The sequence below is a fragment of the Spirillospora sp. NPDC000708 genome, from assembly GCF_040299565.1.
GTDB lineage: Bacteria > Actinomycetota > Actinomycetes > Streptosporangiales > Streptosporangiaceae > Spirillospora.
Genome location: NZ_JBEPCJ010000093.1, coordinates 1 through 42,688, shown reverse-complemented (window position 1 = coordinate 42,688; position 42,688 = coordinate 1). Strand labels below are relative to the sequence as shown.

The window sequence follows — 42,688 nt, the reverse complement described above, 5'->3', positions numbered from 1 at the left end:
GGTCGGTGTGCCAGGTCGTGTCCGGCGACGTGGATCCGGCCGGCGTCGGCGCGGGTCAGGGTGGACAGGATCTGGACGGTGGTGGTCTTGCCGGCCCCGTTGGGGCCGAGCAGAGAGAAGATCGTCGCTTCGGGGACGGCCAGGTCGATGCCGTCCAGCACGACCTTCTCGCCGGTCTTGTCGCGGTAGGACTTGCGCAGCCCGACCGCCTCGATCGCCAGATTCGCCATGGGGGAACTCCTTGAAAGGGGGTGGGGGTTTGAGACCCGGGGGCCCGCCGCCGAGGGCGGGCCCCGTGGTTTCACGATGCGGGGGTCAGAGGCTGCGGGCGGTGATGTCGCCGCGGGTGGTGGTGGCGCGGATGTCGAGCTGGGCGGTGCCGTCGTTCTTGAGGCTGTTGGTGATGCGGCCGAGGGAGGTGCCGGCGTCCAGGGCGGCCGAGACGCCCGGGGCGGCGCCGATGGAGATGTCGCCGGACTGGGTGCGCAGGTCGACCTGCCCGGTGCCGGTGGCTTCGGTGATGCGGATGTCGCCGCGCTGGGTGGTGATGTGCGCGGGGCCGTTGAGGCGGCCGACCTCCACGTCACCGTCGGTGGCGGCCAGCTCCAGGCTCCCGGCCTCGTCGATCTTGATCTGGCGGTAGGCGCCGTCGAAGGCGACCTCGCCCAGGCGGCCGACGCCGCGGAACTCGGTCGCGGCGGCCTTGGCCCGCACCCGGGACCCGGCGGGCAGCTGGATCGTCACCTCGACCGCTCCGGTGGACCCGAAGTACTGGTTGCCGGTCGGGGCCTGGACCCGCAGTTCCCCGTCGGCGAACTCCACGCTCACCTGCTCGGCGGCCTTGGCGTCGCGGTTCTTGCCCGGGTCGGCGGGCCGGACCTGCACGCTGGTGTCGGCGCGGTCGGCGGCGATGACCTGCACGCGGCCGGCCGGGACGTCCAGGGTCGCGGTGATCGGGGCGGGGGTGGCGAAGGTGGTCATCGTCTGCTCCTTGCTGGGGGGCCGCCCTTGCGGCCCGCTTGTTTCTGACAACGCAAACGCTACGTTGCCTTTCCAGGTTCAGCAAGAAGCCTGTTGCACAAAACCACTATCTTCGCTGGTAGATCCAAGATTATTGTTGCAACGAGCTGAAAAGTAACGCAACGAAACGGGCGCTCTTGTTGCAATGAAATGAGAGTGAACGCTATGGTGAGGGCGTCCGAGGAGCATGAAGGAGGCCGTGATGCCGGGAGGCAGGCTCACCCAGCAGGAACGCCAGCAGATCGCGGTCGGGCTGGCCGACGGCCTGGCCTACGCCGAGATCGCCAGACGCCTGGAGCGTCCGACCTCGACGATCACGCGCGAGGTGATGCGCAACGGCGGTCCCGCCGGCTACCGCGCGGACCTGGCCCACCGCGCCACCGAGCGCCGCGCCCACCGCCGCCGGCAGGCGGCGCCCCGGGGGCCGGAGGCGCCCCCGCAGGCCGACGGGCGCGACCCCGAGGCCGTGGCCGAGTTCGAGGAGACGCTCACCACCGTCTTCATGGCCTCGGGCACGCCGAAGATGATGGCCCGGGTCATGGCCTGCCTCTACACCACCGACTCCGGCAGCCTCACCGCGTCCGAACTCGCCGGGCGCCTCCAGGTCAGCCCGGCGTCGGTGTCCAAGTCGATCACGTTCCTGGAGGAGCAGGGCCTCGTCCGCAGGGAGCGCGCCGAGGGGCGCCGCGAGCGCTACATCGTCGACGACGACATCTGGTACCAGTCGCTGGTCGCCAGTGCCCAGGCCCTCGTGCAGGTCATGGAGGCCATGCGGCAGGGCGTCACCGTCCTCGGGCGCGGCACGCCCGCCGCCGACCGCCTCGAAGGCGGGGCCCGCTTCATCGACTTCGTCAGCGAGAGCCTGCTCCGCGCCGCGGAGCAGGCGCGCGAGGTCCTCCACACCGGTACCGGCGCGGCGCCGGAGGGCGCCGTCGCGGAGCCGAGCCCGGCCGGAGGATGAGCGGCCGCTCCCCGGGCATGACGGCGGGACGGAGGCGGCCCCGCCGCTCTCCGTCCCGGTCGTCGCTCGGTCCCGTCCCGCTCCGTTCCGTCCCGCTCCGTTCCGCCGCTTCGCGTGCCGTCGCGGTTACGAGGTGCCGCGGATGAAGTCGGTGACGAGCCGGTTGAACTCGTCCGCGTGCTCGATCATCGCCCAGTGGCCGCACCGGTTCAGCAGCACCAGCCGGCTGTCGGGGATGGCGGCGAGCAGGTGCAGCGAGTTCTCGAACGGCACGACCCGGTCGTCCCGCCCGTGGATGAGAAGCGTCGGGACCTGGATGCCGGGCAGCAGCTCCGGCTTGACCCAGATCGGGAGCGGCGCGCCCTTCGGCAGCCCCTCGACGTAGTTGCGCAGGTGCTCGGGGCGGGCCAGCGCCGCGTCCGAACGGGCCTCGCACAGCTCCGGCGTGGCGAACCGGGCCTTGTCGAAGCACATGATCTCGACGAGCCGGCGCATGTTCTCCGGACTCGCGTCGCGGTACGCCTCGATAAGCACCTTCAGGCCCTCGGACGGCCCGTCGCCCGGGGCGAAGAGGGACGGGATCCGCCCCACCGGCGGGCCCATCGTGACCAGGTGGGTGATCCGGTCCGGGTGCTCCGTGGCGAGCCGGAGCGAGGTCTGCCCGCCCATCGAGTTCCCGACGAACGCGGCCTTGGCGATGCCGAGGGCGTCGAGGAACTGGATCGCCGCGTCCACGTGGTCGAGGCGGTCGACGGTCGCGGCGTCCGACTCGCCCCAGCCGGGCATGTCCACCGCGTACACGTGGAAGTGCCGGGCCAGCGCCTCGATGTTGCCGGAGAAGTTGCTCCAGCCCGTCGCGCCGGGGCCGCTTCCGTGCAGCAGGACGACCGGCCGCCCGTCGCCCGCCTCGTAGTAGCGGAGCTTCCAGTCCCGGGTCTGGACGGTGCGGGCGGCCTCGGCCTGGGTCAGTGCCATCAGAGTGCGTCCTTTCCGGAGGCGCGGGAGAGCAGGCCGGCGACGACCTCGGGCGGCCGGTGCCCCCAGCTGTGGAGCCGGTCCAGCGTCGTGACCTGCCAGGTGTCGTCGTCGACGAGCAGGCCGCCCCAGCCGTACTCGACGCTGAAGCCGGACGGCGTCCGCACGTAGAAGCTGAACATGCGGTCGTTGGGGTGCATGCCGAGGGTCATCTCGAACGGCTGCCCCGCGTCCATGCAGCGGTCGTAGGCCATGCCGACGTCGCGGACGTCGGTGACCTCGATCATGAAGTGGTGGGTCCGCTTCGGGTGCGGCATGTCGCCGAACGCGACGGAGTGGTGGCGGGGGTTGCAGCGCAGGAAGATCAGGTCGGCGACGGCGCCGGGCGCGAGCTCCTCGACGATGCGGTCGGAGATCCGGAAGCCGAGCAGCCCCTCGTAGAACTCCAGGTACGTCTCGCGGGCGACGCCCTTCGACAGCAGCACGTGGTGGCCCGCGCCCCCGGCGCCGGTGACGAACTCGCCGAGCAGCGCGTCGGAGTGGAAGGGGTCGGGGGCGTCGGCGAAGCCGGTGACCAGCTCGACGCGGTTGCCCATCGGGTCCGCGGTCACCGCGATGCGGTCGACGGCGCGGGACGCGGCGAGGTCGGCGTCGCCCTCGGCGACCTCGACGCCGGCGGCCGTCAGCCGTTCGATGAGCGCGTCGAGGGCGGCGCCGTCGGTGACCTCATAGCCGCTGGCGACCAGGTCGTCGGCCGGTCCGCGCCGCACGAGCCAGCGGTGGGCCTTCCGGTCGGTGCGCAGGGCGATGGCGTCGGCGGACTTCCCGGCGAGCTGCATGCCGAGCAGGCTCACGCCGAAGTGCTCCCAGTCGTCGAGGCTGCTCGCCTCGTAGACGACGTACGCCAGTTCCTTGACTCCGGTCATCGGGAGTCCTCCTTGCTCTCGGCGCCGCGGTACGAGCGGCGGTACGGGCGGCGGGTCATGCGGGGGCGGCGAGGCCGGAGACGTCGGCGGCCGCAACGAACCGGTCGGGGCGCACCGCGACGGCGCGGACGCCGTACCGTGCCAGCCACGGCAGCAGGACCTCGTCGAGGTCGACCAGTTCCTCGGGTCCCTGCGTGTAGGCGGTCTTCGGGCGGACCGCGACGTAGCGGGCGCCGAGCGCGTCCCAGCGCTCCCGCTCCTCGGCGGTGAGCAGTTCCGCGGGGTCGACGTCCGCGCCGAGCAGCACGAAGCCGTCGCCGAGCAGGTCGTCGAGGCGCGCCATCCGGCCGGTCGCGTCCCCCGCGACGGGCTGCGGGACCATGCGGCCGACGATGCTCGCGTCCCCGACCGGCCCGCGGATCCAGCCCGCCTCCAGCACCGGCGGCGCGATCAGCGGCGGCTCGAACGGCGTCACCGTGCCCTCCGGCACCCGGTTCATCTCCTCGATCTCCGCCGGGGTCGCCTCCTGCTTGATGACCCGGCCCAGCCCGACGGCGAGGCCGGTGTAGAACGCGGCGTTCGGCCGCCGCTCGGTCTCGTAGGTGTCGAGCCAGCTCTCGTCGAACTCGCCGGTGAGGACGCGGGCGAGCTTCCAGCACAGGTTGTGGGCGTCGCGCATGCCGGTCTGCATGCCGGCGCCCGCCCACGGGGGCATGAGGTGGGCGGCGTCCCCGGCGAGGAAGACCCGGCCCGACCGCCAGGAGTCGGCCATCCGGGTGTGGTGGCGGTAGAAGGCCCACTGGTGGATCGAGACGTCGTCGGTGGTGACGCCCAGCGCCTTGAGCAGCGGCCAGACGTCGGCCTCGGACGCGAAGTCCGCCTCGGTCTCGTGCGGCTCGAGCGGGATCTCCCAGCGGTGGTTGCCCGCGGACAGCGCGATGTCGACCACCGGGCGCTGCCGGTCGGACCAGAACGTGAGGAAGTCGCGGTCGGGCCACCAGCGCTTGACGCGGCAGTCGATGACGATCCACTGCACGTCGTTCGTGTCGCCGTCCAGCCGGCTGCCGATCATGCCGCGGGTGGGGCTGCCGCCGCCGTCGGCGCCGATCGCGTAGCGGGCGCGGACGGTGCGCTCCTCGCCCGTCGCGGCGTCCACCGCCGTCACCGTGACGCCGCCGGCGTCCTGCTCCAGCCCGGTCACCTCGGCGCCGTAGCGGACGTCGATCAGGTCGCCGTGGTCCTCGGCGCAGGCGCGCAGCTCGGCCTCCATGGCCGGCTGGTAGATGTTGTAGAACCGGGGCCCGGGGCCGAGCGCGGACGGCGGGTGCTCGACGCGCATGATCTCGGTGCCGTCGTAGGTCACCCAGCGCAGCGCCCGCTGCGGCTCGATCACCTTCGTGATCCGCTCGTCGATGCCGAGGCTCTGGAAGATCCGCATCGTCCAGTCGTTGACGGTGACGGCGCGGGCGCGCGGGTAGATGGCGGCGTCCCGCTCGAACGCGACCACCGGGACGCCGCGCTTCGCGAGGGTCAGGGCGGCGGTCACGCCGGTGGGGCCGTAACCGACGATCGCGACGTCGGCGTCGAAATGCTGGCTCATGCGGGCTCCGGGGGCGGCTCTTCCGATCAAGTTTTGGACCGGTCGTTCGGTACAACAGTGGCCACCCTCACATGTGTTCCTCCTGGGTGTCCATGAAATTCCGCTGTGCAGAATCGGCCGCGCGAGGGGGCCGGGCGGGGCGTCTATGCTTCGACCCGTGGCGGACGAGACGATCGGGAATCGCCGTGGCCGCAGGTCACGGGAGGAGATCCTCGACGTCGCGGCGCGGATCATGGCGGAGCGCGGCTACGCCGCCACCTCGCTGTCGGTGCTGAGCCGGGAGACCGGCCTGCCGAAGAGCGCGGTGTACCACCACTTCCACTCCAAGGCGGGGCTGCTGTCGGCGGTCATGGCGCGCGGCGCCGAGGACTTCTTCGCGGCCATGCGGCGCGCCCAGGCGGGCGGCCCCGAGGGCGGCACCCCGCGCGAGCGGCTGACGTGGTTCCTGCTGCGCACCGGCGAGGTGTTCCTGGACCGCCCGGAGTTCCTGCGCCTGCACCTCCTCCTCGTCATGAGCGCCGAGGCCGCCGAGGCCGAGGTGGACGGCATCATCGAGCGGGTGCGGCGGGACGGCCGCGCGCACATGAACCGGATGATCGCGCTGTCCTTCGCGCCGGAGGGCGAGGAGATCGCGCAGGCCGTCGCCGACGAGCTCGACTACTTCGGCATCGCCGGGTTCGACGGCGCGTTCGTCGCCCTGCAGGCCGAACCGCACCGCGACCTCGCCGGCCAGATGCGGCTGCTCGCGGAGGCGGTGGCCGCGCTCGGCGAGGCGCGGGCGGCCGCGCTGCGCGCCGCCGCCGCGCCGTCCACCGGCGGGTAGGGCTGATCGGCGGCGACGGGGGAAGGGTCACCGCCATGGACATCGATCTCAGCGGGCGGACCGCCTTCGTCAGCGGCTCCACCCAGGGCATCGGCCGCGCCATCGCCGCGGGGCTGGCCCGGGCCGGAGCGACCACCATCGTCAACGGCCGGTCGGACGGCAGCGTCGACTCCGCACTCGACGCGCTGCGCGCCGAACTGCCGGACGCCGACCTGCGGGGCGTGGCCGCCGACGTCGCCACCGCCGAAGGCGCCGAGGCGGTGCGCGCCCAGGCGCCCGACGTCGACATCCTGGTGAACAACCTCGGCATCTTCGGGGCGCGTCCCGTCCTGGAGGTCGACGACGACGAGTGGCGGCGCTACTTCGAGGTCAACGTCCTGTCGGGGGTGCGGCTCGCCCGCCTCTACCTGCCGGGCATGACCGAGCGTGGCTGGGGGCGCGTGCAGTTCATCGCCAGCGACTCGGCGGTGGCGATCCCCGCGGAGATGGTGCACTACGGCGTCTCGAAGACGGCGCTGCTGGCCGTCTCGCGCGGCTACGCGAAGGCCGTCGCGGGGACGGGCGTCACTGTCAACACCGTCCTGGCCGGGCCGACCCACACCGGCGGCGTGGAGGACTTCGTCGCCGAGATGGTCGGGGACGACCTGCCCTGGGACGAGGCGCAGCGCCGCTTCATGGCCGAGCACCGCCCGAACTCGCTGCTCCAGCGGCTCATCGAGCCCGAGGAGATCGCCAACATGGTCGTCTACCTCAGCTCGCCGCACGCCTCGGCCACCACCGGCGGGGCGGTCCGCGTCGACGGCGGCTACGTCGACGCGATCCTGCCCTAGCGGAGCACCGCCCGGCCCGGCGAGCACCGGCGGTCCGGCGAGCGCCGGCCGGCCCGGCTAGGGGATCATGACGACCTTCCCGGTGGCCTGGTCGTTCTCCATGTGGCGGTGCGCCGCGACGACGTCCGCCAACGAGAAGACCCGGTCGATGTTGGGCCGGTAGACGCCCGCCTCGACCTGCCGGACGATCCGCTGCAGCAACTCGGCGCCCGCCTCGCCCTTGAGGTCGTCGCTGTGGAAGGCCGTGAGCCTCGTCCCGGACGGGATCATCGCTACCGGCTGGAAGTCCGGGATGGCCCAGCCGCTGAGCGAGCCCGCCACGCAGACCGTCCCGCCGCGGCGGACCAGGCTCAGGGAGTCCACCGCCGTGGCCGCTCCAACGAGGTCGAGGACGTGGTCGGGGCCCTCGGGCCAGATCGCCCGCACGTCGTCCGCCAGCGGACCGCCCGCGTCGATGAGGACGTGGGCGGCGCCGGCGGCGGTCAACGCGCCGATCCTGCCCTTCTGCCGGGTGGTGGCCGCGATCTCCAGCCCGTGCGCGGACGCGATCGACAGTGCCGCCATCCCGACCGACGACGTCCCGCCCCGGACGAGCAGCCGCCCGCCGCCCAGCGCGCCCAGCGCCTCCAGCGCGCCCTGCGCCGTCAGGTACGTCTCGGGCAGCGCGGCGAGGACGTCCCAGGGCAGCGTGGTGGCGACCGGCATCAGCAGCGCGTTCGGCAGCAGCGCGAACTCCGCGTAACCGCCGTCGAACTCCCGCCCCATCTCCCCCATCACCGCCGCGACGGTCGTCCCCTCCGGCAGCGCGGGATCGGTCGACACCGCCACGACCCCCACGCACTCGATGCCGAGCACGCGCGGGAACACCACGTTCGGGGAGTGCCCCTGGCGCGTCCTCAGCTCCGACCGGTTCAGGCCCGCGCCCTCGACCCGCACCAGGCTCCAGCCGTCCCGGACCGCCGGGACCGGCACCTCGCGGACCTCCAGCATCTCCGGCCCACCGGCCCCGAGGCAGACGGCCGCCCGCATCGTCGCGCTCATCGCACATCACCTTTCGACGGAAGGGAGAACCCGCGGCTCATGCGTCCACTGTCGCCGGAGGGCGGTGCGGCCGACCACCGTTAGAATGCCAACCCATGCCCGTTGGCCGCCAAGTTCCCCCGCCCGGTCCGGCGTCCCGCCTGTGGCCGTCCGGTGGGGCGCACCTGTGGCCGGCGGGCGGGACGAGCACGGCGCAGACCCACTCGCGCGGGCACCTGGTGTACGCGGCCCGCGGCGTCCTGTCGGTGCACACGGAACACGGCACCTCGATCGTCCCGGCCAACCGGGCCGCCTGGACGCCCGCCGGGTTCACGCACCACCACCGCGCCCACAGCAGCACCGACATGCGGATCGTCTTCCTGCCGGCGTCCCTGGCCCGGCTCGTCCCCGCCCGTCCCGCCGTCTACCTGGTCTCCGACCTGGCCCGCGAGATCCTGCTCGCGCTCACGGGCCCGCGCCGCGAGGACCGCGCCGCGGGCGCCCGCGCCCGGCTCCGGCGCGTCCTCGTCGACGAGCTCCGCGAGGCGCCCGAGCAGCCGCTGCAACTGCCCGAACCGCGCGACGACCGGTTGCGGGCCATCGCCCGGACGCTGCGCGAGGACCCCGCCGACACCACCTCGCTCGCCGGGCTCGGGCGGCGGATCGGAGCCAGCCCCCGGACCCTCAGCCGCCTGTTCCACGACGAGCTCGGCATGACCTTCTACCAGTGGCGCACGCAGCTGCGCGTCCACCACGCGCTCGTCCTCCTCGCCGACGGCCACGACACGACCCGCGTCGCGCACGCCTGCGGCTGGGCGAACCCCAGCGGCTTCATCGCGGCCTTCGCCGACCTCGTCGGCACGACCCCGGGCCGCTACCGGGCGGGCCCGTGACGGGCCCGCCCGTCAGAAGTGCTGCTCCAGGCGGGCGGCGACCTGGCGGTACCTGCTGACCGGCACCAGGTGCACGCCGTCGAAGGCGCCGCTGTCGCGGATCGCCAGCACGTGCTCGCACGCGGCGTCCACCCCGGCGTCCCGGTCCCGCTCGACCGCCGCGACGAGCTCGTCCGGGATGGCGATGTCGGGGATCGCCGCCGCGAGGTTGCGGGCCATGCCGGTGCTCGCCAGCACCATCACCCCCGCGTAGACCGGGACGTCCAGCCGGACGCTGTCCCGCCAGCGCAGCAGCGCGTCCAGCGAGTAGCTGACCTGGACGAACACGAAATCGGCCGCGGCCTTCCACGCGGGGACGGGCCGCAGCCCGGACGCGACCCCGGCCCGGAACGGCGCGCGTCCCTCGAACGCCGGGTCGTCCGCCGCGGCCCGCGTCTCCTCGATCATGGCGCGCACGGTCAGCTCGCTCGTCCGCCCGCCGACGGTGGGCTTGTCGCCGTAGACGAACAGGAACCGGTCGACCCCGTACGCCGCGGCCGTGAGCAGGTCGCGGCGGAACCCCAGCAGGTTGCGGTCCCGCGAGTTCAGGCAGGCGATCCCGGAGGCGCCCATCGCCTGCACCTCGTGGGCGACCGCCACGCTCGACACCGTCGCCCGCCCGATGTGGTTGTCCGGGATCAGGAACGAGTCGGCGACCGGGCTCAGCACGCCGATCTGGTGCCGCACCCGCGCCAGGTCCGGGCGGACGGGCGGTTCGATCTCACAGATCACTTCGAAGCCATCGGCGACCATCCCCGCACCCTACCGGCGCCGCCCCGGCGCATCCGGCGCCCGGTGGCGAAATCGTCCTCGCCGACGACCGGTCAGGAGGAGTCGCCGGCGGGAGTGGCGGGCGGGCTGCGGGCGGGCGGGTGATCGCTTAGCCTGCCGGGGTGGCGCACACATCTGACGCTCTCGCCCTGCCCGCTCCCCTGGCCGAGGTGGTCGAGGTCGGTTTCGAGTGGGACTACGACGAGGAGACCGACGAGGCCAGCGGCTGCGACTTCGAGCCGTTCGACCGGTTCGAGGAGCCCGAGCGGACGGCGTGGTGGTTCCGCCTGTGGACGGGGAACCAGGACGCCGACGGCGGCGAGTTCCGCTTCTTCGGCAAGACCGGCTGCGGCGACTACACCGGCTTCTGGCTGGTGCGGCCCGGTGCGCCGATCGCGGAGCAGCCCGTCGTCCACATCGGCTCCGAGGGGGAGCGCGGCGTGCTCGCCCGCGACCTCGGCGACCTGCTCTGGCTCTTCGCCGCCGGGCTGGGGCCCGCCGAGGCGTTCGACGACCCGGAGTCACCGGCGGAGCCGAACGACGCCTTCCGCGCGATCGCCGAGCGGCACGCGCCCGGCCGCCACCGCTCCCCCGCCCGGATCGTCGGGGACGCGCGAGCCGAGTTCCCGCATTTCTCCGATCACATCGACGCCATGTGCCGCTGAACGGCGCGCGTCCCGCCGCCGGTCACGTCATTTCCGGCGGCGCCCGCAGCGGTTTCAGCGGGCCGGGTCCTCGTCGTAGTCGTGGCGGGCCCGGTCGACCTTTTCGAGATTGGCCGACGCCCATTCCGCGAGATGGGCGAAGAGCGGCCCGAGGCTGCGGCCGAGATCGCTGATCTCGTATTCGACCCGGGGCGGGACCTCGGGGTGGTAGGTGCGCACCACGAGTCCGTCGCGTTCGAGCTGCCGCAGGCGCTGCGTCAGGACCTTCGGGGTGATCGTGGCGATCCGCCGCTGCAGCTCGACGAAGCGCTGCCGGCCGTCCTGGTGGAGCGTCCACAGGATCGGGGTCGTCCACCGGCTGAACACGATGTCGACGACCGGCGCGATCGGGCACGCCTGCTCCGGGTCGGCCGTCGCGGCCGCGGCGCCCCACGTCTTCTCGGCCATGCGGATCCCCTTTGAGGTAGTCACTTTCCTGTAGGTACCTACTATATCCAGGATGTTAGCGTCGTCGGCGTCCACCACGGACCGCTCGTTCGAGCGGGGGAACGGCAGGAGACCGATCATGATCGTTGTTACCGGAGCGACCGGGAACGCCGGCGGCGCGCTCGTGCGGGTGCTCGCGGAGGCGGGCGAGAAGGTGACCGCCACGTCCCGGAACATCACGGAGGCGGACGTGCCCGGCGGCGTCGAGCACGTGAAGGCGGACCTCGTCGACGCCGCGAGCCTGCGCCCGGTGTTCGACGGCGCCAATGCGCTGTTCCTGCAGAGCGGCGGGGCCAGCGCGCACCTGCTGCGGACGGACGAGATCCTCGCCGCGGCCGCGAAGGCCGGCGTCCGACGGGTGGTGCTGCTGTCCTCGCTGGGCGTGGCGACGCGCCCGGACTCGGCGTCGCACGGGGTCGTCGGGCTGGCGATCGAGGAGGCCGTGCGCGGATCGGGCCTGGACTGGACGATCCTGCGGCCGGGCAACTTCGCCTCCAACAGCTACGCCTGGATCCCGTCGGTGCGCGCCGAGCGGACCGTCATGGCGCCGTTCGGCGACGTGGCGCTGCCGACGGTCGACCCGCGGGACATCGCCGAGGTCGCCGCCGCGGCGCTGCGCGAGGACGGGCACGCCGGGCGGTTCTACGAGCTGACCGGGCCCGTCCCGATCACGCCGCGCGAGCAGGCGGAGGCGATCGGGGCGGTGCTGGGCGAGCCGGTCCGGTTCGCGGAGCTGACCCCCGACGAGGCGCGGGTGCGGATGCTGGACTTCATGCCGCCGGACGTGGCCGAGACGACGCTGGAGGTCCTGGGCTCGCCGACCCCGGCCGAGCAGCGGGTCAGCCCGGACGTCGAGAACGTGCTGAAGCGGGCGCCCCGGACGTACGCGGACTGGGTGCGCGACCACATCGCCGCGTTCCGTTGACCGGCCGAGGGGCGGCCCCGTCCGCGGGACGGACCGCCCCCGGCCGGCCGCAGCCGGCCGCAGCCGACGACCGGGCTCAGGCAGCGGCGGCGCCGAACCATCGGGGCAGGTGGCCGAGCAGGTCCTCCTGGTCGTCGCCGACCCACGCCACGTGGCCGTCCGGCCGCAGCAGCGCCGCGGGCACGTCCAGGCGGTCGTCGACGACGTGGCCGACGCGCGACTCCCATCCCGCGACGGAGAGCAGGCCGGTCCGGTCGAGCAGCAGCCCGCGGCCGTCGCGCATCAGCTCGTAGAGGCGGCCGGGCTTGAGCTCGACGTCCCGCATCCGGCGGCCGACCAGCTCGTGCTCCCCGCCGAGGTCGTACCGGACGCCGGTCGCGATGATCTTCTCGATCAGGTACCGGTTGACCTCCTCGAAGTCCATCAGCTCCGCCATCAGCCGGCGCACCGCCCGCGGTCCGGGCTCGTTGGACATCAGCACGCCCTGCGCGCGGGTGTTGTTCAGCACCTCGGCGGCGACCGGGCGGCGCTCGGTGCCGTAGCTGTCGAGGAGCCCGTCCGGCGCCCAGCCGGCGATCTGCGCCGCGAGCTTCCAGCCGAGGTTGAACGCGTCCTGAACGCCGAGGTTGAGGCCCTGCCCGCCGAGCGGCGGGTGGACGTGCGCCGCGTCGCCCGCCAGCAGGACCCGGCCGTCGCGGTAGCGGTCGGCGAGGCGGGTGGCGTCGGTGAACCGGGACAGCCAGCGCGGCGAGTGGATCCCGAAGTCGGTGCCCGCGTACGCCCGCAGTTGCCGCGCGAAATCCTCGAGCGTCGGCGGGACGGTGCGGTCCTCGGCCACGCTCGCGGCGGGCACGATGACCCGGAACAGGCCGTTCTCGAGCCGCCCGGCGGCGAAGAACAGCTCGGTCTTGCGGATCTCCGCGACGATGCCGGCGACCGTCTCGGGGTCCGCGGTCGCCTCCATCTCGCCGACCAGCGTCTCCTTGCTCGCGGGCTCGCCGGAGAACCCGATGCCGAGCAGCTTGCGGACCGTGCTCCGGCCGCCGTCGCATCCGACGAGGTAGCGGGCGCGCAGCCGGGTGCCGTCGGCCAGTTCGGCGGTCACCCCGTGGTCGTCCTGGCTCAGCCCGGTCAGCTCGCGTCCGCGCCGGATCTCGGCGCCGGACCCGGCGGCGTGCTCCTCCAGCAGGCGGTCGGTGACGGTCTGCACGATGCCGAGGACGTAGGGGTGCGTGGTGTCCAGGTTCTCGGGCGCCGGCTTGGTGATGCCCGCGAAGAACCCGCCGAGCGGGTACTTCCGGCCGTGTTCGAGGAACCGGTCCAGCAGGCCACGCTGGTCCATCACCTCGATGCTGCGGACGTGGATCCCGAGTGCCCTGACGTGCGGGGCCGGCTCGGCGTTCTTCTCCAGGACGAGCACGCGCGCGCCCTGCAGCCGCAGTTCTCCGGCCAGCATCATGCCGGTGGGGCCGCCACCGGCGATGATCACATCGAACATGAAGTCAATTCCCCCGTTCACCGTGGTGATTTCCGGCCGTTCGACCCGCCGGGTTCAGCCGCGTGGACATGCTGAATTCCCGCCGGTTCCGGCACCGGCCGTAGATTCTGCGCCATGACCCGGGTCTTGCCGCAAGGCCCCCTGTGCGCTATAGATTGATAGTGGCAGGGAGATGTTTTCTCCCTGCTTTTTTCGTCTGCTGAGACGCGCCGCCGTTCCGGTTCCGCGAACGCCCGGAGCGCGTCCTCGGCGCCCCCTCCTCGACGGCCCCGGAGGCCACCGCCGGGCTCCGGCACGCTTGACGAATAGGTAGACCGGTCTACTATCTCCCCATGGTCAGTACCCAGAGAGACGGCGGCGGGGACAGGTACGCGCTGGTGTTCGGCGCGAGCGGCTTCATCGGGCGCCACCTGGTCCTCGCGCTCGGCCGGGCGGGCGTCCGGGTCGGCACGGCGAACCGGAGCCCGGAGTCCCACCGGCGGCTCGTCCGCTGGCTGGACGAGCACGGACACGGCGAACCCCCGGCCGACCTGCGCGCCGACTTCGGCGCACCGGCACTGGTCGAGGACGGCTGCGAAGGCGTCACCGAGGTCTACAACTGCTCCGGCGCCTACCGGTTCGGGATGCGGGCGGACGAGGCGCGCCGCGCGAACGTCGACGGCGTGCGCGCGATCGTCGCGTTCGCGGCGCGGCTGCCGCGCCTGCGCCGCCTGGTGCACGTCTCGGGATACCGCGTCGGCGGGCAGGACCCGACCGAGTGGAGCGAGGAGCGGCGGCGGGAGGCCTACCGGGCGCTCGGCGCGTACGAGGCGTCCAAGGCCGAGGCGGACGCCGTGTTCCAGGCGGAGGCGGCGCGGCTGGGCGTCCCGTGGTCGATCGTGAACCCGCCCAGCGTCATCGGTGACAGCGCCACCGGGGAGTCCGACCAGTACCTGGGGCTCGCGTCGACCGTGCGGGACCTCTGGACGGGCTCGCTCGCGGCGGTGCCGGGCAACGCGCGGACGTTCGTCCCAGTGGTCGCGGTCGACTACCTCGCCCGGTTCATGACGCTGCTCCCTGACGACGAGGCCGCCGAGGGCACCGCGTACTGGCCGCTGGACGACGGCACGCCCGCCCTGCCGGACCTCCTCGCGCTCGTCGCCGAGCACTACCGGATCCGGGCGCCCCGCGCGCGGATCCCGGTGTCCCTGGTCAAGCGCCTGCCCCGGTCGCTCACCAAGGCCGACCCCGAGACGCTGACGTTCCTGTCGGAGGACCGGTACCCGACCGCGTCGGCGTCCGCGTTCGCCGCGCGCCACGGGCTGGCCATGCCGGACACCGCCACGGCGATCCGCCGCTGGGCCGACCATCTGGCGGCGCACCGCTTCGGGGAGGCCGGGGGCGGGGCGCGGCGGTTCACGGCGCCCGCCGGGGTGCGGACGTTCGAGCTCGGCGAGCCGGACGCCCCGACGGTGGTCCTGCCGGGCTTGCCGGTGAACGCCGACTCCTGGGCTCCGGTGGTCGCGGCGCTGGGCCGCGCCCGCGCCGTCGACCTGCCGGGGCTGGGGATGAGCGCCGGGCGCCGCGACGACTGGCCGGCCTGGCTGTCCGCGCTGGTGACCGGGACCGGCGCCCGCCATCTGGTGGGCCATTCCCTCGGCGCGGCCGCCGCCGTCGAGGCCGCGGCCGCCCATCCGGAGGCGGTGGAGCGGCTCACCCTCGTCTCACCGTTCTTCCTTCAAGCGCGTCCTGCCCGCCTCGCCCGGTGGGCGCCGCTGGCCCGGCTGTATCTGCGGCGCGCGTCGTCCGGGGCGCTGGCCGCGCGGCTCACCGGCACGGCGGTGCACGCGGCCGCGCTCCAGTCGAGCGCGGCGGACCTCCGCCGAGGCTCCGTCGCCGCCACCGCCGCCCGGTACCTCGCCGAGACAGCGGCCCCGCGATGGCGTGACGACCTCCGGGCCGGGCTGCGCCGCCACCGCGGGCCCGTGCACGTCATCGTCGGCTCCGAGGACCCGCTCACCACCGAGGGGCGGGCCGTGCTGGACGCGCTTCCGCAGGTCACGGTGACGGTCATCGACGGCGCGGGCCATCACCCCCAGCTCACCCATCGGGAGGACGTGGTCCGGGCCGTCGACGGCGCGTGAGCGGCCGGCCGCCGGCGGACCCTTGTCCGTGCGGGGACGCGGCGGCACGATGGCAGATACCGGCCAATCGCTTGTTCGGGGCGAGACGCCGATCTAGACATAAGTCTCAAAGTGGGGTGCGAGCGCCGCGAGGAGTGACCCCGATGGATGATCTGGTGATCAGGAACGCCCGGGTCGTGGACGGCACCGGCGCACCCCCCTACCCCGCCGACGTCGCCGTCACCGGCGACCGCATCACCGCCGTCGGCCCCGGCGCCGGGCCCGGCCGCCGCACGGTCGACGCGGACGGCGCGCTGCTCACCCCCGGGTTCGTGGACATCCACACCCACTACGACGGGCAGGCCACCTGGGACCCGATCCTCGCGCCGTCGTCCTGGCACGGGGTCACCACGGCGGTCATGGGCAACTGCGGCGTCGGGTTCGCGCCCGCCCGGCCCGACCGGCACGCCTGGCTGATCGGGCTGATGGAGGGCGTCGAGGACATCCCCGGCAGCGCGCTCGCCGAGGGCATCACCTGGGAGTGGGAGAGCTTCCCGGAGTTCCTCGACGCGCTGGACCGGACGCCCCGCACCATGGACCTCGGCACGCAGGTCCCGCACGGCGCCGTCCGCGCGTACGTGATGGGCGAGCGCGGCGCCCGCAACGAGCCCGCCACCGCCGACGACATCGCCGCGATGAAGGCGATCGTCAAGGAGGGCGTGGCCGCCGGGGCGCTCGGCTTCTCCACCTCCCGCACGCTCGCCCACCGCGCGATCGACGGCGAGCCGGTGCCCGGCACGTACGCGGCCGAGGAGGAGCTGTTCGGGATCGGCGAGGCGCTCCGCGAGCTGGACTCCGGGGTCTACGAGATCGCCCCCGTGGGCGCGGCCGGCGAGGACGTCAACGCCCCGCCGGACGAGGTCCGGTGGATGCGGCGGCTGGCGGAGGCGACCGGCCGCCCGGTGTCGTTCGCGCTGCTCCAGGTCGACGCCGCGCCGGACCTGTGGCGCGAGCTGATGCGGCTGTCCGCCGGCACCGACGCGCGGCTGTACCCGCAGGTGGCGGGGCGGCCGTTCGGGATGCTGATCGGGCTGGAGACGCTGCACGCGTTCGGCGACCATCCGACGTACGTGTCGGAGCTGGCGCTGCTGCCGCTGCCCGAGCGGGTGAGGCGGATGCGCGACCCGGACGTCCGCGCGCGGATCCTCGCCGAGCGCCCGCCGCAGGAGGACCTGCTCGCCGCCATGGTCCGCGGCTGCCTGGACCGGCTGTTCCCGCTGGGCGGCGACCGTCCCGACTACGAGCCCGCGCCGGACGAGTCGGTGGCGGCCCGCGCGGCGGCGACCGGCCGCGACCCGCTGGAGATGCTGTACGACCTGCTGCTGGAGGACGACGGCCGCAACCTGCTCCTGCTGCCGCTGCTGAACTACTCCGAGCGCAGCCTCGACCCCGTCCGCGAGATGCTCACCCATCCGCGCGCGGTGCTCGGGCTCGGCGACGGCGGCGCGCACTGCGGCTTCATCTGCGACGCGTCGCTGCCCACGACCATGCTGAGCCACTGGGCGCGGGACCGGCGGCGCGGCGAGAAGCTGCCGCTGGAGCACGTCGTGCGGCTGATGACCCGCGACACGGCCCGGCTGTACGGGCTGGAGGACCGGGGCGTCATCGCCCCGGGCAAGAAGGCCGACCTCAACCTCATCGACTTCGACCGCGTCGCGAACCGCCGCCCGGAGATGCGGTACGACCTGCCCGCGGGCGGGCGGCGGCTGGTGCAGCGGGCCGACGGGTACCTCGCGACGTTCGTCTCCGGGACGCAGGTCTTCGCGGACGGCGAGCACACCGGCGAGCTGCCGGGACGGCTGGTCCGGGGAGCGCGTTCGTGACGCGCCGCTTCAACCTGGCGGACCTCTTCGAGGTGGTCGCCGGCGCCTGCCCGGACCGCACCGCGCTCGTCGCCGGACCCGTCCGGTCGACGTACGCCGAGCTGGACGCCCGCGCGAACCGCGTCGCGCACCATCTCGCCGGCGCGGGCGTGCGGCCGGGCGACCACGTCGGGATCCTCGCCTACAACCGGGCCGAATGGGTCGAGACGATGCTCGGCTGCTTCAAGCTCCGCGCCGCCCCCGTCAACGTCAACTACCGGTACGTCGCGGGCGAGCTGGCGCACCTGCTCGGCGACGCGGGCTGCGTCGCGCTGGTCGCCGAGCGGTCCCTGCTCGGCGGCGTCGACCGCGACCGGCTGCCGCGGCTGCGGCACACCGTCGCCATCGACGACGGCTCCCCTGCCGAGGCGGCCGCCGACGCCGAGTACGAGAAGGCGCTGGCCGCCGCGTCCCCGGACGGGGGGTTCGGGCCGCGCTCGCCCGACGACCCCTACCTGCTCTACACCGGCGGCACCACCGGCCTGCCCAAGGGCGTCCTGTGGAGGTCGGAGGACCTGTTCTTCGCGGCCCTGGGCGGCGGCGCGTACGGCGGCGGCTCCGTCCTCGCGTCCCCCGAGGAGCTGGCCGGATGCGCGGAGCGGGAGCCGCTGCGCGTCCAGGTGCACGCGCCGCTGATGCACGGCGGCGGCCAGTGGATGACGCTGATCGCCCTCACCACGGGCGGCACGGCGATCCTGTGGACCGGACGGCACTTCGACGCGCGGGCCGCGCTGGAGCTCGCCGCGCGCGAGCGCAGCCAGGTGTTCATGCTGGTCGGCAACGGGATGGCCGGGCCCGTCGCGGACGAGCTGGCCACCGGCGCGCACCCGGACCTGGAGATCTTCGGGTTCGGGTCGGGCGGCGCGCCGCTGTCGTCCGGCGTGAGGGAGCGGCTGCGGGCCGCGCTGCCGGACGTCTACATCTCCGACAACCTCGGCGGCACCGAGACCGGCGCGATGGGCGTCAGCGTGGGCGACGGCCGCTTCCAGCTCGCCCCCGGGTTCGCGGTCCTCGGCGACGACCTGCGCCCGGTGCCGCCCGGCGCCGAGGGGCTGGTGGCCCGCACCGGCCACATCCCCCTCGCGTACTGGGGCGACGAGGCGAAGACCGCGGCGACGTTCGTCCGCGACCCGGACGGCAGGCGGTGGGCGCTGCAGGGCGACCACGCGCGCGTCGAGGACGACGGCACGGTCACGCTGCTCGGCCGCGGGTCGCTGGTCATCAACACCGGCGGCGAGAAGGTGTTCGCGGAGGAGGTCGAGACGGTCCTGCGCGGCCACCCGTCCGTCGCGGACGCCGTGGTCGTGGGCGCCGCCGACCCGAGGTTCGGCCACCGCGTCGCCGCCGTCGTGACCTGGGCGGACGGGACGCCCGCCGGAGACGAGGCGCGCACCGGCGAGGAGGCGCTCACCGCGCACTGCCGGGAGCGGCTCGCGGGCTACAAGGTGCCGCGCGTCTACCGCTTCGTGGACGCCGTGCGGCGCACGCCCGTCGGCAAGCCCGACTACGCCTGGGCCCGCGCCGTCGTCTCGTCCTGAGCCCGCCCGGGATCGCGGGCGCGGCGCCGGATCAGACGCTGCGCAGGACCGAGACGACGATGCCGAGGATGACGGCGCGGTCGCCGTCGATGACGTCGTACGCGGGGTTGCGGGGTTCGAGGAGGACGTGCCCGCCGCGGCGCCGGTAGACCTTCACGGTGGCCTCGCCGTCGATCATCGCGGCGACGATCTGCCCCGAGTGCGCCTCGGGCTGCTGCCGGACCACGACGGTGTCGCCGTCGCAGATCGCGGCCTCGATCATCGAGTCGCCGCGCACCCGCAGCGCGAAGACGGTGCCCCGCCCGACGAGCTCGCGGGGCAGCGCAAGCATGCCGTCGGCGTGCTGCTCGGCGGTGATGGGCACGCCGGCGGCGATGTCGCCGACGACCGGGACGGGCACCGAGTCCCCTGCGGGCGCCTCGTCCGGGGCGTCCCGCAGGAAGGACCGCACGTCGATCGGGCGGGCGACGGCGGCGCCCCGGCGCAGGAAGCCCTTGTCCTCCAGGCTGGCGAGATGCCGCGACACCGACGACGATGACCGCAGGCCGACGGCGTCGCCGATCTGCCGCGTGCTCGGCGGGTAGCCGTACCGGACGACCCAGTCCCGGATCGTGGCCAGGATCCGCTGCTGGCGCGGCGGGAGGGCGGAGACGTCCAGGCCCTCGAACGCATCATGATCGTGATAGGCGGCCACCCGCGGAATTGTAGAGGTCCCTCGGCCCCGCGCGGGCGGAGGCGCGGGCGGCGCCGCTCGCCGGGTGGCAGTGAAATGCTCGGCCGCCGCCGGACATGTGGTGGTCGTCCGGTCCGCACGGCGAGAGGAAACTTACGTGTCCGCCACCTCGGAACCACCCCCGCCCGACGAACGGCGGCGCCGCTTCGAGCACGTCTACGCGGCCCACCGCGCCGGGATCCTCGGCTACGCGCTGCGCCGCACGGCCGATCCGCAGGACGCGGCGGACGTGCTCGCCGAGACGTTCCTGGTCGCCTGGCGGCGGCTGGACGACGTGCCGCGCGGCGACGCGGCCCGGCTGTGGCTGTACGGCGTCGCCCGCCGCGTGCTGGCGAACCACCACCGGGGCGAGCGCCGCCGGTCGGCGCTGGTCGGCGACCTGGCGGGGCGGCTGCGCAGCGATCTCGCGGCGCACCGCGTGCCGCCGCGGGACGGGGAGCTCGCCGCGATCGCGGCGGCGTTCGGCGAGCTGTCCGAGGGCGACCGGGAGCTGCTGTCGCTGGTCGGCTGGGAGGGCCTGGACCACGGCGAGATCGCCGCGGTGCTCGGGTGCTCCCGCAACGCGGTGCGGATCCGGCTGCACCGGGCCCGCCGCCGGTTCGCCCGCGCCCTGGACCGGCAGGGTGCCCAGGCCCCGAACGCCCACGCCATGCCCGCAGCGGTCATCAACGGAGAACGCGCATGAACCACGACATCGACCCGCTCATCGGCCGCCTCGCCCCCGTCACCGACGCCCGCGCCGCCGAGCTGCTCACCGACGAGACGGCCGCCGACCTGGCCGGACGCATCCTCGCCGCACCCGCCGAAGCCGCCGGCCCCGCCGCCGCGGACCCGGTCCCCGCCAAGCCCCGGGCGCGCCGGCGGCTCGCCATCGGGCTTCCGCTACTCGCCACCGGAGTCGCCGCGGCCGCGGTCGCCGCGATGCTCGTCACGCAGTCCGGGGGCTCCGGCGATCCCGGGCGCGACCCCGTACGGTCCGCGCCGCCCACGAGCTCGCACGGGCGGGTGCAGCTGGCCGCCGCGCTCAGCTTCACCCGCAAGGGCGGCTACATCGACGTGCGGATCCGCGACCCCTACGCCGACCCCGCGCGCTACAAGCAGGAGTTCGCCGCGCACGGGCTGCACGTCGGCCTGAGCCTGGTGCCCGTCTCGCCCTCGATCGTGGGCACCGTCGTGATGGAGGACACCAGCGAGGGGACGCGCCCCGGCGACGTCACCGAGATCCGCGTCAAGGGCGCCTGCGAGGTCGCGAGCGGCGGGGACGACTGCACGGTGGGGGTGCGGATCCGGAAGGGCTACACAGGCACCGCCACGATCGTCTTCGGGCGCGCGGCCCGGCACGGTGAGCAGTACCAGAGCACCGCCCAGGCGACCGCGCGCGGCGAGGCCATGCACGGGATGGCGTACCGGGGGCGGCACCTGTCGGAGGTGCTGGCCGCGCTGGCGAAGCGGAAGGTCACCGTCCCCGAGTACCGGGTGATGGTGGGCAACGAGAGCCAGGTCCGCTACCCGGGGCAGGTTCCGGGGAACTGGTACGTGCACGACGCCGTCCCGTGGGCGGACGGCCAGGTGATGCTGTTCGTCGGCCCCAAGCCGACCGAGGACGCGGGATCGGGCGCGCCGCCGGCCGCGTCGCCGACGCCGACCGCCGCCCCCGGTTCGCCGTCCGCGCCCTGACCGACCGCCGTTCCGTGGCCCGCGAGGGCCGGCGGCGCGGGGCGGCGGGGCACCGGCTGGATGCCGGTGCCCCGCCGCGCGGGGAGGGGCCCGTCAGGAGAGGACGATGTCCCGGTAGTAGTGGCGGAGGATCGCCCGGAAGTCCGAGCCGGCGTTCGCCATGTCGCGCGAGCCGTACTGCGACATCCAGTTCCCGTCCACCCACGCGCCGCAGGCGGTCGTGGTGGAGCAGTAGTGCGCGATCAGGATGTTGCCGCTGCGGGTCATCCGGGTCGACCACGTGCGGTCGACGGCGGCGGACGTCGACGACACCGCCGAGGACGGCCGGTACACCTGGTCACCGGTGTCGTCGCGGACGTCGTAGCACGCGCCGCCCGAGGTCTTGCGGGTCGAGTGCAGCGCCCAGTACCAGGCGTAGCTCTTGACGGCCATAGCCCCCGCGTCCAGCGAGGCGCTCGGCCAGCTCGAGATCCACTCGTTCGGAAGGACGTTCTTGACGTAGGTCTTGAAGTCGACGCGGTCCACCCGGCCCAGGCCGACCCGGTACACCAGGATCGAGGACGGCAGCGTCGTGTTGGACCCGTCGGTCTTGCATCCGCTGGGCTGCGACGCGAGGAGCTGGTGGGAGGCGTTGTTGTTCTTCAGCGTCGCGTTGAGGTTGCCTTTCGCGCCGGCCGCGAAGTCCTGGTAGGAGCCGGCGTAATTGCTGTTGTAGTAGACCCGCACCGTGTAGCTCGTGCGGTTCCACACCGACGCCGCGTTGTTCTTCACGCAGACGCCCTGGCCGTTCCCGGCGCCCTTGAATTCGTAGCAGGTCGGCTGGGTCGTCCCGTAGTCGTCGAGGGAGCCGGTGAAGTCGGAGACCGAGCCGGCCTCGTCGCTGTTGAAGTAGTAGCAGAACTCGCCGCTGTCGCAGACCCCGTCACGGGACGCCGCGGACGCCGGTCCGGCCACCACCACGACGCCCGCCAGCACCGTCACCACGGCGGCGAGGACGCCCATCACCCTTGTGCGGATCGCCATTCCCAGCCGCCTCTCAGAAGTGGAGCATCCACTGGAAGTCGGCCTGGGCGCTGCTCACGTGCACGTGCGAGCGGGTGCCGTACGCGAGCGGGTTGTTCCAGTTGTACTCCTCGACGTCGAACGAGCCGTCGGAGTAGACCCGGTTGACGTAGGCGACGTGGCCGACCTTGTGCACGTCGTTGACGGCGATCGCGCCGACCGACGGCGTCGTGTTGACCGTCACGCCGACCCTGCGGGCGGCGTCGTCCCAGGTGCCCGCGTTGCCCCAGGTGGTCTTCCACGAGTTGCTGAAGCTCGGGACGCCGAGCCGGCTGGCGATCCGCCACGCCGCGAAGGCGGTGCAGTTGTTCTGCGCGAATCCGCGCGCGTTCCCGTCGTAGTCGTTGCGCGGCGTCTGCCCCGACCCGTCGAGGATCTGGTGGGAGGCGTTGTTGTTCTTCAGCGTGGCGTTGAGGTTGCCCTTCGCGCCGGCCGCGAAGTCCTGGGACGAGCCGCCGTAATTGCTGTTGTAGTAGACCCGCACCGTGTGGCCGGTGCGGTTCCACACCGACGCCGCGTTGTTCTTCACGCAGACGCCCTGGCCGTTCCCCGGGCCCTTGAACTCGTAGCAGGAGGGCTGGGTGGTGCCGTAGTCGCCGATCGAGGTGGTGAAGTCGGAGATCGAACCGGCCTCGTCGCTGTTGTAGTAGTAGCAGAACTCACCGCTGTCGCAGACGCCGTCGCGGGCCGCCGCGAACGCGGGCGAACCGGAGGCCACGAGGGGCGCGGTGAGGGCCAGCGCTGCGCCGGCGAAGGTCAGGGTCCTCTTCAGGTGCGGCATTGGTCTCCTCTTTCGATAGGGGGTGCGGAGATGCCTCGGAAACCCGGTCAGTGGGTGCGCTGGTACTCCTCCCAGGTGTGGATGGGGACGCGGGGCCCGTCGTCCGCGCCCCGGTCGGCCAGGCCGTTGAGGCCGAGGTAGTAGTCGCCCGTCTGGTGCTGGGCCTGGCTGGACAGATCGGTGTCGTTGATCGCCGCGGCGTGGATGTGCCAGGGCCAGTCGCCCTGGTTCGGGTTGCGGACCCAGGCCGCGAAGCCCACCTGGCGCAGCGCGCGCGCCACGGACGTGCGGGTGGCGGCGGACATCCCGGTGACGCTGATGTCGACGACGCCGCCGCCGTCGTGGGTGCCGGCGGACGAGGGGTCGCCGCCCGGGTTGTAGGAGCCCTGCGACAGGACGAGCGTGAAGCCGAGCAGCCGCTCGGCCTCGGCGAGCATCGCCTGGGTGCGGGCGTCGACGGTGTATCCGTCGCGCTGGACCTTGGCGCCCGGCCCGATCTTCTTGGTGACGGTGTAGCGGTTCTCCCCGAGCGCGGCGAGCGACGTCGCGCCGGGCAGCCCGTTGGCGGCCAGGCCGCTGTATCCGAGGGAGCGCTGGTAGGCCGCGTACGCCGCGATGGTCTCGGTGCCGAAGTAGCCGTCCACCCAGCGGGCGTCCAGGAGGTGCCGCGCCTGCAGCGCCTGCTCGACGGCGAGGACGGACTCCTTCGCGCCCGGGGTCAGCGTGTCGTCGGCGCGCCGCGGGTCGATCTGCGCGGCGAGGACGGTGGCCTCCATGTCGACGGCGGGCAGGGCGGCGGGCGCGGCGTGCGGTGCGGCCGACGCCTGCACCGCCCCCGCCGCCAGGCCGCCCGTTACCGCGAAGGTCGCGAGCAGCCCCGTGATGGCGGCCCGGGTCCTCGTCAGCTTCATGCGGTGCGTCCTTCCGTGCGGTCGGATTGCCTCGTGGTCCCTCGTTGCTACCGGCCGCATTGATTGATCGACACACCTGCCGGAAGGGATCAATCAGCCCCGGACATCGGGGCCGTCAGGGTCTGCCGGAACGCCGCGGTCGCCCGCTGTACGGGCAGGTCAGAGGAGGCGCGCGCGGCACCGGGACGGCCGGGCGGCCTTATCGGCATCGCGTCGTTCGGCGGGGGGGGGCGCCCACCGCCGGGCACCGCGAACGAAGGCGCGGACAGGGAGCGCGCGGCGGCCGGGCCGGTCAGGAGGCGCTGGGGTACTTGCAGGCGGCCTCGCGCGCCGACGCGTCGACCGTCGTGGACGGCGACGCCAGCGACGCCGCGGTGCGGGGGCCGGGCAGCCTCAGCGACGCGAGGACCGCCGCCTCGCCCGGGGCGCCGCCGCCGAAGCAGGCGACCGCCGCCACGGGGACGCGGTCGCCGGCGTGGACGGGCGCCGGGAGCCGGTCGGGCCGCCAGGTGACCGACAGGCTGGACGCGGACTCGCCGATCAGCCCGATCTGGTGCCACAGGCGGAGCTCCGGGCTGGCCGGGTCGCCCGCGTAGTAGGCGGCGAATCCCACGATCTGCACGTTCGGGCCGGTCGCGGTGAGGACGACCCGGGAGTCCCGCGAGGGCGCGCCGATGGCCTTCAGCGACAGCCTTCTCGGCACCGGCCGCGCCGCCGCGCACCCGGACGGGGCGAGGTGCGTGGGCGGGTTCCCGTGCACGACGGCCGAGGCGACGACGTGGCCGTCCGGGAGGATGAACCAGCGGCTGTCCGGGATGCCCGCGGTCCGGTCGGTGACCTTGTCGCCGATGCAGAAGCCGGTGAACCCGATCACGCATCCCGGCGCGTACGTCGCCACCGTCGGCCGGTCGAGGGCGGCGCCGGACCGGACGTGCGCCCCCTCGCCGTACGCGGTGGCGGTGAACTTCGGGTTCTTCGCCGGGGCCGGGCAGCCGCCCGCGTCCGCGCGGCCGCCGCCCTGCCCGCCGACGGTCAGCCCGACGGCGAAGAAGCCGGCCGCGAGAAGGCACGCGGCGGTGGCGGCGGCGACGGTCCGCCTGGTCCTGCCGCCGCTCGCGGCCGGGCCGATGACGATCGAATGGAATTCCCGGGGCACCGGCGCCGGTTCGTTCGGCACTTCCGCGTGCAGGAACTCCCGCTTGACGACGGCCTCTCCGCCGGCGTCATGTTCCGCCGCGGCGGCGTTCTCGCCCGCCGCGCCCGCGTTCTCTTCCGGCGGGCACGGATCCGCCTCGTAGGGCGCCCGCACGGCGCCGTGGACTTCTTTCCAGCGGCGCTCCCACTCCTCCGTATCGCCGCCGCATGCGCCGACAAAGGCGAGCGCGACCGATAACGTCGGTAAACGGACGCCACTGGCGGCTTCCGACAACGTTGATGCACTGTATCCGGCGATTTGCGCCAATTGCCGGTACGTCGGTTCGCCGGCGGACACCCGCAGCGCGCGAAGATCGTGCGCGAACGACTCCAGCGGGCCTGCCGCCGGGTCCAGCGGGCGTTCACGACGAGCCATGCGACCGTCCAGCCATGGGCGCCCGCGCGCCCGCGCGCCCGCGCGCCCGCGCGCCCGCGCGCGTGCGGGCGGCGTCGGACGAGCGCCGGTCCTTTCGGCGACCGAGTGCAGCGGTCAACGTACCGGCCTTACCCGGGAAACCGCGGGAACTCGCGGCTTAACAGGCCGGCAACAACCGGTTTCGGAATGGTAGGCGGGTCGTTCTGCGCTTCGTCAGCCATTGCGGGAGCCCATGGTCAAAGTGCGTTGCGATCGACGTGCCTCGGCAATCGCCACGATCTCAGCTCACCATTGACCTCCGCCATCACGCGTCACCAAGTGCGATCGTCATCAAAGTAGAACCGGTGCGACGATCTGTCCAGACCTCCTCCGAGTGGCGCCTTCCCGTGCGGTGCCTTCCGTACAGCGGTCGCCGCGGGCAGAGCCCGCGGGGACCCCCGCCCGGGGGGGGTGCTGGCCCGCCGGGGGGGGGGGGCCGGCCGGGGGGCACACCGGCGCGCCCGCCGCCGCGGCGGGGCGGGCCCGCATCGCGAGGCGGGCGGGCAGCGCCGTGGCCGCCGCCGCGAGGAGCGCGCCCCAGGCGATGACGCCGAGGTGCGCCAGCGGCGGGACGGACGGCCCGCCGCCGGTCATGCCGCGCCCGAAAGCGGTGAGCGTCGCGAGCGCGATCGCGGTGCCGAGGACGCCGGCGATCAGCACGACCGCGAGGGTCTCCCCGCCGAGCATCCGCATGATCTGCCGGCGAGTGGCGCCGGAGAGCCGCAACACGGCGAGCTCGCGGGCCCGGTCGGCGGTCGACATCGCCAGCGTGTTGACGACGGCGATCGCGGTGAACGCGATGATCAGGCTCATCGCGATGTAGTTGACCTCGGCGTTCGCGGAGGCCGTGTCCTCGGCGAGGGACGCGGCGCTGACGGTCGGGACGCCCTTCGGCGGCGTGCCCGCGATGAGGACGGTGCCGCGCGGGTCGTCCACGTGCGCGGCGAGGAGGTCGTGGGACACGGTGAGGTCGCCGAAGCCGAGCCCGCGCCCGTACACGGCGACGACCTTCAGCGCGGCGGGCGTGCCGTCGCCGAGCGTGAGGCGGAGCGTGTCGCCGGGGGCGACGTGCAGCCGGGACGCCGCGGTCGTGCTGACCGCGACGGACGAGGCGTCCAGGGCCTTGATGTCGCCCTTGCGGACGTCGAGGTCCAGGGTCCTGTCGAGCCCGGCGGTGGTGACGCCTTGGACGCCGTAGTTCTCCAGCCCGACCCGGACGGTGCTGCGCACGACCTCGGTCACGGCGGTGACGCCGGGCGCGCGGCGGATCCGCTCCGCGTCGCCGTGCGGGATCTTCGGGCCGGCGACGTGCGCGGCGAGAGTGCCGTCGGTCGCCTGGCGGACCGCGGCGTGACCCGTGGTGGTCTGCGCGAACAGGATCGTCGCGGTGAGCCCGGTCATCAGGGTCAGCGGCGTGATCACGGACGCGAGGCGCCGCGCGCCCGCACCGAGGTTCGCGGCGGCGAGGTGCCCGCCGACCGGGAACGCGCGCAGCGGGACGGCGAGCACCGCGACGGCCGCGCGGGCGATGACGGGGCCGAGCAGCGCGACCGCGACCGTCCAGGCGAGCGCGGTCAGCATCGTGACGGGGCTCGCCGCGGCCTCGGTGTGCAGGCCCGCGAGGACGGCCGTCAGCACGGCGGCGCCCGCCAGGACCAGCAGCCCGGCGGCGGTGCGGACGGCACCGAGCCGGGCGGGGGCCAGCGCCGCGTCCCCGAGCGCCTCCACCGGGCGGATCCGCGCCGTCCGCCGCGCGGCGATCCGGGCCGCCGCGACGGCCGCGACGATCGCCGCCACCGCCGCCGCGGCCGGCGGGAACGGGCTGACGACGAGGTCGAGGTTCGGGGGCAGGGCGCCGAGGCCGCGGAACCGGTCGCGCAGCCAGAACGCCAGCGGCAGCCCGGCGGCGGCGCCGAGCGGCCCGGCGGCGAGGCCGATGAGCAGCGCCTCCCGCCCGATCATCCGGCGGACCTGCCGGGGCGTCGCGGCGACGGCGCGCAGCAGCGCGATCTCCCGCTGCCGCTGCTGCACCGAGAGCGCGAACGTGCCGGACACGACGAGGATCGCGACGAGCAGGGCCGTCCCGCCGAGCGCGCCGCCCATGCTGATCAGCTTGACGCGGGAGCGCTCGGCGCCGGGGAACTCGGCCCGGCCGCGGTCCGCGCCCGTGTGGACGGTGGCGCGGGTGCCGCGCAGCGCGCCGGCGATCGCGGCCTTGGAGCCGGTCGCGCCGATCGCGGTGACCATGCCGGGGTGCCCGGCCAGCCGGCGCGCCTCGGCGGTGCTGAAGAAGATCGCCGCCTGGTCCTTGAGGGCCTGCCGCGTCACGCCGGTCACCCGGTAGGTCCCGGGTTCGGCGGACGCGACCCGCACCCGCGACCCGGCGTGCAGGCCGTTCGCGCGGGCCGTCGCCGCGTCGACCACGATCTCGCCGGGGGCGGCGGGCGCCCGGCCCTCCCGCAGCGTGAACGGGGTCAGCGCGGCCGACTCCCAGCCGTGCCCCCACGACTCGTCCGGCGCGGCGCCGATCTCGGCGGGGAACGCCACCTCGGTGACAACACCGCGGGCGCCCGCGGCGCGGACCTTGTCGGCGGCCGAGGCGGGCAGCCACGCCCGCTCGGCGATCGCCTTGGCCTTGTGCTTGACCTTGCCCTTCTTCTTGATCTTCGTCTGGTGGACGAACTGGTCGCCGGTCACGACGACCGGCGCACCGGCGTACCGCTCCGGCGCGACCGAGCCGCGCAGCCCGGTGTCCAGCAGGACCCCGCACGCGCACACCAGCGCCGCCGCGCACAGCAGCGCGGCGAACGCCCCCGCGAACCCCGCCTTGCGGTGCCGCACCGTGGAAAGGACGATCCCGAGCATCACTTCCACGCCCCCAGCCGGGTCATGCGGGCCGCCACCTTGTCGCTGGACGGCGCGTCCATCGCGTCGGCGATCCGGCCGTCCGCGAGGAACAGCACCGTGTCCGCGTAGGACGCGGCGACCGGGTCGTGGGTCACCATCACGACCGTCTGCCCCATGGCGTCGACGGTCTCGCGCAGCAGCGTCAGGACGTCCCGGGCCGTCATCGTGTCGAGCGCGCCGGTCGGCTCGTCGCCGAACACCACCTCCGGACGGGTCACGAGCGCGCGCGCTATGGCGACGCGCTGCTGCTGCCCGCCGGACAACTGCGCCGGACGGTGCCCGGTGCGTTCGCTCAGGCCGACTCTCGCGACGACCTCGTCCAGCCACTTCCGGTCGACCCGCGCGCGGGCGAGCCGCAGCGGCAGGGTGATGTTCTGCTCGACCGTCAGCGACGACACCAGGTTGAACGCCTGGAACACGAAACCGACCCGCTGCCTGCGCAGCTCCGTCAGCTTCGTCTCGTTCATGGACGACAGCTCGGTGTCGCCCAGCCGGACGCTGCCGGACGTCGGGGTGTCCAGGCCCGCGGCACAGTGCAGGAACGTGCTCTTCCCCGATCCCGACGGGCCCATCACGGCGGTGAACCGGCCGCGCGGGATGCCCGTGGACACCTCGCGCAGCGCCGCCACCGCGCCCCTCCCCTTGCCGTACACCTTGCTGACCGCGTCCATCCGCACCGCTTCGTTCATGAGCACAAGTCTTCTGACCTGCGGCTTCACGGGCCAGAGAGCAGATCACCGGTCCCATGTGATCTCGTCATGGTCCGGCCCGTGACGCGGTCACTGGTAGACATGAGCCGTGATCAACGTGCTCCTCGCGGACGACCACCACGTGGTGCGCAGCGCGCTGGCGGCCCTGCTGTCGCTGGAACCGGACCTGACCGTGGTGGCCGAGGTCGAGCGCGGCGACGAGGTCCTCGCCGCGGCCCGCGCCGCCCGCCCGGACGTCGCCGTGCTGGACGTCGACATGCCCGGCCTGGACGGCCTCGCGGCCGCCGCCGCCCTGCACGACGCCCTCCCCGATGTCGCCGTGATGATCCTCACCGGCCACGGCAAGCCCGGCCACCTGCGCCGCGCCCTCGCCGCGAACGTCCGCGGCTTCCTGCTGAAGACCGCGCCGCCGGACGAGCTCGCCGCCGGGATCCGCAAGGTCGCCGCGGGCGAGCGCGTCCTCGACCCCCAGCTCGCCCTCACCGCCTGGGACCTCGCCGACAACCCGCTCACCCCGCGCGAGACGGACGTGCTGCGGCTGGCCGCCGAGGGCGCCGAGGCACCGGAGATCGCCGCGCGGCTGCACCTGTCGGCGGGGACGGTCCGCAACTATCTGACCGCCGTCGTCACCAAGCTCAACGCCCGCAACCGCACCGACGCGGCCCGCATCGCGCGGGAGGCCGGCTGGCTCTAGCCGGCCTCCTCTTCGGGCCGGCTCTGGCCGACGACCGCCTCCACCCGGAAGCCGCCCTTGCCGTCGGCGCGCGCGCTGAGCGTCCCTCCGGCCGACGCCAGGCGCGTGGTCAGGTTCCCGATCCCCGACCCGGGCGCCGTACGCGGCGCCGCCGGATCCAGCCCGTCGTTCTCCACGACCAGCCGGATTACAGCGTCCTCCTGCGCGGTCGTGATGACGCAACGCGTCGCAGCGCTGTGCCGGAGGATGTTGGTCACGGCCTCGCGCAGCACCGTGCCGAGCACCGCGGACGTCCCGTCCGGCACCTCGCCGTGCGCGAGGTCCATCTCGACCTCGACGCCCGCCGCCGTCAGCACCGACCGCGCGGAACGCGCCTCGCCGTCCAGCGACAGCCCGGCCTCGCCGCCGGTGGCCGCCTCCAGGTCCTTCCCGGCCCGCTCCGCCATCGCGACGACCTCTTCCAGCTCCGCCCGCGCGCGCTTCGGATCGACGTCCGCGAGCCGCCGCGCCAGCTCGCACTTCAGCAGGATCGCCGCGAGGCTGTGCCCCAGCAGGTCGTGCAGGTCGCGCGCCGCGCGCAGCCGCTCCTGGACGGTCGCCGCCCGCGCCAGCTCCTCCCCGGCCGCCCGCAGGTCCCGGACGAGCCGCGCCAACCGGACGAGCCCGTACACGACGAGGCCCGTGACCAGCGTGCTGACCACATAGTTCGTTATGGCCGCGGGCCCGAGCCGCAGGGCCCACGCGCCCGCCCCGACCGCCGCCATCACCCCGGCCACCAGCGGGACCGCGACCCGGCGCGGCAGGCCCACCAGCAGCGTCCCGACCAGGAAGCCCGCGACGCCCAGCCACGCCTTCCCGAGGAGCGGCACGGGCGCGAAGCTCAGCACCGCCAGGCACGGCGCCCACGCCCTCGGCCGCCCGGTGCTCGTCCAGAACAGCTGCACCGCGCCGATGAGGACGAGCAGCGCCACCGCGACCGGCCACTCCGGCCCCCACGGGACCTGGAGCAGCCCCTTGACGGAGAACCCCGCCAGCACCGCCGCCAGCAGCCCCACCGACAGCCGGTAGGCCGCCCGGTCCGGCAGGCTCACCGGCCGCTCGCCCGCCGCCACCGACACCTCGACCGCGAACCTGCCGTCCTCCCCGAGCCCGGTGGCGAAGGCGCCGCCCGCGGCCCGCACCCGCCGCGCCGCGTCCTCCAGCCCCTCCTCGCCCAGCTCCGCCGTCCGGACGCCGTCGTTCACGACGCGCAGCCGCACGGACCCGTCCGCCTCCGAGGTCTCGATGACGCAGGTCCGCGCCGTCCCGACGCGCACGACGTCCGTGACCGCCTCGCGCAGCGCCATCGCCAGCAGCGCCCCGGCCGGGCCGAGGGGCTCGCTGTGGTCCGTCCGCACGTCCGCTTCGACGCCCGCGGACTCCAGCAGAGCGCGCGCCGCCGACGCTTCGGGCGCCAGCGACATGCTGCGGAAGTCCGCCGCCGCGGCCCGCGCCTCGTTCAGCGACCTCCGCGCGACGTCCAGCACGTCCGCGATCGCCTCGGGCCGCTCCAGCGCCCGGCGGCTCCCCTCGGAGATCTCCCGCAGCCCGTCCCCGAGCCCGCGGTTCAGCTCCGCCGCGATCCGCAGCCGCTCCCGCGCCACCGCCGCCAGCGTCACCGGCAGCCGCGCCGCCGCGGTGTCGTCCGCCCGGTCCGCCAGCCGCACCAGCCCGTAGACGACCAGCCCGGTGAGCAGGCAGCTGATCGTGACGTCGGCGCCGCCGAGGACCGCCGCGCTCCCGACGACCGCCGCCGCGAGGGGCCACGCGCCCGCCAGCAGCAGCGAACCCGCCGCGAACCCGAGGACGCCCGCGGACGTGCCGAACGCCAGCACGCCCGCGTAGGCCGCCGCCGCCTGGACGGGGATCCCCCAGCGCCACCGGCCGTCCCGCGACACGACCCGCACGACCTGGACGGCGAGGACGACCGCCACCAGGGCGATCGCCGCCGCCACCCGGACGGCCCCCTCGGTCCGCGCCGGGGCCGCCAGCACGTACACCCCCGCGAACGAGGCCAGCACGGCCCCGACGGTCAGCCGCGCCCGCCCCGGCGAACGCCCTCTCACGATCCCGGACACACCCCTACATACTCCGCGTGCCACGATCCTGCCACGCGGCGGGACCGCCGCCCGCCGCGCGGTGCGGCCGGTGAGATGCGGCGGGCGAGGTGCGGGGCACGGCGGGCGACGTGCGGGGTCAGTCCCAGCGGGTCCCGGCGGGCACCCGGAAGGTGGTGTTGATCCGGTTGAAGAAGTTGGTGACCGCCACCATCAGCACCAGCGACCCGAGCTGCCGCTCGTCGAAGTGCCGCGCGGCCTCCGCCCAGATCTCGTCGGTGACGGCGCCGGGCCGGTCGGACAGCCGGGTCGCGGCCTCGGCGAGCGCCAGCGCGGCCCGCTCCGCCTCGTCGAACAGCGGGTTCTCGTACCAGGCCGCCACGCCCATCAGCTTCTCGTGCGCGATGCCCGCCTTGGCCGCGGCGGTGGCGCCCGCGTCGACGCAGGCGCTGCAGCCGTTGATCTGGCTCGCGCGCAGGTGCACCAGCTCCAGCGTCTCGCGCGGCACGCCGCCCGAGTACACCTCCTTGAAGAGAAGCTGCACCCCCTTCGTGATGTCGGGCTGGCTCTTCGCGTCGTGGATACGTGCCGTCATCGCTCCTCCTTGGAACGGTTCGTCGGTGGACGGCACTACGACGTCCGGACATCGCGGGAGGTAACGCCGGGCCCGGGGCGTTACCTCTGCGGCGCCCCGCGCGTCCTGGTAGTGACACCGCCCGCAGAGCGAGGAGGACCGTGACCGACGAGGACGCGCTCGCCGCCGAGTTCGAGGCCCACCGCCCCTACCTCCACGCGGTGGCGTTCCGCGTGCTCGGATCCCATTCCGACGCGGACGACGCCGTCCAGGAGGCGTGGCTGCGGCTCGCCCGCACCGGCGGCGGCGAGATCGCGGACCTGCGCGGCTGGCTCACCACGGTGACCGGCCGCATCTGCCTGGACGTCCTGCGCAGGCGCGGGACGCGGCGCGAGCAGCCCCTCGAACTGGACGTCGGCGCGCTCCCCCTCGACGCGGCCGCGGACGCGCGGATCGATCCCGAGGAGGAGGCGCTGCTCGCCGAGTCCGTGGGCCTCGCGCTCTACGTCGTCATGGACGCCCTGACCCCGGCGGAACGGGTGTCGTTCGTGCTCCACGACGTGTTCGAGGTCCCGTTCGACGCGATCGCCGGGGTCCTCGGCCGCAGCACCGCGGCCGCCAAGATGCTCGCCAGCCGGGCCCGCGGGCGGCTGCGGTCGGGCGCGCCCGCGCCCTCGTCCGGCTCCGGCGCCGCAGGCCGCGACGTCGTCGACGCGTTCCTGGCGGCGGCGGGCCGCGGCGACGTCGCCGGGCTGCTGTCCGTGCTCGCCCCGGACGTCGAGCTGCGCGCGCACGGCCCCGGCGGGAGCACCGTCGTGCGCGGCGCGGCCGAGGTCGCGGCGCAGGCGGCCAGGTTCGCGCGGCCGGGCGCGACGGGGCATCCGGCGCTCGTCGACGGCCGCCCCGGCGTCCTCATCACCGTCGGCGGACGGCCGGTCACGGTGCTGGCCTTCACGGTCGCGGACGGCGCCGTCACCGCGATCAGCGGGCTCACCGACCCCGCGCGGCTGGGCCGGATCGTCCCGTCCTGGGTCGCCTGACCCGCGCGGCGCTCGTCCATGGTCCGCGCACCTGACGCGGGCGACGAATCCGCGCCGCGCGGTTGTCACGCGGGGGCGTAGATCCGCGTTTTCCAAATAGATACTGTTGTTCTTATGAAACGCACGCGAAGGCACCGCATGCGGCGCCGCCTCACCGCGGCCGCCCTGGCGGCGTGCGCCGCCGTCGCCGCCCCCGCGCTCGCGACCGCCCCCGCCCGCGCGCAGACCGCCTACCCGGTGGGCGACCTCGCGACCTCGATCGGCAACTTCCTCTTCAGCCCCGACGCCGTCGCCGGGGCCAACGTCTGGTCCTGCCGGCCGTCCGCCGAGCACCCGTACCCCGTCGTGATCGTGCACGGCACCACGTCCAACCTCGGTTCCGCCGGCGCCATGATCGCGCCCACCCTCGCCAACGCGGGGTACTGCGTCTATGGGTTCAACTACGGTGAGACGTCCTCCAGCCTCGGCCGCGTCTACGGGCTCGGCGAGATCACCGCGTCGGCCCGCACCATGAGCGCGTTCGTCGACCGCGTGCTGACCGCCACCGGGGCCGCGAAGGTCGACGTGATCGGCGCGTCGCAGGGCGGGATGATGCCGAACTACTACATCAAGCGGCTCGGCGGCGCCGGCAAGGTCCGCACGATGATCGGGCTGTCGCCGACCAACCACGGCACCACCATGGGCGGCCTGGTCGACCTCGGCCGGACGCTGCACGTCCTCGGCCTCGTCAACGACGCCTACCGGTTCGCCGGCGCGCCCGCCTACCCCGAGCAAGAGGAGGGCTCCGACTTCCAGAAGGCGCTGTTCGCCGACGGCGACACCGTCCCCGGCGTCCGCTACCTGACGATCGCGACCTCGCACGACACGACCGTCACCCCGCTGGCGAACTCGTTCCTGCACGGCGGCGACTCGACGAACGTCCTGCTGCAGGACCTGTGCCCCGACGACCCGGTGAGCCACTCCGGGATGACGCTCGACGGCCCGGTCATGCAGATCGTCCTCGACGCCGTCGGCCCCCGCGAGCCGGGCTTCCGGCCGCGGTGCACCGGCTACGGCCCGAACATCTAGCCCGGCGCCCCGGCACCGGAGCGGGCCCTGTCAAGCAGCGGCGGCGGCTGTGCGCGGTACCCGCGGGGGACGCCCCTGTGGCGCCGAGGTGCCAAACGAAGAGTCGCGCATCATCAACGCAGAGTCATCGCGTCAGGAGGGATGCGCCGCTCTGCCCCGGCGGCGGCGCGTCCCCGAACACCCGCACACCGCGCCATGGGAGACCCCGATGCACGACACCGCGACCACCGCCCTCACCGTCCCGGTCCACCGCGCCGTCCTGGCGTGCGACTGCCCCGGATGCTCCACATGCGGCGGCAGCGGCACGCTATCCGGCGGCCGCACCTGCGGCACATGCCAGGGGACCGGACGGTGCTCGCACGGCGGCGGCCGTTGACGGGCCCCCGGCGCTCCGGCGCCACGTCCGCGACCGCCTCCCGCGGGCCGCCGGGAGGCGCCGCGGCCGAGTGAGCGGCGCGGGGCGCTTTGCCGAGAGTTGGCCGGGCGCTGCCCGCCGCACATTGCCCCCTGCTCTGACGCGCGGTTACGTTTCGACCATAGAGTGTCACTCTATGTAATCGCATGTCGGAGAATCGGGGGGAACATGTCGATCAGGTGTTTCATCGGCGGTGCCGTCGCGCTGGGCGCGGTCGCCGCCGGGACGACCGGCGTCGCGGGGACCGCGTCCGCCGCCGCGCCGGCCGCCGCCGTCGCCGTCCAGGACGGGCGGGCCGTCCAGGACGGGCACGGCGGGCACGGGCACGGCGGGCACGGGCACGGGAAGCACGGGCAGGCCACCGCACCGGAGCGGGTGCTGACGAACAGCGCGCTCGTCCGCGCGTCCAGGGAACTGGTGGAGTCGGCCCGGCGGCACGGGAACCAGCGCGTGACGATGGTGATCATGGAGCGGGCGGGCACCATCCGGCTGGTGGTCCGGACGCGCGAGTCGGGCCCGCAGACCTACGTGTCGGCCAAGGCCAAGGCGTACACGGCGGTGGCGTTCGGGCAGCCCACGAGCGCCCTGGCCGGGAACGAGACGATCAAGCAGATCCCGGGCACGCTCACCCTGCCCGGCGGCGTCCCCGTCCTCTACAAGGGCTTCCCGATCGCGGGCATCGGCGTGGGCGGCGCGCCGGACGGGCGGATCGACGAGGCGATCGCCAACGACGTGCTGGCTGCCATCGGCCGCTGACCGCGAGGCGGGGCGGGGCCGGCGGCGGCAGACTCGGCGGTAACGCGTTCGCTTCCCCGAGCCAAGTGGGGGTGAAGCGGCGAGAGGGAGTGAGCGCATGGCCGGATCCGACGACGGCCTCGCCCGCGTGGGACGCGACCCAGCGGCGTTCGAGGAGTTCTACCGGCGGCACGTCGAGGCGGTGGGCCGGTTCGTGGCCCGCCGGGTCGACGACCCGCACACCGCCGCCGACCTGACCGCCGAGGTGTTCCTCGCGGTCATCGAGTCGGCGCACACCTACCGGCCCGCGGCGGGCTCGGAGGCCGGCTGGCTGTACGGGGTGGCCCGCAACGTGGTCGCGGCCGAGCGGCGCCGCGCCGCCCGGGAGCGCCGCACGACGGGCCGGGAGGCGGGACGGCGGCGGCTGGAGGCCGACGACATCGCGGCGCTGGTGGAGCGCATCGACGCCGAGGCGGCGGGCCGCCGCACCCACCAGGCGCTGCACGCGCTGCCCGACGGCGTGCGCGCGGTGCTGGAACTGATCGCGGTGGACGGGCTGACGGTGACCGAGGCCGCGGCGGCGCTCGGCATCCGGCCGGTGACCGCGCGGGTGCGGCTGCACCGGGCGCGGCGGGCGCTGCGCGACCTGGTGCCGGAGGCGGGCAGGGCGCTCGCGTACGCGAAGGAGGGCGCATGAACGGGTACGAGGAGCGGATCCTGTCGGAGCTGAAGGCCGTGGTCGCCGAGCGCGCCGCGGCGCCGGACGCGGCACCGGAGGGGCGGGCCGCGCGGCGCCGTCCCGGGCGCCGGCTCGGGCTGGGCCTGGCGGTCGTCGCGGCGGCGGCGGGCGCCACGGTCGCGATCCCGATGGTCACCGGCGGGGGCGAGGCCAAGGCCAACGCGGTCGAGCTGCGGCGGGACGGCTCCGTCGCGGTGTACTGGCGGGAGTGGTCGCACCCCGAGCGCGTGCAGAGCAAGCTGCGGGGATTCGGGATCCCGGCGGAGGTGAACTTCCTGCCGAGCGGCAAGAAGTGCAGGCCGGGCCGGGCGCACTGGATCTACGACGGGTCGGCCGACGCCGTGTTCGGGACCATCCCGAAGGAGATGGCCGCGAACGCCACGCTGATCTACCCCAAGAGGCTCAAGCCGGGGCAGACCGTCGTGCTGGACGTGTGGGCGCTGCTCGGGAAGGACGATGAGATCAAGTCGAGCGTCCTCACCCCGAAGGTCGCGCAGGGCCCGGTCGGCGCGTGCGTCGTCGTGCCGGGCGGGCCCGAGGTCCACGAGGACTGGGCGGGCGACGGCCCCAACACGGTCGAGGGCCCCGACGACTAGCGGCTCCGCTTGACGAGGGCGCCGTGACGCGGGCAGCGTCGCGGCGCCCCGCCGTCTAGCGGGGAAGGACGCCGAGGACGGCGTCGAGCGCCGCCCCGAAGGCGTGGTCGGGCGGCGTCGCGTAGCCGACGACCAGGCCGTCCTCCGGTGGGAAGGGCGCTTCGGGATGGCGGAACGCCGACAGCCCGTCCAGGGCGATGGCGGCGCGGGCGGCGGCGTCCAGCGCGGCCGGCTCGGTGCCGGGCGGGAGGCGCAGGACGGCGTGCAGGCCGGCCGCGATGCCCGTCGCGTGGACGTGCGGGGCGCGCTCGGCGAGGGCGGTGACGAAGCGGTCCCGGCGGGCGCGGTACCGCTGCCGCATCCGGCGGACGTGCCGGTCGTAGGAGCCGCACCGCAGGAAGTCGGCCAGGGTCAGCTGGTCCAGCACGCCCGCCCACGCCTCGCGCTCGCCCTTGGCGGCGAGCACGGCGTCCACGAGGTGGCCGGGCAGGACCATCCAGCCGAGCCGGACGGCCGGGGACAGGCTCTTGCTGACGGACCCCGCGTAGATCACCCGGTCGGGGGCCAGTCCCTGGAGCGCGCCGATGGGCCGGCGGTCGTAGCGGAACTCGCCGTCGTAGTCGTCCTCGATGACGATCCGGTCCGCCGAGCACGCCCAGCCGACGGCGGCGGTCCGGCGCCGCGCGGACAGCGGGCCGCCCGTCGGGAACTGGTGCGCGGGGGTCAGCAGGACGGCGCGTTCGCGGGCGGACAGCTCGCCGATCCGCGCGCCGTCGGCGTCCACGCCGAGAGGGCGGGTGCGGACGCCGGCCTGCGCCAGCAGCTCCCGGTGGAACGGCAGGCCGTAGCCCTCGACGGCGAGCGGGCCGCGCAGCACGCCGCCGCCGAACAGCAGCCGGAGCGCGTGCGCGAACCCGGAGCAGACCACGATGGCCTCCGGGTCGGCGCGGACGCCCCGGGTGCGGGCGAGGTACTCGGCGAGCGCGTGGCGCAGCTCGGGGCGGCCGCGCGGGTCGCCGGGGCCGAACGCGTCGTTCGGCGCGGCGGTGACCGCCCGGCGCGCCGACGCGAGCCAGGCCGAGCGCGGGAACGACGACGGGTCGGGCTGCCCCTGCCGCAGGTCGTGCACGGGACGGTCCGCGCGACGACCAAGCGGCGCAGGCTCCTCGCGGCCCGACACGTAAGCGCTGCCTGACGCGGACGTGCGGCCCGGCGCGGACGTGCGGCCCGGCGCGGACGCGCGGACCGGCGCGGGCGGCTCGGCGCGGGGCGCGACGCGCGTCCCGGAGCCCTGGCGCGCGGTCAGCCAGCCCTCGGCGACGAGTTCGGCGTACGCGTCGGCGACGGTGTTGCGGGCCAGGCCGAGGTCGGCGGCCAGCGACCGGTAGGGCGGCAACCGCGTGCCCGGGGCCAGCCGCCCGGACCGGACCGCCGCGCGCAGCGCGCGGGTCAGCGCGGCGCGGCGCCCGCCCGGTCCGGTCAGGTCGAGGTGCAGGTCCGCGCCGATCCGCTCGGCCAGATTGACCCACGTTTCGGACATGGAATTGCACTCTATCGCGGGTCTCTTCGCCTCCTAGATTGATCTGCGGGAGGTGATCCGGATGCCGGACATCCAGGTTCGGCGAGGCTCCGCGCACCGCCGCCCGGCCCCCGCCGCCACGACGGAAGGAACACCATGAACGCGCTGAACGCCCTCCGGTCCGCCGTCCGCGGACGGGTCCTGCTGCCCGGCGACCCCGGCTTCGACGCCGCGCGCCGCCCCTGGAACCTGGCCGTCGAGCAGCCGGTGGCGGCCGTGGTCGAGGCCGCCGGGGCCGACGACGTCGCGGCGCTCGTCCGGCACGCCCGCTCGGCCGGGCTGAGCATCGCGACGCAGCCGAGCGGGCACGGCGCGACCGGCCGCACCGAGGGCGCGGTCCTGCTGCGCACCGGACGCCTCGACGCGGTGGAGATCGACCCCGCGGCCCGCCGCGCCCGTGTCGGGGCGGGCGTGCGGTCCGGCCGATTGCAGGCCGCCGCCGCCGCGCACGGGCTGACCGGCCTGCCGGGCAGCTCCCCCGTCGTCAGCGTCGCCGGCGTCGCCCTCGGCGGCGGCCTGAGCTGGTTCGGCCGCGCGCACGGCTGGGTCGCCGACGCCGTCACCGCCCTGGACGTCGTCGACGCCGACGGCCGCGCCCGGCACGTCACCGCGGACGGCGACCCGGACCTGTTCTGGGCCCTGCGCGGCGCGGGCGGCGACTTCGCGATCGTCACGGGCCTCGAACTGGCGCTGCATCCGGCGCCGCGCCTGTTCGGGGGCCGGATGGTGTGGGCGGCCGAGCACGCCGCCGCGGTGCTGGACGCCTTCCGGGGGATCACCGCCGGCGCGCCCGGCGAGCTGACCCTGTGGCTGGACCTGCTGCACTTCCCCGGCGGCGATCCCCTGGTCGCGGTCGACGCCACGTATCTGGGCGGCGAGGCGGAGGCGCGCGAGCTGCTGAGCCCCCTCGACCGGCTGCCCCGCCCGCTCTCCGACGGCAGGCGGACGATGGCGGCCGACGAGCTCGGTGCCATCACCGCCGAACCCACCGATCCCGGCGCGGGCTCCTCGCGCGCCGAGCTGCTGACCCGCCTGGACGACGCCGCCGCGAAGGACCTGCTCGCGGACCCGATCGCGCCGCTGCTGAGCGTCCAGGTCCGGCATCTGGGCGGCGCGCTCGCCCGGCCGTCCGACTCCCCGCACGGCGCGCTCGCCGAGCCGTACGCCCTCTACATGTTCGGCGTCCCGTCCGACCCGAGCACCGCCGAGGCGATCACGGCCCGGCAGCGCGCGCTCGCCGAGGCCCTCCCGGTGAGCGGCCGCAAGCCGTTCACCTTCCTCAACCCTGCCGAGACCGCGGCCGACGCCTTCGCCCCGGAGGCCCTGGCCCGCCTGCGCCGCGTCAAGGACGCCCGCGACCCGCACGGCGTCTTCCGCGGCAACTTCCCCGTCCGCGGCTGACCGCGGGACGGGCCGCTTGCGCGATCACTTTGCTCCCAGATATCTTTAGACCAAGTATTTTCGGCTCAAGGTATTTGGAGCGGGTGTGGCGGCAGGGCACGGTGCCGTGTTGCGCGTGGGCCTCCTCGGGCACGGCGCGATCGGGTCGAACGTGGCGGAGGCGCTGCGCCGGGGCGTGGTCCCCGGAGCGGTGCTCGGCGGCGTCCTCACGCGCGGGCGCACCGCGTCCCCGGCGGCCGTGCGCGACCTGCCGGACCTGCTCGCCTCCGCCGACGTGGTGGTGGAGGCCGCGGGCCAGCGGGCGCTGCGCGAGCACGGGCCGGCGGTGCTCGCCGCCGGCCGCGACCTGCTCGCGGTGTCCGTCGGCGCGCTGGCCGACGAGGCGTTCTTCCGCGAGCTCACCCGGCCCGCCGGCGCGGCGCGCTCCGGCCGGCTGCTGATCTGCCCGGGCGCGCTGGGCGGCCTCGACGTCGTCCGCGCGGCGGCGCTCGCCGGGCCGCTGGCGAGCGTCCGGCTCACCTCGTCCAAGGCGCCCGCCTCGCTGGTCCAGCCCTGGATGGACGAGGAGACGGCGGAACGGCTGCGGTCGCTGCGCCCGGGGGACGACCCCGTGACCGTCTTCGACGGGGACGCCCGCGAGGCCGCGGCGCGCTTCCCGCGCAACGCCAACGTGGCGGCGACGCTGGCGCTGGCCGCCGGTGACCGCGCGGCCGTGCGCGTCCGCCTCGTCGCGGCCCCCGATACCCGCCTGACCAGGCACGTCGTCGAGTTCACCGGGCCGCTGGGCGAGTACCGCTTCGAGCTCGCGAACCTCCCCGACCCCGGCAACCCGGCGACCAGCGGCCTCGTCGCCCCCGCGGTGCTGAGGTCGCTGGCCGACCTCGTCCCCGGCGTCGCGTGGCGGGTCGCGTGAACCGGCCCGCGAAACTCCGCGGCATCGCGGTGCACGACGCGGGCGGCGACGCGCCGCCCGTCCTGTGCCTGCACGGCATCGGCTCCAGCGGCTCCGGATTCGGCGCGCTGAGCCGCCTGCTCGCCGGACGGCTGCGCCTCATCGCCTGGGACGCGCCCGGCTACGCCGCGTCCGACGACCCGCCCGGCGCCCCCGGCACGGACGGCTACGCCGACGCCGCCGCCGGTGTCCTCGACGACCTCGGGATCGCCCGCGCGAGCGTCCTCGGCACGTCCTGGGGCGGGGTGATCGCGACCCGGTTCGCGCTGCGCCACCCGGACCGGCTGAACGCCCTCGTCCTCGCCGACTCCACCCGCGGCTCCGGCACCGCGCCCGCGAAGGCCGCGGCCATGCGGGCGCGCGCCGCCGAGCTGGCCGAGCGCGGCCCGGCGGAGTTCGCCCGCGCCCGCGCGCCGCGGCTGCTCTCCCCAGGCGCAACGCCTGCGGACGTCGCGCGCGTCGCCGAGGCCATGGCCGCCGCGATCCGTCTGCCCGGCTACGGCCACGCAGCGGAGTCGATGGCCGCCACCGACCACGGCGACGCGTTCGCCCGGATCACCGCCCCGACCCTCGTGCTCGTGGGCGAGCACGACGCGGTCTGCCCGCCGGCGGAGAGCCGGCTCATCGCGGCCTCCGTGCCCGGCGCCCGGTACGCCGAGATCCCCGGGGCCGGCCACCTGGCCCACCAGGAGCGGCCCGAGGCGTTCGCCGACGCCGTGCGCGACTTCCTTCTTCCCCGTTCACAAGCAGAGGAGAACCCTTCATGACCGAGAAGACCGCCACCGACCTGGACCAGCTCATCGACTCCTGCATCGCGAGCCGCGAGAGCCGCTACGAGGACTGGGACACGCTCGCCTTCCAGGCCAAGGCCGGGGACGAGTTCCGCCGCGCCCAGATCCGCTACATCGGGTCCGGCGCGACGGGCAACCACGAGACCGACGCGCGGATCCTGCCGTCCGAGCACTTCACGTTCTCGAACATGCGGCTCCCGGTCGGCGGCGTCGGCCCGGAGCACACCCACCACGACGTGGAGGAGGTCTTCTTCGTCCTGGAGGGCGAGCTGGAGGTCTCCGTGCACGACGTCGAGGACGGCACCCGGACGGCCAGCCGCGTGCTCGGCTACCGCGACCTCATCCGGGTCCCGGCGGGCGTGCCGCGGAGCCTGCGCAACGTCGGCGAGGGCGAGGCGCTGTTCTGCGTGGTCATCGGCACGCAGAAGCCGCAGCTGCCGACCTACCCGCCGACCTCCCCGATGCACGGCGTCACGCGCGGTTGAGCGTCCGGGCAGGTCCCGGTCCCGGAAGCCTCCGGGACCGGGACCTTTCCTTTGGAGAGGGCCGCCGCGCAATCGAAGAACGAAGAACGGCGCCGGGGCCGGAGTCGGTCCCGGCGCCGGGGGGTGGCCGGGGGGTTTG

The 42,688-nt window shown here is 74.7% G+C and carries 40 protein-coding genes and 1 pseudogene; 21 read left to right on the top strand and 20 right to left on the bottom strand.

Going from position 1 to position 42,688, the window contains the following annotated elements:
- Positions 1-230: ATP-binding cassette domain-containing protein (locus ABT299_RS42470; RefSeq protein ID WP_500254219.1), on the bottom strand; the 230-nt coding region annotated here is incomplete at its 3' end.
- An 85-nt stretch (positions 231-315) separates the two neighbouring features.
- Entirely contained in the window at positions 316-981 is a 666-nt protein-coding gene (locus tag ABT299_RS42465; protein ID WP_500254218.1) for a DUF4097 family beta strand repeat-containing protein, read from the bottom strand.
- Between the two features lie 241 nt (positions 982-1,222).
- Here ABT299_RS42465 and ABT299_RS42460 point away from each other — a divergent pair, with 241 nt between their 5' ends.
- Positions 1,223-1,981 (top strand): GbsR/MarR family transcriptional regulator, encoded by a 759-nt coding sequence (locus ABT299_RS42460; RefSeq protein WP_387030708.1) that lies wholly within the window; start codon positions 1,223-1,225, stop codon positions 1,979-1,981.
- Between the two features lie 126 nt (positions 1,982-2,107).
- Here the strand turns inward: ABT299_RS42460 and ABT299_RS42455 are convergent, their stop codons facing one another.
- From ABT299_RS42455 to ABT299_RS42445, 3 genes are read right to left on the bottom strand one after another with little or no spacing between them, the layout of a single operon-like run.
- Positions 2,108-2,956: an alpha/beta fold hydrolase gene (locus ABT299_RS42455; RefSeq protein ID WP_500254217.1), complete on the bottom strand. Its 849-nt coding sequence runs from the start codon at positions 2,954-2,956 to the stop codon at positions 2,108-2,110.
- Entirely contained in the window at positions 2,956-3,882 is a 927-nt protein-coding gene (locus ABT299_RS42450) for a VOC family protein (protein ID WP_387030713.1), read from the bottom strand. Before ABT299_RS42450 ends, ABT299_RS42455 begins: the two co-directional genes overlap by 1 nt.
- A gap of 55 nt (positions 3,883-3,937) precedes the next feature.
- Positions 3,938-5,482, bottom strand: a complete 1,545-nt coding sequence (locus tag ABT299_RS42445; RefSeq protein ID WP_500254216.1) for a bifunctional 3-(3-hydroxy-phenyl)propionate/3-hydroxycinnamic acid hydroxylase — start codon at positions 5,480-5,482, stop codon at positions 3,938-3,940.
- A 157-nt stretch (positions 5,483-5,639) separates the two neighbouring features.
- Here ABT299_RS42445 and ABT299_RS42440 point away from each other — a divergent pair, with 157 nt between their 5' ends.
- Both ABT299_RS42440 and ABT299_RS42435 read left to right on the top strand, forming a co-directional pair.
- Entirely contained in the window at positions 5,640-6,305 is a 666-nt protein-coding gene (locus tag ABT299_RS42440; protein WP_500254215.1) for a TetR/AcrR family transcriptional regulator, read from the top strand.
- Between the two features lie 35 nt (positions 6,306-6,340).
- Positions 6,341-7,135, top strand: coding sequence for an SDR family NAD(P)-dependent oxidoreductase (locus ABT299_RS42435; RefSeq protein ID WP_190864525.1), 795 nt, complete (start codon positions 6,341-6,343; stop codon positions 7,133-7,135).
- Between the two features lie 57 nt (positions 7,136-7,192).
- Here ABT299_RS42435 and ABT299_RS42430 read toward each other — a convergent pair whose 3' ends face one another.
- Complete coding sequence (locus ABT299_RS42430; RefSeq protein WP_500254214.1) at positions 7,193-8,176, bottom strand: zinc-binding dehydrogenase; 984 nt, start codon at positions 8,174-8,176, stop codon at positions 7,193-7,195.
- 95 nt (positions 8,177-8,271) lie between these two features.
- Here ABT299_RS42430 and ABT299_RS42425 point away from each other — a divergent pair, with 95 nt between their 5' ends.
- Complete coding sequence (locus tag ABT299_RS42425; RefSeq protein WP_500254213.1) at positions 8,272-9,048, top strand: helix-turn-helix transcriptional regulator; 777 nt, start codon at positions 8,272-8,274, stop codon at positions 9,046-9,048.
- Between the two features lie 12 nt (positions 9,049-9,060).
- Here the strand turns inward: ABT299_RS42425 and ABT299_RS42420 are convergent, their stop codons facing one another.
- Positions 9,061-9,840, bottom strand: coding sequence for a methylenetetrahydrofolate reductase (locus ABT299_RS42420; protein WP_500254212.1), 780 nt, complete (start codon positions 9,838-9,840; stop codon positions 9,061-9,063).
- 140 nt (positions 9,841-9,980) lie between these two features.
- Between ABT299_RS42420 and ABT299_RS42415 the strand changes: the two genes are divergently transcribed.
- Positions 9,981-10,523, top strand: coding sequence for an SMI1/KNR4 family protein (locus ABT299_RS42415; protein WP_433241241.1), 543 nt, complete (start codon positions 9,981-9,983; stop codon positions 10,521-10,523).
- A gap of 54 nt (positions 10,524-10,577) precedes the next feature.
- Here ABT299_RS42415 and ABT299_RS42410 read toward each other — a convergent pair whose 3' ends face one another.
- Positions 10,578-10,970: a winged helix-turn-helix transcriptional regulator gene (locus ABT299_RS42410; RefSeq protein ID WP_387030732.1), complete on the bottom strand. Its 393-nt coding sequence runs from the start codon at positions 10,968-10,970 to the stop codon at positions 10,578-10,580.
- A gap of 118 nt (positions 10,971-11,088) precedes the next feature.
- Here ABT299_RS42410 and ABT299_RS42405 point away from each other — a divergent pair, with 118 nt between their 5' ends.
- Complete coding sequence (locus tag ABT299_RS42405) at positions 11,089-11,934, top strand: NAD(P)H-binding protein (protein WP_500254211.1); 846 nt, start codon at positions 11,089-11,091, stop codon at positions 11,932-11,934.
- Between the two features lie 76 nt (positions 11,935-12,010).
- Here the strand turns inward: ABT299_RS42405 and rox are convergent, their stop codons facing one another.
- Positions 12,011-13,432: a rifampin monooxygenase gene (gene rox, locus ABT299_RS42400; RefSeq protein WP_500254210.1), complete on the bottom strand. Its 1,422-nt coding sequence runs from the start codon at positions 13,430-13,432 to the stop codon at positions 12,011-12,013.
- Positions 13,433-13,764: 332 nt separating this feature from the next.
- On the opposite strand from rox, the gene ABT299_RS42395 reads away from it, so the two are divergent.
- The 3 genes from ABT299_RS42395 (at position 13,765) to ABT299_RS42385 (ending at position 18,994) form a co-directional block, all read left to right on the top strand.
- Positions 13,765-15,555, top strand: coding sequence for an alpha/beta fold hydrolase (locus tag ABT299_RS42395; RefSeq protein ID WP_500254209.1), 1,791 nt, complete (start codon positions 13,765-13,767; stop codon positions 15,553-15,555).
- 143 nt (positions 15,556-15,698) lie between these two features.
- Complete coding sequence (locus ABT299_RS42390; protein ID WP_500254208.1) at positions 15,699-17,417, top strand: N-acyl-D-amino-acid deacylase family protein; 1,719 nt, start codon at positions 15,699-15,701, stop codon at positions 17,415-17,417.
- Positions 17,414-18,994 carry an AMP-binding protein gene (locus ABT299_RS42385; RefSeq protein WP_500254207.1) on the top strand — a complete coding sequence of 527 codons (1,581 nt, stop codon included), beginning with the start codon at positions 17,414-17,416 and terminating at the stop codon, positions 18,992-18,994. Before ABT299_RS42390 ends, ABT299_RS42385 begins: the two co-directional genes overlap by 4 nt.
- A 31-nt stretch (positions 18,995-19,025) precedes the next feature.
- On the opposite strand, the gene lexA is transcribed toward ABT299_RS42385, so the two are convergent.
- A complete protein-coding gene (gene lexA, locus ABT299_RS42380; RefSeq protein ID WP_347256989.1) occupies positions 19,026-19,697 on the bottom strand; it encodes a transcriptional repressor LexA in 672 nt (223 codons plus the stop codon).
- Positions 19,698-19,824: 127 nt separating this feature from the next.
- On the opposite strand from lexA, the gene ABT299_RS42375 reads away from it, so the two are divergent.
- A complete protein-coding gene (locus ABT299_RS42375; RefSeq protein WP_190864549.1) occupies positions 19,825-20,412 on the top strand; it encodes a sigma-70 family RNA polymerase sigma factor in 588 nt (195 codons plus the stop codon).
- Positions 20,409-21,404: a hypothetical protein gene (locus ABT299_RS42370; RefSeq protein WP_500254206.1), complete on the top strand. Its 996-nt coding sequence runs from the start codon at positions 20,409-20,411 to the stop codon at positions 21,402-21,404. The genes ABT299_RS42375 and ABT299_RS42370 overlap by 4 nt, the downstream gene beginning before the upstream one ends.
- A gap of 93 nt (positions 21,405-21,497) precedes the next feature.
- Here ABT299_RS42370 and ABT299_RS42365 read toward each other — a convergent pair whose 3' ends face one another.
- The 7 genes and pseudogenes from ABT299_RS42365 to ABT299_RS42335 all read right to left on the bottom strand — a co-directional run bounded on the left by ABT299_RS42365 (position 21,498) and on the right by ABT299_RS42335 (position 29,363).
- Positions 21,498-22,427 (bottom strand): peptidase inhibitor family I36 protein, encoded by a 930-nt coding sequence (locus ABT299_RS42365; protein WP_387030746.1) that lies wholly within the window; start codon positions 22,425-22,427, stop codon positions 21,498-21,500.
- A 13-nt stretch (positions 22,428-22,440) separates the two neighbouring features.
- The gene (locus ABT299_RS42360) at positions 22,441-23,247 is read right to left on the bottom strand and encodes a CHAP domain-containing protein (RefSeq protein WP_190864563.1); all 807 of its coding nucleotides are present in this window, start codon (positions 23,245-23,247) and stop codon (positions 22,441-22,443) included.
- 47 nt (positions 23,248-23,294) lie between these two features.
- Complete coding sequence (locus tag ABT299_RS42355) at positions 23,295-24,158, bottom strand: peptidoglycan-binding domain-containing protein (RefSeq protein WP_387030749.1); 864 nt, start codon at positions 24,156-24,158, stop codon at positions 23,295-23,297.
- Positions 24,159-24,450: 292 nt separating this feature from the next.
- On the bottom strand, positions 24,451-25,467 hold the full coding sequence (locus ABT299_RS42350; RefSeq protein WP_500254221.1) for a hypothetical protein: 1,017 nt from the start codon (positions 25,465-25,467) through the stop codon (positions 24,451-24,453).
- A 45-nt stretch (positions 25,468-25,512) separates the two neighbouring features.
- Positions 25,513-25,728: pseudogene (locus tag ABT299_RS42345) on the bottom strand (helix-turn-helix domain-containing protein); the annotation flags it as partial.
- Between the two features lie 330 nt (positions 25,729-26,058).
- Positions 26,059-28,632 (bottom strand): FtsX-like permease family protein, encoded by a 2,574-nt coding sequence (locus ABT299_RS42340; protein ID WP_500254220.1) that lies wholly within the window; start codon positions 28,630-28,632, stop codon positions 26,059-26,061.
- Complete coding sequence (locus ABT299_RS42335; RefSeq protein WP_206700229.1) at positions 28,632-29,363, bottom strand: ABC transporter ATP-binding protein; 732 nt, start codon at positions 29,361-29,363, stop codon at positions 28,632-28,634. Before ABT299_RS42335 ends, ABT299_RS42340 begins: the two co-directional genes overlap by 1 nt.
- Before the next feature lie 109 nt (positions 29,364-29,472).
- On the opposite strand from ABT299_RS42335, the gene ABT299_RS42330 reads away from it, so the two are divergent.
- The gene (locus ABT299_RS42330; RefSeq protein ID WP_190864570.1) at positions 29,473-30,078 is read left to right on the top strand and encodes a response regulator; all 606 of its coding nucleotides are present in this window, start codon (positions 29,473-29,475) and stop codon (positions 30,076-30,078) included.
- On the opposite strand, the gene ABT299_RS42325 is transcribed toward ABT299_RS42330, so the two are convergent.
- Entirely contained in the window at positions 30,075-32,183 is a 2,109-nt protein-coding gene (locus ABT299_RS42325) for a sensor histidine kinase (RefSeq protein ID WP_500254205.1), read from the bottom strand. The genes ABT299_RS42330 and ABT299_RS42325 overlap by 4 nt on opposite strands.
- Before the next feature lie 130 nt (positions 32,184-32,313).
- The gene (locus ABT299_RS42320) at positions 32,314-32,769 is read right to left on the bottom strand and encodes a carboxymuconolactone decarboxylase family protein (RefSeq protein WP_190864573.1); all 456 of its coding nucleotides are present in this window, start codon (positions 32,767-32,769) and stop codon (positions 32,314-32,316) included.
- Positions 32,770-32,909: 140 nt separating this feature from the next.
- Here ABT299_RS42320 and ABT299_RS42315 point away from each other — a divergent pair, with 140 nt between their 5' ends.
- From ABT299_RS42315 to ABT299_RS42295, 5 genes are all read left to right on the top strand, one after another.
- Positions 32,910-33,788, top strand: a complete 879-nt coding sequence (locus ABT299_RS42315) for a sigma-70 family RNA polymerase sigma factor (RefSeq protein ID WP_500254204.1) — start codon at positions 32,910-32,912, stop codon at positions 33,786-33,788.
- 114 nt (positions 33,789-33,902) lie between these two features.
- Complete coding sequence (locus tag ABT299_RS42310; RefSeq protein ID WP_500254203.1) at positions 33,903-34,856, top strand: esterase/lipase family protein; 954 nt, start codon at positions 33,903-33,905, stop codon at positions 34,854-34,856.
- A gap of 583 nt (positions 34,857-35,439) precedes the next feature.
- The gene (locus ABT299_RS42305) at positions 35,440-36,027 is read left to right on the top strand and encodes a GlcG/HbpS family heme-binding protein (RefSeq protein WP_500254202.1); all 588 of its coding nucleotides are present in this window, start codon (positions 35,440-35,442) and stop codon (positions 36,025-36,027) included.
- A gap of 97 nt (positions 36,028-36,124) precedes the next feature.
- The gene (locus ABT299_RS42300; protein WP_500254201.1) at positions 36,125-36,703 is read left to right on the top strand and encodes an RNA polymerase sigma factor; all 579 of its coding nucleotides are present in this window, start codon (positions 36,125-36,127) and stop codon (positions 36,701-36,703) included.
- Complete coding sequence (locus ABT299_RS42295; RefSeq protein WP_500254200.1) at positions 36,700-37,341, top strand: hypothetical protein; 642 nt, start codon at positions 36,700-36,702, stop codon at positions 37,339-37,341. Before ABT299_RS42300 ends, ABT299_RS42295 begins: the two co-directional genes overlap by 4 nt.
- A 55-nt stretch (positions 37,342-37,396) precedes the next feature.
- Here the strand turns inward: ABT299_RS42295 and pdxR are convergent, their stop codons facing one another.
- Positions 37,397-38,881 (bottom strand): MocR-like pyridoxine biosynthesis transcription factor PdxR, encoded by a 1,485-nt coding sequence (gene pdxR / locus ABT299_RS42290; RefSeq protein ID WP_500254199.1) that lies wholly within the window; start codon positions 38,879-38,881, stop codon positions 37,397-37,399.
- Between the two features lie 135 nt (positions 38,882-39,016).
- On the opposite strand from pdxR, the gene ABT299_RS42285 reads away from it, so the two are divergent.
- The 4 genes from ABT299_RS42285 (at position 39,017) to ABT299_RS42270 (ending at position 42,549) form a co-directional block, all read left to right on the top strand.
- Complete coding sequence (locus ABT299_RS42285; RefSeq protein WP_500254198.1) at positions 39,017-40,321, top strand: FAD-binding oxidoreductase; 1,305 nt, start codon at positions 39,017-39,019, stop codon at positions 40,319-40,321.
- 115 nt (positions 40,322-40,436) lie between these two features.
- Positions 40,437-41,234 (top strand): aspartate dehydrogenase domain-containing protein, encoded by a 798-nt coding sequence (locus tag ABT299_RS42280; RefSeq protein ID WP_190864640.1) that lies wholly within the window; start codon positions 40,437-40,439, stop codon positions 41,232-41,234.
- Positions 41,231-42,040, top strand: a complete 810-nt coding sequence (locus ABT299_RS42275) for an alpha/beta fold hydrolase (RefSeq protein ID WP_500254197.1) — start codon at positions 41,231-41,233, stop codon at positions 42,038-42,040. The genes ABT299_RS42280 and ABT299_RS42275 overlap by 4 nt, the downstream gene beginning before the upstream one ends.
- Positions 42,037-42,549, top strand: a complete 513-nt coding sequence (locus ABT299_RS42270) for a cupin domain-containing protein (protein WP_190864590.1) — start codon at positions 42,037-42,039, stop codon at positions 42,547-42,549. Before ABT299_RS42275 ends, ABT299_RS42270 begins: the two co-directional genes overlap by 4 nt.
- Positions 42,550-42,688 lie beyond the last annotated feature (139 nt).

Excerpts from the sequence above, each read along its gene's own strand:
- ABT299_RS42465 (WP_500254218.1), bottom strand. The coding sequence starts at position 981 with ATGACCACCTTCGCCACCCCCGCCCCGATCACCGCGACCCTGGACGTC.
- ABT299_RS42460 (WP_387030708.1), top strand. The coding sequence starts at position 1,223 with ATGCCGGGAGGCAGGCTCACCCAGCAGGAACGCCAGCAGATCGCGGTC.
- ABT299_RS42455 (WP_500254217.1), bottom strand. The coding sequence starts at position 2,956 with ATGGCACTGACCCAGGCCGAGGCCGCCCGCACCGTCCAGACCCGGGAC.
- ABT299_RS42450 (WP_387030713.1), bottom strand. The coding sequence starts at position 3,882 with ATGACCGGAGTCAAGGAACTGGCGTACGTCGTCTACGAGGCGAGCAGC.
- ABT299_RS42445 (WP_500254216.1), bottom strand. The coding sequence starts at position 5,482 with ATGAGCCAGCATTTCGACGCCGACGTCGCGATCGTCGGTTACGGCCCC.
- ABT299_RS42435 (WP_190864525.1), top strand. The coding sequence starts at position 6,341 with ATGGACATCGATCTCAGCGGGCGGACCGCCTTCGTCAGCGGCTCCACC.
- ABT299_RS42430 (WP_500254214.1), bottom strand. The coding sequence starts at position 8,176 with ATGAGCGCGACGATGCGGGCGGCCGTCTGCCTCGGGGCCGGTGGGCCG.
- ABT299_RS42425 (WP_500254213.1), top strand. The coding sequence starts at position 8,272 with ATGCCCGTTGGCCGCCAAGTTCCCCCGCCCGGTCCGGCGTCCCGCCTG.
- ABT299_RS42420 (WP_500254212.1), bottom strand. The coding sequence starts at position 9,840 with ATGGTCGCCGATGGCTTCGAAGTGATCTGTGAGATCGAACCGCCCGTC.
- ABT299_RS42410 (WP_387030732.1), bottom strand. The coding sequence starts at position 10,970 with ATGGCCGAGAAGACGTGGGGCGCCGCGGCCGCGACGGCCGACCCGGAG.
- ABT299_RS42405 (WP_500254211.1), top strand. The coding sequence starts at position 11,089 with ATGATCGTTGTTACCGGAGCGACCGGGAACGCCGGCGGCGCGCTCGTG.
- rox (WP_500254210.1), bottom strand. The coding sequence starts at position 13,432 with ATGTTCGATGTGATCATCGCCGGTGGCGGCCCCACCGGCATGATGCTG.
- ABT299_RS42395 (WP_500254209.1), top strand. The coding sequence starts at position 13,765 with ATGGTCAGTACCCAGAGAGACGGCGGCGGGGACAGGTACGCGCTGGTG.
- ABT299_RS42390 (WP_500254208.1), top strand. The coding sequence starts at position 15,699 with ATGGATGATCTGGTGATCAGGAACGCCCGGGTCGTGGACGGCACCGGC.
- ABT299_RS42370 (WP_500254206.1), top strand. The coding sequence starts at position 20,409 with ATGAACCACGACATCGACCCGCTCATCGGCCGCCTCGCCCCCGTCACC.
- ABT299_RS42365 (WP_387030746.1), bottom strand. The coding sequence starts at position 22,427 with ATGGCGATCCGCACAAGGGTGATGGGCGTCCTCGCCGCCGTGGTGACG.
- ABT299_RS42360 (WP_190864563.1), bottom strand. The coding sequence starts at position 23,247 with ATGCCGCACCTGAAGAGGACCCTGACCTTCGCCGGCGCAGCGCTGGCC.
- ABT299_RS42355 (WP_387030749.1), bottom strand. The coding sequence starts at position 24,158 with ATGAAGCTGACGAGGACCCGGGCCGCCATCACGGGGCTGCTCGCGACC.
- ABT299_RS42340 (WP_500254220.1), bottom strand. The coding sequence starts at position 28,632 with ATGCTCGGGATCGTCCTTTCCACGGTGCGGCACCGCAAGGCGGGGTTC.
- ABT299_RS42335 (WP_206700229.1), bottom strand. The coding sequence starts at position 29,363 with ATGAACGAAGCGGTGCGGATGGACGCGGTCAGCAAGGTGTACGGCAAG.
- ABT299_RS42320 (WP_190864573.1), bottom strand. The coding sequence starts at position 32,769 with ATGACGGCACGTATCCACGACGCGAAGAGCCAGCCCGACATCACGAAG.
- ABT299_RS42310 (WP_500254203.1), top strand. The coding sequence starts at position 33,903 with ATGAAACGCACGCGAAGGCACCGCATGCGGCGCCGCCTCACCGCGGCC.
- ABT299_RS42305 (WP_500254202.1), top strand. The coding sequence starts at position 35,440 with ATGTCGATCAGGTGTTTCATCGGCGGTGCCGTCGCGCTGGGCGCGGTC.
- ABT299_RS42300 (WP_500254201.1), top strand. The coding sequence starts at position 36,125 with ATGGCCGGATCCGACGACGGCCTCGCCCGCGTGGGACGCGACCCAGCG.
- ABT299_RS42295 (WP_500254200.1), top strand. The coding sequence starts at position 36,700 with ATGAACGGGTACGAGGAGCGGATCCTGTCGGAGCTGAAGGCCGTGGTC.
- pdxR (WP_500254199.1), bottom strand. The coding sequence starts at position 38,881 with ATGTCCGAAACGTGGGTCAATCTGGCCGAGCGGATCGGCGCGGACCTG.
- ABT299_RS42285 (WP_500254198.1), top strand. The coding sequence starts at position 39,017 with ATGAACGCGCTGAACGCCCTCCGGTCCGCCGTCCGCGGACGGGTCCTG.
- ABT299_RS42270 (WP_190864590.1), top strand. The coding sequence starts at position 42,037 with ATGACCGAGAAGACCGCCACCGACCTGGACCAGCTCATCGACTCCTGC.